Source organism: Nitrospirota bacterium (genome assembly GCA_035516965.1).
Classification (GTDB): Bacteria; Nitrospirota; UBA9217; order UBA9217; family UBA9217; genus MHEA01.
In genome coordinates, this window is sequence record DATIZR010000087.1 from 1 (window position 1) to 56,252 (window position 56,252).

At 58.4% G+C, this 56,252-nt stretch carries 61 protein-coding genes, 1 tRNA gene and 2 pseudogenes (1 of these 64 running past the window's edge); 50 read left to right on the forward strand and 14 right to left on the reverse strand.

Features of this window, described 5'->3' with window-relative positions:
* The 36 genes and pseudogenes from tuf to VL197_13045 form a co-directional block, all read left to right on the forward strand.
* The coding region (tuf, locus tag VL197_12870) for an elongation factor Tu (GenBank protein HUJ18871.1) at positions 1-141 on the forward strand (141 nt) is incomplete at its 5' end.
* A gap of 18 nt (positions 142-159) precedes the next feature.
* The gene (gene rpsJ / locus VL197_12875) at positions 160-465 is read left to right on the forward strand and encodes a 30S ribosomal protein S10 (GenBank protein ID HUJ18872.1); all 306 of its coding nucleotides are present in this window, start codon (positions 160-162) and stop codon (positions 463-465) included.
* Between the two features lie 44 nt (positions 466-509).
* Positions 510-1,124, forward strand: a complete 615-nt coding sequence (gene rplC, locus VL197_12880; protein HUJ18873.1) for a 50S ribosomal protein L3 — start codon at positions 510-512, stop codon at positions 1,122-1,124.
* Between the two features lie 21 nt (positions 1,125-1,145).
* Positions 1,146-1,769, forward strand: coding sequence for a 50S ribosomal protein L4 (gene rplD / locus VL197_12885; protein ID HUJ18874.1), 624 nt, complete (start codon positions 1,146-1,148; stop codon positions 1,767-1,769).
* Positions 1,770-1,771: 2 nt separating this feature from the next.
* Entirely contained in the window at positions 1,772-2,059 is a 288-nt protein-coding gene (locus VL197_12890) for a 50S ribosomal protein L23 (protein ID HUJ18875.1), read from the forward strand.
* On the forward strand, positions 2,060-2,887 hold the full coding sequence (gene rplB / locus VL197_12895) for a 50S ribosomal protein L2 (GenBank protein ID HUJ18876.1): 828 nt from the start codon (positions 2,060-2,062) through the stop codon (positions 2,885-2,887).
* A gap of 113 nt (positions 2,888-3,000) precedes the next feature.
* Positions 3,001-3,291 (forward strand): 30S ribosomal protein S19, encoded by a 291-nt coding sequence (rpsS, locus tag VL197_12900; GenBank protein ID HUJ18877.1) that lies wholly within the window; start codon positions 3,001-3,003, stop codon positions 3,289-3,291.
* A 36-nt stretch (positions 3,292-3,327) separates the two neighbouring features.
* Positions 3,328-3,657, forward strand: coding sequence for a 50S ribosomal protein L22 (rplV, locus tag VL197_12905; GenBank protein HUJ18878.1), 330 nt, complete (start codon positions 3,328-3,330; stop codon positions 3,655-3,657).
* 18 nt (positions 3,658-3,675) lie between these two features.
* Positions 3,676-4,320, forward strand: a complete 645-nt coding sequence (gene rpsC, locus VL197_12910; protein ID HUJ18879.1) for a 30S ribosomal protein S3 — start codon at positions 3,676-3,678, stop codon at positions 4,318-4,320.
* 43 nt (positions 4,321-4,363) lie between these two features.
* Positions 4,364-4,780 carry a 50S ribosomal protein L16 gene (gene rplP / locus VL197_12915; GenBank protein ID HUJ18880.1) on the forward strand — a complete coding sequence of 139 codons (417 nt, stop codon included), beginning with the start codon at positions 4,364-4,366 and terminating at the stop codon, positions 4,778-4,780.
* The gene (rpmC, locus tag VL197_12920; GenBank protein HUJ18881.1) at positions 4,777-4,977 is read left to right on the forward strand and encodes a 50S ribosomal protein L29; all 201 of its coding nucleotides are present in this window, start codon (positions 4,777-4,779) and stop codon (positions 4,975-4,977) included. Before rplP ends, rpmC begins: the two co-directional genes overlap by 4 nt.
* Positions 4,964-5,233 carry a 30S ribosomal protein S17 gene (gene rpsQ / locus VL197_12925; protein ID HUJ18882.1) on the forward strand — a complete coding sequence of 90 codons (270 nt, stop codon included), beginning with the start codon at positions 4,964-4,966 and terminating at the stop codon, positions 5,231-5,233. The genes rpmC and rpsQ overlap by 14 nt, the downstream gene beginning before the upstream one ends.
* Before the next feature lie 36 nt (positions 5,234-5,269).
* Complete coding sequence (gene rplN / locus VL197_12930; GenBank protein ID HUJ18883.1) at positions 5,270-5,638, forward strand: 50S ribosomal protein L14; 369 nt, start codon at positions 5,270-5,272, stop codon at positions 5,636-5,638.
* A 42-nt stretch (positions 5,639-5,680) separates the two neighbouring features.
* Complete coding sequence (rplX, locus tag VL197_12935) at positions 5,681-5,992, forward strand: 50S ribosomal protein L24 (GenBank protein HUJ18884.1); 312 nt, start codon at positions 5,681-5,683, stop codon at positions 5,990-5,992.
* Between the two features lie 214 nt (positions 5,993-6,206).
* Positions 6,207-6,752: a 50S ribosomal protein L5 gene (gene rplE, locus VL197_12940; protein HUJ18885.1), complete on the forward strand. Its 546-nt coding sequence runs from the start codon at positions 6,207-6,209 to the stop codon at positions 6,750-6,752.
* Positions 6,753-6,787: 35 nt separating this feature from the next.
* Entirely contained in the window at positions 6,788-6,973 is a 186-nt protein-coding gene (locus VL197_12945) for a type Z 30S ribosomal protein S14 (GenBank protein ID HUJ18886.1), read from the forward strand.
* Positions 6,974-6,991: 18 nt separating this feature from the next.
* Complete coding sequence (rpsH, locus tag VL197_12950) at positions 6,992-7,387, forward strand: 30S ribosomal protein S8 (GenBank protein ID HUJ18887.1); 396 nt, start codon at positions 6,992-6,994, stop codon at positions 7,385-7,387.
* A gap of 46 nt (positions 7,388-7,433) precedes the next feature.
* Entirely contained in the window at positions 7,434-7,982 is a 549-nt protein-coding gene (rplF, locus tag VL197_12955) for a 50S ribosomal protein L6 (GenBank protein HUJ18888.1), read from the forward strand.
* Between the two features lie 76 nt (positions 7,983-8,058).
* Entirely contained in the window at positions 8,059-8,421 is a 363-nt protein-coding gene (rplR, locus tag VL197_12960) for a 50S ribosomal protein L18 (protein HUJ18889.1), read from the forward strand.
* 26 nt (positions 8,422-8,447) lie between these two features.
* Positions 8,448-8,957 (forward strand): 30S ribosomal protein S5, encoded by a 510-nt coding sequence (gene rpsE, locus VL197_12965; protein ID HUJ18890.1) that lies wholly within the window; start codon positions 8,448-8,450, stop codon positions 8,955-8,957.
* 2 nt (positions 8,958-8,959) lie between these two features.
* Positions 8,960-9,157 (forward strand): 50S ribosomal protein L30, encoded by a 198-nt coding sequence (gene rpmD, locus VL197_12970; GenBank protein HUJ18891.1) that lies wholly within the window; start codon positions 8,960-8,962, stop codon positions 9,155-9,157.
* A 37-nt stretch (positions 9,158-9,194) separates the two neighbouring features.
* Complete coding sequence (rplO, locus tag VL197_12975; protein HUJ18892.1) at positions 9,195-9,635, forward strand: 50S ribosomal protein L15; 441 nt, start codon at positions 9,195-9,197, stop codon at positions 9,633-9,635.
* Between the two features lie 56 nt (positions 9,636-9,691).
* Positions 9,692-10,936, forward strand: a complete 1,245-nt coding sequence (gene secY / locus VL197_12980; protein ID HUJ18893.1) for a preprotein translocase subunit SecY — start codon at positions 9,692-9,694, stop codon at positions 10,934-10,936.
* 14 nt (positions 10,937-10,950) lie between these two features.
* Positions 10,951-11,700 (forward strand): type I methionyl aminopeptidase, encoded by a 750-nt coding sequence (map, locus tag VL197_12985; protein HUJ18894.1) that lies wholly within the window; start codon positions 10,951-10,953, stop codon positions 11,698-11,700.
* 42 nt (positions 11,701-11,742) lie between these two features.
* Positions 11,743-11,961 carry a translation initiation factor IF-1 gene (gene infA, locus VL197_12990; protein HUJ18895.1) on the forward strand — a complete coding sequence of 73 codons (219 nt, stop codon included), beginning with the start codon at positions 11,743-11,745 and terminating at the stop codon, positions 11,959-11,961.
* A 41-nt stretch (positions 11,962-12,002) separates the two neighbouring features.
* The gene (gene rpmJ / locus VL197_12995; GenBank protein HUJ18896.1) at positions 12,003-12,116 is read left to right on the forward strand and encodes a 50S ribosomal protein L36; all 114 of its coding nucleotides are present in this window, start codon (positions 12,003-12,005) and stop codon (positions 12,114-12,116) included.
* 89 nt (positions 12,117-12,205) lie between these two features.
* Positions 12,206-12,598 carry a 30S ribosomal protein S13 gene (gene rpsM / locus VL197_13000; protein HUJ18897.1) on the forward strand — a complete coding sequence of 131 codons (393 nt, stop codon included), beginning with the start codon at positions 12,206-12,208 and terminating at the stop codon, positions 12,596-12,598.
* Between the two features lie 53 nt (positions 12,599-12,651).
* The gene (gene rpsK / locus VL197_13005) at positions 12,652-13,026 is read left to right on the forward strand and encodes a 30S ribosomal protein S11 (protein ID HUJ18898.1); all 375 of its coding nucleotides are present in this window, start codon (positions 12,652-12,654) and stop codon (positions 13,024-13,026) included.
* Positions 13,027-13,052: 26 nt separating this feature from the next.
* Positions 13,053-13,682 (forward strand): 30S ribosomal protein S4, encoded by a 630-nt coding sequence (rpsD, locus tag VL197_13010; GenBank protein ID HUJ18899.1) that lies wholly within the window; start codon positions 13,053-13,055, stop codon positions 13,680-13,682.
* A gap of 96 nt (positions 13,683-13,778) precedes the next feature.
* The gene (locus VL197_13015; GenBank protein HUJ18900.1) at positions 13,779-14,801 is read left to right on the forward strand and encodes a DNA-directed RNA polymerase subunit alpha; all 1,023 of its coding nucleotides are present in this window, start codon (positions 13,779-13,781) and stop codon (positions 14,799-14,801) included.
* A 26-nt stretch (positions 14,802-14,827) separates the two neighbouring features.
* Positions 14,828-15,178: pseudogene (rplQ, locus tag VL197_13020) on the forward strand (50S ribosomal protein L17).
* Positions 15,179-15,500: 322 nt separating this feature from the next.
* Positions 15,501-17,501: an ATP-binding protein gene (locus VL197_13025; protein HUJ18901.1), complete on the forward strand. Its 2,001-nt coding sequence runs from the start codon at positions 15,501-15,503 to the stop codon at positions 17,499-17,501.
* On the forward strand, positions 17,498-18,448 hold the full coding sequence (locus VL197_13030; GenBank protein HUJ18902.1) for a phosphate/phosphite/phosphonate ABC transporter substrate-binding protein: 951 nt from the start codon (positions 17,498-17,500) through the stop codon (positions 18,446-18,448). Before VL197_13025 ends, VL197_13030 begins: the two co-directional genes overlap by 4 nt.
* A gap of 18 nt (positions 18,449-18,466) precedes the next feature.
* The gene (locus VL197_13035) at positions 18,467-19,915 is read left to right on the forward strand and encodes an ATP-binding protein (GenBank protein ID HUJ18903.1); all 1,449 of its coding nucleotides are present in this window, start codon (positions 18,467-18,469) and stop codon (positions 19,913-19,915) included.
* 62 nt (positions 19,916-19,977) lie between these two features.
* Positions 19,978-21,498: an HD domain-containing phosphohydrolase gene (locus VL197_13040; protein HUJ18904.1), complete on the forward strand. Its 1,521-nt coding sequence runs from the start codon at positions 19,978-19,980 to the stop codon at positions 21,496-21,498.
* 348 nt (positions 21,499-21,846) lie between these two features.
* Entirely contained in the window at positions 21,847-22,446 is a 600-nt protein-coding gene (locus VL197_13045) for a DUF2301 domain-containing membrane protein (GenBank protein ID HUJ18905.1), read from the forward strand.
* A gap of 99 nt (positions 22,447-22,545) precedes the next feature.
* Here the strand turns inward: VL197_13045 and VL197_13050 are convergent, their stop codons facing one another.
* Both VL197_13050 and VL197_13055 read right to left on the reverse strand, forming a co-directional pair.
* A complete protein-coding gene (locus VL197_13050) occupies positions 22,546-23,388 on the reverse strand; it encodes a DUF169 domain-containing protein (protein HUJ18906.1) in 843 nt (280 codons plus the stop codon).
* A 257-nt stretch (positions 23,389-23,645) separates the two neighbouring features.
* Positions 23,646-25,292: pseudogene (locus tag VL197_13055) on the reverse strand (TSUP family transporter).
* A gap of 768 nt (positions 25,293-26,060) precedes the next feature.
* On the opposite strand from VL197_13055, the gene VL197_13060 reads away from it, so the two are divergent.
* The gene (locus tag VL197_13060; protein HUJ18907.1) at positions 26,061-27,440 is read left to right on the forward strand and encodes a hypothetical protein; all 1,380 of its coding nucleotides are present in this window, start codon (positions 26,061-26,063) and stop codon (positions 27,438-27,440) included.
* A gap of 117 nt (positions 27,441-27,557) precedes the next feature.
* Here the strand turns inward: VL197_13060 and VL197_13065 are convergent, their stop codons facing one another.
* Positions 27,558-27,725, reverse strand: a complete 168-nt coding sequence (locus tag VL197_13065; protein HUJ18908.1) for a hypothetical protein — start codon at positions 27,723-27,725, stop codon at positions 27,558-27,560.
* Between the two features lie 133 nt (positions 27,726-27,858).
* Here VL197_13065 and VL197_13070 point away from each other — a divergent pair, with 133 nt between their 5' ends.
* From VL197_13070 to VL197_13085, 4 genes are all read left to right on the forward strand, one after another.
* The gene (locus VL197_13070) at positions 27,859-28,845 is read left to right on the forward strand and encodes a divergent polysaccharide deacetylase family protein (protein HUJ18909.1); all 987 of its coding nucleotides are present in this window, start codon (positions 27,859-27,861) and stop codon (positions 28,843-28,845) included.
* A 322-nt stretch (positions 28,846-29,167) separates the two neighbouring features.
* Positions 29,168-30,175: a tRNA (adenosine(37)-N6)-threonylcarbamoyltransferase complex transferase subunit TsaD gene (gene tsaD / locus VL197_13075; protein ID HUJ18910.1), complete on the forward strand. Its 1,008-nt coding sequence runs from the start codon at positions 29,168-29,170 to the stop codon at positions 30,173-30,175.
* A 538-nt stretch (positions 30,176-30,713) separates the two neighbouring features.
* The gene (locus VL197_13080) at positions 30,714-31,043 is read left to right on the forward strand and encodes a hypothetical protein (GenBank protein ID HUJ18911.1); all 330 of its coding nucleotides are present in this window, start codon (positions 30,714-30,716) and stop codon (positions 31,041-31,043) included.
* 46 nt (positions 31,044-31,089) lie between these two features.
* Entirely contained in the window at positions 31,090-31,401 is a 312-nt protein-coding gene (locus VL197_13085) for a hypothetical protein (GenBank protein HUJ18912.1), read from the forward strand.
* A gap of 156 nt (positions 31,402-31,557) precedes the next feature.
* Here the strand turns inward: VL197_13085 and VL197_13090 are convergent, their stop codons facing one another.
* Complete coding sequence (locus VL197_13090; protein ID HUJ18913.1) at positions 31,558-31,761, reverse strand: cold-shock protein; 204 nt, start codon at positions 31,759-31,761, stop codon at positions 31,558-31,560.
* Between the two features lie 118 nt (positions 31,762-31,879).
* Positions 31,880-36,091, reverse strand: coding sequence for an acyl-CoA dehydratase activase (locus tag VL197_13095; protein ID HUJ18914.1), 4,212 nt, complete (start codon positions 36,089-36,091; stop codon positions 31,880-31,882).
* A 224-nt stretch (positions 36,092-36,315) separates the two neighbouring features.
* Here VL197_13095 and VL197_13100 point away from each other — a divergent pair, with 224 nt between their 5' ends.
* Positions 36,316-37,872, forward strand: a complete 1,557-nt coding sequence (locus tag VL197_13100) for a DUF4388 domain-containing protein (GenBank protein HUJ18915.1) — start codon at positions 36,316-36,318, stop codon at positions 37,870-37,872.
* 14 nt (positions 37,873-37,886) lie between these two features.
* Here the strand turns inward: VL197_13100 and VL197_13105 are convergent, their stop codons facing one another.
* Together VL197_13105 and VL197_13110 are read right to left on the reverse strand one after the other, a co-directional pair.
* A complete protein-coding gene (locus VL197_13105) occupies positions 37,887-38,525 on the reverse strand; it encodes a bifunctional precorrin-2 dehydrogenase/sirohydrochlorin ferrochelatase (protein HUJ18916.1) in 639 nt (212 codons plus the stop codon).
* Positions 38,522-39,250 (reverse strand): outer membrane protein assembly factor BamD, encoded by a 729-nt coding sequence (locus tag VL197_13110; GenBank protein HUJ18917.1) that lies wholly within the window; start codon positions 39,248-39,250, stop codon positions 38,522-38,524. Before VL197_13110 ends, VL197_13105 begins: the two co-directional genes overlap by 4 nt.
* Before the next feature lie 560 nt (positions 39,251-39,810).
* Here VL197_13110 and VL197_13115 point away from each other — a divergent pair.
* The 5 genes from VL197_13115 (at position 39,811) to VL197_13135 (ending at position 46,044) form a co-directional block, all read left to right on the forward strand.
* Entirely contained in the window at positions 39,811-42,336 is a 2,526-nt protein-coding gene (locus VL197_13115; protein HUJ18918.1) for a PAS domain S-box protein, read from the forward strand.
* Positions 42,326-43,705 (forward strand): sigma-54 dependent transcriptional regulator, encoded by a 1,380-nt coding sequence (locus VL197_13120; protein HUJ18919.1) that lies wholly within the window; start codon positions 42,326-42,328, stop codon positions 43,703-43,705. The genes VL197_13115 and VL197_13120 overlap by 11 nt, the downstream gene beginning before the upstream one ends.
* Before the next feature lie 558 nt (positions 43,706-44,263).
* A complete protein-coding gene (locus tag VL197_13125; GenBank protein ID HUJ18920.1) occupies positions 44,264-44,821 on the forward strand; it encodes a response regulator in 558 nt (185 codons plus the stop codon).
* Positions 44,818-45,381, forward strand: coding sequence for a response regulator (locus tag VL197_13130; GenBank protein ID HUJ18921.1), 564 nt, complete (start codon positions 44,818-44,820; stop codon positions 45,379-45,381). The genes VL197_13125 and VL197_13130 overlap by 4 nt, the downstream gene beginning before the upstream one ends.
* Positions 45,382-45,555: 174 nt before the next feature.
* The gene (locus VL197_13135; GenBank protein HUJ18922.1) at positions 45,556-46,044 is read left to right on the forward strand and encodes a response regulator; all 489 of its coding nucleotides are present in this window, start codon (positions 45,556-45,558) and stop codon (positions 46,042-46,044) included.
* A 330-nt stretch (positions 46,045-46,374) separates the two neighbouring features.
* On the opposite strand, the gene VL197_13140 is transcribed toward VL197_13135, so the two are convergent.
* Positions 46,375-46,461, reverse strand: a tRNA-Leu gene (locus tag VL197_13140).
* Between the two features lie 294 nt (positions 46,462-46,755).
* On the reverse strand, positions 46,756-47,217 hold the full coding sequence (locus VL197_13145; protein HUJ18923.1) for an NUDIX domain-containing protein: 462 nt from the start codon (positions 47,215-47,217) through the stop codon (positions 46,756-46,758).
* Between the two features lie 191 nt (positions 47,218-47,408).
* Between VL197_13145 and VL197_13150 the strand changes: the two genes are divergently transcribed.
* The 3 genes from VL197_13150 (at position 47,409) to VL197_13160 (ending at position 50,749) form a co-directional block, all read left to right on the forward strand.
* Entirely contained in the window at positions 47,409-48,332 is a 924-nt protein-coding gene (locus tag VL197_13150) for an NAD(P)-dependent alcohol dehydrogenase (GenBank protein HUJ18924.1), read from the forward strand.
* A 463-nt stretch (positions 48,333-48,795) separates the two neighbouring features.
* Complete coding sequence (locus tag VL197_13155) at positions 48,796-50,151, forward strand: HD domain-containing phosphohydrolase (protein HUJ18925.1); 1,356 nt, start codon at positions 48,796-48,798, stop codon at positions 50,149-50,151.
* Between the two features lie 13 nt (positions 50,152-50,164).
* Positions 50,165-50,749: a hypothetical protein gene (locus VL197_13160; protein HUJ18926.1), complete on the forward strand. Its 585-nt coding sequence runs from the start codon at positions 50,165-50,167 to the stop codon at positions 50,747-50,749.
* Here VL197_13160 and VL197_13165 read toward each other — a convergent pair.
* The 5 genes from VL197_13165 to VL197_13185 all read right to left on the reverse strand — a co-directional run.
* A complete protein-coding gene (locus VL197_13165) occupies positions 50,733-51,341 on the reverse strand; it encodes a methyltransferase domain-containing protein (protein HUJ18927.1) in 609 nt (202 codons plus the stop codon). The two genes, VL197_13160 and VL197_13165, sit on opposite strands and share 17 nt — an antisense overlap.
* 116 nt (positions 51,342-51,457) lie before the next feature.
* On the reverse strand, positions 51,458-53,110 hold the full coding sequence (groL, locus tag VL197_13170; GenBank protein ID HUJ18928.1) for a chaperonin GroEL: 1,653 nt from the start codon (positions 53,108-53,110) through the stop codon (positions 51,458-51,460).
* 57 nt (positions 53,111-53,167) lie between these two features.
* A complete protein-coding gene (locus VL197_13175; protein HUJ18929.1) occupies positions 53,168-53,434 on the reverse strand; it encodes a co-chaperone GroES in 267 nt (88 codons plus the stop codon).
* 272 nt (positions 53,435-53,706) lie between these two features.
* The gene (locus VL197_13180) at positions 53,707-55,125 is read right to left on the reverse strand and encodes a S41 family peptidase (GenBank protein ID HUJ18930.1); all 1,419 of its coding nucleotides are present in this window, start codon (positions 55,123-55,125) and stop codon (positions 53,707-53,709) included.
* Between the two features lie 15 nt (positions 55,126-55,140).
* On the reverse strand, positions 55,141-56,252 hold the 3' portion of the coding sequence (locus tag VL197_13185; GenBank protein ID HUJ18931.1) for a peptidoglycan DD-metalloendopeptidase family protein. It continues 52 nt past the right edge of the window; 1,112 of the gene's 1,164 nt are visible here — the last part of the coding sequence; its start codon lies off the right edge, out of view; it ends in the stop codon at positions 55,141-55,143.

The following is a 56,252-nucleotide window of genomic DNA, read 5'->3' on the forward strand; positions in this document are numbered from 1 at the left end:
GAGATGGTGATGCCGGGCGACAACATGACCTGCAGCGTGGAGCTGATCACGCCGATCGCGATGGACCAGGGCCTTCGGTTCGCGATCCGCGAGGGCGGCCGGACCGTCGGCGCAGGCGTTATCACCCAGGTGATCGAGTAAAGAGGGAAGGGAACGCACGTGACACAGAAAATCAGGATACGCTTAAAAGGTTATGACCACAGACTGCTCGACCAGTCCGCGGTGGAAATTATGGATACGGCGAAAAGAACCGGTGCCAGGGTATCGGGGCCGATTCCCCTGCCTACGAGGATCAACCGGTGGACCGTGCTCCGCTCCCCCCATGTGGACAAAAAATCCCGGGAGCAGTTCGAGATCAGGACGCACAAGCGGCTGATGGATATTCTGGACCCCACGCCGCAGACCGTTGACGCTCTGATGAAGCTCGATCTTGCGGCCGGTGTCGACGTGGAGATCAAGCTGTAGTTTTGAAACCAGCCACGCCTCCGGCGCGGGTAAGGGGATGTGAAATGAGTAAGGGAATTATCGGAAAGAAAATCGGCATGAGCCAGCAGTTCAGCGGTGGTGAGCTCATCCCGGTCACGGTGATCCAGGCCGGCCCGTGTACGGTAGTCCAGAAAAAGACTGCCGAGCACGATGGCTATGAGGCGGTTCAGCTCGCTTTCCAGGAGGAAAAGAAAAAGGGCCGCGTGACGAAGGCGATCGAGGGGCACTTCAAGAAAGCGAATGTTCAGCCACACCGCTTCCTCCGCGAGTTCCGGACCGGTGAGTTCGAACAGGGGCAGGTGATCACTGTCGATATCTTTAAAAAAGGCGAACGCGTCGCGGTCAGCGGAGTCAGCAAGGGCAAGGGGTTCGCGGGCGTCATGAAGCGACATAAGTTTGCCGGTGGTCCGGGCGGGCATGGTTCCATGTTCAACCGGCGCCCGGGTTCCATCGGTGCCAGTGCGTACCCCTCCCGTGTGTGGCCGGGTAAAAAGCTGCCCGGACATATGGGCGCGGACAACGTGACGATCAAGAATATCGAGGTCGTCGACGTGAGGCCTGACCAGAATCTCTTGTTCGTCCGCGGGGCCGTGCCCGGCGGTGAGAACGGGATGATCGTGATTTATAAAGCAGACTAACAGAAATAGAGGAATACTTCGATGCCGTCAGTGGTAATGGTGGACCAGAACAATAAAAAAGTGAAGGATGTGGAACTTTCCGGGCTGTTCACAACGGAGGTTCGTCCTCACCTCATGCACGCTGCCGTCGTGAATCAGCTTGCGAACAGACGGGCGGGCACAGCATCAACGAAGAATAAAGCACTGGTAAGCGGCGGCGGAAAGAAGCCCTTTAAGCAGAAGGGTACCGGCAGGGCCCGCGCGGGAAGCAACCGCTCTCCCCTGTGGAGGCATGGCGGCACCGTGTTCGGTCCGATGCCGAGGAATTATTCCTACGCCATGCCCAAGAAGGCAAAGCGGGCGGCTCTCGTGGACGCCCTCAGTGCAAAAGTTTTGGAAAACAGACTGGTCCTCCTTGAAAGCCTGAACGTTGCAGAACCCAAGACCAAGCTTTTATCGACGATGCTCGAGACGCTCGGCGTGCAGGAGAATGCGGTATTCCTGATCAAGGATGAAAACAAGAATCTCTCTCTGGCGGCACGCAACATCCCCTCGGTCAAGGTGCTGCGCCTTGAAAACATCAACGTGTACGACCTTCTCAAGTACCGATACCTCATCACCACGCAGGACGCGCTGAACACAATCGAGGAGGTGTTCGGGAAATGACGATCGACCAGTACGATGTGATCCGCGTACCGCGGATAACTGAAAAGGGCGCACGGCTCAAGGAAAAAAACAACGTCCTCACCTTTGAGGTCAGGACCGATGCGAACAAGGTTCAAGTCCGGAAGGCGATTGAAGGAATCTTCAAGGTGAAGGTTGCCGATGTGACCACGGTGAAGAGCGCGGGGAAAAAGAAGCGCATGGGCCAGCGGGTTGGCCGCAGGTCCGACTGGAAGAAGGCGTATGTCACGCTCAAGCCGGGTGAAAAGATTGATATATTCGAGGGTGCTTAAATGCCGGTAAAGACTTATAATCCCACGTCAGCGGGAAGACGTTTCCAGACCACGTCGACATTCGAAGAAGTGACGCGGAGCAAACCAGAGAAATCGCTCGTGGTCAAGGTCAGCCAGAGCGGCGGCAGGAACAATCGCGGCAAAATCACCGTCCGATACCGGGGCGGCTGGCACAAGAAGAAATACCGGATTGTCGACTTCAGGCGCGACAAGACGGGGGTTCCTGCGACCGTTGCTCACGTCGAGTATGATCCGAACCGTTCAGCGAGGATTGCGCTCCTTCATTATGCGGACGGGGAAAAACGCTATATCATCGCTCCCCTCGGATTGAAGGTGGGCGATGTGGTGGTATCTGGTCCGGAAGCAGACATCAAGCCCGGCAACGCGCTTCCCATGAGTTCCATCCCGGTTGGTACGGTCCTGCACAATGTTGAGCTGAAGAAGGGCGCCGGCGGACAGTTAGCGCGGAGCGCGGGCTCATCGGTTCAGCTTCTTGCACGCGAGGGCGAATACGCGACGCTCCGGCTCAATTCCGGAGAGGTCCGCATGGTCCGCTCTGAATGCATGGCGACCATTGGCCAGGTGGGCAACCTGGACCATGAGAACGTCACCATCGGCAAGGCCGGCAGGGCCCGCTGGATGGGAATGCGGCCGAGAGTCCGCGGAGTAGCCATGAACCCGGTTGATCATCCCCTTGGAGGCGGCGAAGGCAAGTCATCGGGTGGAAGACCCGGATGCTCTCCCTGGGGCCTCCCCGACGGGAAAAAAACGAGGCACAACAAGGTCACCAACAAATATATCATATCCAGAAGGACCAAGAGCAGGTAACGATATCCTGCAGGTAGAGAACATTGGAAATTGAAAAATTCAAAGGGTCAATTGAATTTCATAATCGTTAAATTTCCAATATAAAATTGTAATACGAAGCAGCGGAGGTTACGGTGCCGAGATCGGTCAAGAAGGGCCCTTTTATCGATGAAAGCCTCATGAAGAAAGTTGAGGCCATGAACAACGCCGGAGAAAAGAAGATCACGAAGACCTGGTCACGCCGGTCGACGATCACACCCGAGTTCGTGGGTCATACTCTTGCAGTGCATAACGGCAGGAAATTCATCCCGGTGTATATTTCCGAGAACATGGTCGGCCATAAGTTGGGAGAGTTCTCTCCGACCCGGACATTCAAGGCGCACGGCGGTTCCAAGGCAGCGGAAAAGGCGAGCGCGCCAAAGTAAACTTTGGCGCAGTGCCAGGTAGAGTGAGGATATTACATGGAAGCAACGGCCACAGTAAGACACATACGCATAACGCCTCGCAAAGCGCGGCAGGTCATAGATCTCATCCGGGGTAAGCGCGTGGGTGATGCCATCAGCATTCTGAACTTCACGCCGCTCCATGCTGCGCGGATCGTCAAAAAGCTCCTTGACTCGGCGGTCGCCAACGCAGAACAGAAGAAGGTCGGAGACCTCGATTCCCTGAAGGTCTCCCAGGCATACGTGAACCAGGGCGTGACGATGAAGCGCATGCGCGCCCGCGCCATGGGCCGCGGCAATGTGATCAGGAAGCGTACCAGCCATATCACGCTGGTTCTTTCAGCGTAGTATCAAAACGGAGGCAGAATGGGACAGAAGGTACACCCTATCGGGCTGAGGCTCGGCATCATAAAGACATGGGACTCTCGCTGGTTCTCTGAGAAGAACTACGCGGCGCTCCTGCACGAGGACATCAAGATCCGCAAGATCGTGAAAGAGCGACTGATGCATGCCGGTGTTTCCAAGGTCGAGATCGAGCGGGCCGGACAGAAGGCCAAGATCAATATTCATACTGCCCGCCCGGGGATCATCATCGGCAAAAAGGGAGCCGAGGTAGACAAGCTGAAGAAAGACCTCGAGGCCATGACCGGGAAACAGATGTATATCAACATTCAGGAGATCCGGAGACCGGAGCTCGATGCCCAGCTCGTGGCTGAGAATATCGCGCTGCAGCTGGAACGCCGTATCGCCTTCCGGCGGGCCATGAAAAAGGCCGTCACGTCGGCCCTGCGGCTCGGCGCCCTCGGCATCAAGATTACCTGCGCCGGACGGCTTGCGGGGGCTGAGATTGCCCGGACCGAATGGTACCGCGAGGGCCGTGTTCCGCTCCATACGCTGCGCGCCGACATCCAATACGGCTTTTTTGAAGCGAAGACCACCATGGGACAGATTGGCGTGAAGGTCCTGATCTACCGGGGCGATATCCTTCAGCCCGCTGCTGCGACGGCGTAATCTGTCGGCGGCGAATCATGACGAAGCATAAAGGATTGTAATCATGCTGGCACCGAAACGAGTAAAACACAGGAAGATGCACAAGGGCAGGATGACGGGAACCGCGTACCGGGGGGCCGAGGTCAGTTATGGCGAGTACGGCCTCAAGGTAACGGAGCCGGGCTGGATCACGAGCCGGCAGATAGAAGCCGCACGTATCGCGATGACCCGGTATGTGAAGCGCGGGGGGAAGATCTGGATACGGATCTTCCCGGACAAGCCGATAACGAAGAAACCGGCTGAAACGCGCATGGGAAAGGGCAAGGGAGCACCTGAGTACTGGGTGGCAGTGGTAAAGCCGGGACGGGTCCTGTATGAGATGGGCGGCGTGGACGAGTCAGTGGCCAAAGAGGCGTTTCGGCTGGCGGCCTACAAACTTCCCATCGCCACCAAGTTCGTCTCCCGGGAGGCTGAACTATGAAGACGAGTGTGAAAGATCTGCGGGATTTGTCCAGCGACGAGCTTCTGACCAAGGCGGCTGACCTGAAGAAGGAGCTGTTCAATCTGAGAGTTCAGCAGGTAATGGGACAGATAGAGAACCCGATGCGTCTGAGAACGTTGCGCAAGGATATCGCGAAAACAAAAACGGTCCTAAAGGAAAAGTATGGGCGAGTCTAACGAGGTTAAAAAGAGAAAGACGTATATCGGCCAGGTCATCAGCGACAAAATGGACAAGACGGTGGTTCTTGCGGTAACGCGGCGCATTGCGCATGCGAAATACAGCAAGACCATCAAACGGACCACGAAATTCAAGGTCCATGACGAGAAGAACGAGTGCAAGGTTGGCGATGTCGTGAGATTCATCGAGACGCGGCCCCTGTCCAAGGAAAAGCGCTGGAAGGTACTCGAAATCGTCGAGAAGGCAACTCAGTAATCGCGGCAGGGCATACTATTTTCTTGAGGGTGCGATATGATTCAGCAGCAAACGGTACTGGATGTCGCCGATAATTCCGGCGCTAAAAAAGTAATGTGCATCAAGGTCCTCGGCGGGACCCGCAAGCGGTACGCCACGCTCGGCGACGTGATCGTCGTGGCGATCAAGATGGCGATACCGGAAGGGCAGGTAAAAAAGGGTACCGTGGCGAAGGCGGTCGTCGTCCGCACAACCAAGGAAGTCCGCCGCCAGGACGGATCGTATATCAAGTTCGACAGGAACGCTGCGGTGCTGATCAACAATGCGAACGAGCCGATCGGCACTCGTATCTTCGGGCCTGTCGCGAGAGAGCTGCGCAAGAAAAATTTCATGAAGATCATTTCGCTGGCACCGGAAGTATTGTAGCCGGACCAGACGCCACGATCATTTTAGCTCAGGATTGGGAAAATGCAGATACGAAAAAATGACAACGTAGTGGTTACCGCCGGCAAGGAGAAGGGCAAGAAGGGCAGGGTTATTGCGGTCTACCCCCGCACGAACAGGCTGCTGATTGAAAAGCTGAACATGATCAAGCGGCACACGCGGCCTAATCAGCAGCTCCGGCAGGGCGGGATTGTCGAAAGGGAAAGCCCCATTGCCGCAGCCAATGTGAGGCTCATTTGTTCGAAGTGCGACAAACCCACGACGATTTCCCGCCAGGCCCAGGGTGATGGCCCGCGGGTCCGTGTCTGCAGGGAATGTAACGCGACCCTCGATTAGGTCGGCATCGGTTAAAGGATGACGGCGAGACCGAATAGGATAATGAATTATGGCGGATAAAAAAGACAAGACAACGAGCAGCGAACCGAAAAAGCCGGCGGCCAAGGCGGCACCGAAGGCCGGAACCAAACCCAAGGCATCGGCGAAGGAAGGGAAGAAGGAATCCAAGCCGGCCGAAGGGAAGGAACCTGCCCCGAAAGCCGCACCCGAGAAGGTGCCGACGCCCCGGCTGAAGCAGCGGTATCACGACGTCGTGATACCGGCACTGATGAAGGAGTTCAGCTATACGAACCCCATGCAGGCGCCCAAGCTGGTCAAGGTCGTGCTGAACGTCGGGATGGGCGAGGCGATCAGCAATGCCAAGGCCCTTGAGTTTGCTGCCGATGAGCTTGGCAGGATAACGGGGCAAAAACCCGTGATCACGCGGGCCAAGAAATCGATTGCAACGTTCAAGCTGAGAGAAGGCATGCCGATCGGATGTACGGTCACGCTGAGACGGGAACGGATGTATGAGTTCCTCGACCGGTTCATAAGCGCGGCCCTCCCCCGCATTCGCGACTTCAAGGGCGTGCCGTCCAAGTCGTTCGACGGTAGAGGCAACTATACGATGGGGATAAGGGAACAGGTGATATTCCCGGAGATCGAAATCGACAAAGTGGACTCGATTCACGGTATGGATATCGTGATCGTCACGACGGCAAAGACCGATGAAGAGGGCAGGGCACTGCTCGGTCATCTCGGCATGCCCTACAGAAAGTAGTTCAGGCAGCAAACTGATGTACTGGAGGAAGAAGCATGGCAAAGAAGTCGTTGATAGCGAAAGCAGCCAGGAAGCCGAAGTTTAAAGTGCGCGCATACCACCGGTGTCCTTTATGTGGGCGCTCCCGCGGCTATCTCAGGAAATTCGACATGTGCAGGATCTGCTTCAGAAACAGGGCGCTCAAGGGGGAGGTCCCCGGCGTTGTGAAGGCAAGCTGGTAAGCAAAGGGGTTTGAATCGATGATGACCGATCCGATAGCGGACATGCTCACGCGCATCCGCAACGCCAGTAGGGCGAAACATGAGAAGGTAGATATCCCGTCTTCGAAACTCAAGATAGAGATCGCGAAGATTCTGAAGGATGAGGGATATGTCAAGAATGTGAAGCTGGTGAAAGACCGCAGGCAGGGAATCATCCGCGTCTACCTCAAATATACGGATGAAGAGATGCCCGTCATCCAGGGCTTGAGGCGGGTCAGCAAGCCCGGCTGCCGAGTGTATACCGCCAACAAGGCCATTCCGAGGGTCCGGGCAGGGCTGGGCACCGCCATTCTCTCAACGCCGAAGGGGATCCAGACCGGAAAGCAGGCGAAGAAGGACAACGTGGGCGGAGAAGTGCTCTGCCACGTCTGGTGAACAATTCTCACGTGTTGAACTTTTGCGTTAAGGATGAGGAGCTGTTATGTCCAGGGTTGGGAAAAAACCGATAGAGATGCCGGCCGGGGTCGATGCGAAGCTCGAAACCGGAAAAGTAACGGTGAAGGGGCCGCTGGGTGAGATCAGTCAGCAGGTGAACCCGAAGATCACGGTCAAGAAGGAAAACAATCACCTTGTGGTTCAGCGGCCGTCGGACCAGAAGATCTACCGTGAACTGCACGGATTGACCAGAAACCTCATTGCGAATATGGTGGCCGGTGTCAGCAAAGGCTATGAAAAGACCCTCGAGATAAGCGGTGTGGGGTTCAAGGCTCAGGCGCAGGGCAGCAATCTTATGCTCAACCTCGGCTTTTCTCATCCGATCGTGTATCCGATTCCCAAGGGTATCAAGGCTACCGTCGATGCGAAGCAGACGACCATAACGCTGAAAGGCGTTGACAAGCAGCTCATCGGACAGATAGCGGCGAACCTGAGGAGCCTCAAGAAGCCGGAACCCTATAAGGGGAAGGGCATCAAGTACGGAGGCGAGGTCATTCACCGCAAGGAAGGCAAAGCAGGCAAGGGCGGCAAATAATTTGAATACGGTATGATCACATCGGACAGCAAGCTGTCCGCAGTGAATACTGAATGTTCGAGGATGGAGAGAGACCGTGGCAATCAGGAAAGTGGAAGCCAGAAAACGCAGGCATGAAAGAATACGCAAGAACGTGTTTGGCACGGCGGCGAAGCCCCGGTTGACCGTCTTTAAAAGTCTGAGCCATATCTATGCGCAGCTGATAGACGATTCCAACGGAAGAACACTTATCTCGGCATCGTCAACGGAAAAGACCGTCGCTGCAGGTATGAAGCATTGCGGCAACGTAGATGCAGCCAAAAAAGTCGGCGCGAACATAGCCGAGCGGGCATTGGGCAAGAACATCAAGGATGTTGTGTTCGACCGCAGTGGCTACCAGTATCACGGTTGTATCAAGGCGCTGGCGGATGCGGCGCGTGAAAAAGGTCTGAATTTTTAGCAACGGTAATTATTGCGGAGGCGGCAGTGGCAGAGCGATACCAGAAACGGGAAGAAGAAGGCGACGGCCTGAAGGATAAACTGGTCTACTTGAACAGGGTCGCCAAGGTCGTGAAGGGCGGCAAGCGGTTCAATTTCAGCGCTCTGGTTGTTGTCGGGGACGGCCACGGCAAGATAGGCGTCGGCAAGGGCAAGGCCGCAGAGGCTCCCGTTGCCATCAAGAAGGCGGTGGAGCGGGCCAAGAAGAACATGGTCCCGGTGTCGCTGAAGGGCGACACGATTCCCCACGAGGTGCTCGGACATTACGGCGCGGGAAAGGTGTTGCTGAAGCCGGCCTCGGAAGGTACGGGTTTGATCGCAGGCGGTGCGAGCCGGTCCGTGCTTGAAGTTGCCGGTGTACGGAATGTGCTGTGCAAATCGCTGGGATCCAGCAACCCGCACAATGTCGTGAGCGCTACGATCGATGGTCTTACAAAATTGAGAAGCGCCGAGCAGGTGGCCGCGCTTCGGGGCAAGTCCGTAGAGGAGCTCGGATAGGCATGGCAAAGACTGACGGGAAAAAACTCAAGATCACCCTGGTCAAGAGCGGCATCGCGCGGCCGGGAAAACACAAGGTCGTTCTGATCGGACTGGGCCTTCGCAAACTGAATCATTCGGTCGTACGGGTTGATACGCCGGAGATACGGGGAATGATCAACAAGGTTTCGCACCTGCTGAAGGTTGAGGAATCGCAGTAGCCGCTGCATCATACATCATTAAGGACGAGAGTCGATTATGAGACTGGAAGAACTAAAGCCTAAAGAAGGTTCTACAAAAAAGGCAAAACGAGTGGGTCGCGGTCCCGGTTCGGGTTCCGGGAAGACGGCGGGAAAAGGGCACAAGGGCCAGAAAGCCCGTTCAGGCGGCGTGAAGGGTGCCGGCTTTGAAGGCGGACAGATGCCGCTGCAGCGCCGGATTCCGAAGAGAGGCTTCACGAACATATTCCGGAAAGAGTACGCCATCGTGAACATCAGCGACTTGGCTGCCATAAGCACGAGCGATACGGTCACTCCCGAACTGCTGAAGCAGAACGGAATGATCAACAGCATCAAGGATGGGCTCAAGGTGCTGGGCACGGGAGAACTGAAGACCAAGCTTACCGTTCGGGCGCACAAGTTCAGCAAGAGCGCTGTGGACAAGATCCAGGCCGCCGGCGGAAAGGCCGAGGTGATTTAAGGGTGTTTTCCGGCATTCAGAATATATTCAACATCCCTGAGCTTCGGAAGCGCATCATGTTTTCGCTTCTCATGCTGGCCGTGTATCGCATCGGGGCGCATATTCCGACGCCGGGCATCAAGGGCGAGGCGCTCAGCCAGTTCCTCCACCAGGCAGCGGGAGGCCTGATGGGGTTCTTCGACATGTTCTCCGGCGGGGCACTCTCGCGGGTCACGATCTTCGCGCTGGGGATCATGCCCTATATCACGGCTTCTATCGTGCTCCAGCTCCTGACGGTCGTCATCCCGAGGCTGCAGGCGCTGGCCAAGGAAGGTGAGGCCGGCCGCAAGAAGATCACCGAGTACACCCGGTACGGTACCGTGCTGATCTCCGGGTTCCAGTCCTTCTGGATGGCGGTCGGCATCGAGAAAATGGGCGACGGAGCGTTCGTTGATTCTCCGGGATGGTCTTTCCGGATCCTGACGATGATCACGTTGACCGCGGGCACCACCTTTATCATGTGGCTGGGAGAGCAGATCACGGAGCGTGGCATCGGCAACGGGATCTCCCTCGTGATTTTTGCCGGCATCGTCGCCGGCTTTCCCCGCGCCGTCAGCAATACCATCGGCCTTGTGCGGTCGGGTGAAATCGCTTATTTCATGGTATTCATCATCATTGCCCTGATCGTTGCCGTTATCGCCGCCATCATTGTCATGGAGCGCGGGCAGAGAAAAATAGCCGTGCAGTATGCCCAGCGGATGGTGGGCAGGAGGATATACAAGGGCCAGAGCACGCACCTGCCGCTCAAGATCAACTCCGCCGGTGTTATCCCCCCGATCTTTGCGTCCTCGATCCTGTTATTCCCCGCCACGATCGCGGGGTTTGCCCAGGTTCCCTGGATTCAGGCGATTGCGCAGCAATTGGCCCCGGGAAAGCTGCTGTATACAACGGTCTATGTTATGATGATCATATTTTTTGCGTATTTCTACACGGCGATTGTATTCAATCCCGTCGATATAGCGGATAACCTTAAAAAATACGGCGGATTCATTCCCGGTATCCGGCCCGGCAAAAAAACATCGGATTATTTGTACCGCGTGCTGACCCGCATCACGCTCGGCGGTGCACTGTACCTCGCAGCGGTGTGCGTGCTGCCTGATATCTTCTACAAAATTTTCAATGTGCCGTTTTATTTCGGTGGGACTTCCCTCCTGATCGTGATCGGCGTCGCACTCGACACCGTATCACAGATAGAGTCCCATCTGATCCAGCGGCATTACGGAGGGTTCCTGAAGGGCGTTTCCGTCAAGGGAAGACGCTGATCGTCCGGTGTCCGATGATCATTCTTAAGTCCCGTCAGGAGATCGAAAAGATCCGCAGGGCCTGTGTCATCGTCGCAGATGTTCTTGAAGGAATAGTCCCCCTGATCAGGCCCGGGGTCACCACGCAGAGTCTTGATGAGTTCGCCGAGAAACTGATCCTGTCCTCAGGAGCGGTTCCGGCGTTCAAGGGCTACCGGGGATATCCCAAAACGCTGTGCACGTCCGTGAACAGTCAAGTGGTTCACGGGATCCCCTCAACGGATGTTGCTCTTGTTGAGGGCGATATCATCAGTGTCGACGTCGGGGCAATCGTCGAAGGTTTCTACGGAGATGCGGCCAAGACGTTCCCGGTCGGCAGGGTTGCACCGGAAGCCGAACGGCTGATCAGCGTAACCGAGGAAGCCCTCTTCAAGGGAATAGCGCAGACGCGGGCAGGCAACAGGCTGTTCGATATCTCCGCAGCCGTGCAACAGCATGTGGAGTCGAATGGATTTTCCGTGGTCCGGGATTTTGTAGGGCATGGTATCGGGAGCAACATGCACGAAGATCCGCAGATACCTAACTTCGGCGAGCGCGGCCAGGGACCGAGGATCAAGCCCGGCATGGTGTTTGCGATTGAGCCCATGGTCAACAAGGGCGGAAGCGCAACCTACGTGCTGCAGGATGGCTGGACCGCCGTGACGGCGGACGGCAGCCTTTCGGCGCATTTTGAGCATACGGTGGCAGTAACGTCCGAAGGGCCGTGGGTATTGAGCCGGCGGTGAAACGGGCCGTGGACACGGCCGGGTGATCACGAACGAGAGGATATGGCGAAAGAAGATTCCATAGAAGTACAGGGTACCGTTCTGGAGACCCTTCCCAACGCCATGTTTCGCGTCGAGATCGAGAACGGTCATAAGATTCTTGCACATATATCCGGGAAAATGAGAATGCATTTCATCAAGATTCTTCCGGGAGACAAGGTGACGGTGGAACTGACGCCGTATGACCTTACCCGGGGCAGGATCACCTACCGGTTCAAGTAGCGCCGGCAGCCAAAATTACAGGACAGGATGGAAGTCGAGTCATGAAAGTTCGTTCATCGGTACGTAAAATTTGCCCAAAGTGCACTATTATCCGGCGCAAGGGAATTGTGCGCGTGATCTGTGAGAACGCGCGTCACAAGCAGCGCCAGGGTTAATCGCAATCAAATTCTAAATCCGGATAGTAAAATTCGAGATCGAGGAGGTTTCGGATTCTGTATCCCGGATTTGTCGTTCAGGAGGAAATGTGGCACGGATTGCCGGCGTAGATTTGCCAAAAGAAAAGAAGATCGAGATCGCGCTCACCTATATTTTCGGGATCGGTCCGTCGTCTGCCAAGAAGATCCTGGCTGAAGCGGGTATTAATCCAGGCGTCAAGAGCAGCGATCTCACGGAGTCCGACATCGTTAAGATCCGAGGCATTCTGGATCGCGACTATACGATAGAGGGGGACCTCCGCAGAGATATTACGATGCACATCAAGCGGCTCATGGACGTTGGGAGCTACCGGGGGCTCAGGCATCGGAAGGGGCTGCCGGCCCGTGGACAGCGGACAAAAACCAACGCCCGGACGAGAAAAGGACCGAAGAAATCCGCAATGGCGGGACGTGGCAAGAAAAAGTCCTTGGCAAAGAAGTAACAGTTCCGGGATGGGTGTTCCCGGCGGCATTCAGTCATTGATGAGGAGGAAAAATGGCCAAGAAGGGCAAAGAAAAGAAGAACGTGGCCAATGGCGTAGCGCATATTCATGCGTCGTTCAACAATACGATCGTGACGATCACCGATACCGCGGGAAACGTGATTACGTGGTCGAGCGCAGGAAATAAAGGCTTCAAAGGTTCACGGAAGAGCACACCCTTTGCTTCACAGCTGGCAGCTGAGACAGCCGCAAAAAAAGCCATGGAAAATGGCATGAGGCAGGTTGAGGTGTTTGTCAAGGGGCCGGGAACCGGCAGAGAGTCTGCCATCCGGGCGATCCAGGCGGCGGGGCTTGAAATTGTGGCCATCAAGGACGTGACGCCGATTCCCCACAATGGGTGCAGGCCGCCAAAGAGAAGAAGGGTTTAGAAACGGGTTAGAACAGGAGGAAACAGGTGGCACGGTATATAGGATCAGTTTGCAAGCTCTGCAGAAGAGAGGGTACCAAGCTTTTTCTGAAGGCAGAGCGCTGCTATACAGATAAATGCGGGGTCACGAGGCGGGGGTATCCGCCCGGGCAGCATGGACAGGGACGGATCAAGCAGTCTGAGTACAGCCTGCAGCTCAGGGAGAAGCAGAAGATCCGCCGTATCTATGGTGTACTGGAGCGGCAATTCCGCGGGTATTTCGAGAAGGCCGAACGCATGAAGGGCGTGACGGGCGACAATCTGCTGCAGCTCCTGGAGCGGAGGCTTGACAATATCGTGCAGCGGATGGGTTTTGCCGGAGCGAAGAAGGAAGCAAGGCAGCTCGTCCGGCACGGGCACTTCCTGGTGAACGGCAAAAAGGTGAACATTCCTTCCTATTTGCTGAAGGCCGGTGATGTTGTAGAGCTGAAGGAAAAAAGCCGGGGCATCGCCCAGATCCAGCAGACCCTGGCAGCCGTCGAAAAGCGCGGCTTCCCGACCTGGCTTGAGATCGATAAGGCCCAGTTCAGGGGCAAGGTGCTGGCTTTGCCGGCGCGGGATGAGTCAACCATGCCGACGGTCAAAGAGCAGCTGGTGGTCGAACTCTACTCAAAGTAATCTGAGAACCAGAACCTTTCGGCGCTTGGCGGGATCTTGGTCCTGTCAAGTCTTCTTGCACATTCTATCAGTCTTTCACTCCGTTATGGAGGAATCATGCTTAAAAAAGCTAAAGATTTCCAGATGCCGAAAAAACTTCAGTACGATCCGAAGAAGATAACCGATACGTACGGCAAATTCACGGCTGAGCCTCTGGAACGCGGTTTCGGAACGACGCTGGGCAACTCATTACGCCGGGTACTGCTTTCCTCGCTGGAAGGATCGGCGGTAACCTCGCTCAGAATCTCCGGGGTGCAACATGAATTTTCAAGCATTCCGGGCGTCATTGAAGACACGACCGACATTATCCTCAACCTGAAGGAAATCCGGCTCAAGCTGCACACGGATAAGCCGAAGACGCTTTCCCTGAAGGCAAAGGGGCCCGGTCCCGTGATCGCCAAGGATATCGAGGCCGATGCCGAAGTGGAGATCCTGAACCCCGATCTGCATATCGCGACGATCGATAAGAACGGCAAGCTCGAGGTCGAGATGCGGGCACGGCGCGGACGGGGCTACGTGTCGTCCGACAAGAACAAGGAGCCGGGGCAACCGATCGGCGTGATCTCGATCGATGCGATTTTTTCGCCCATCCGGAAGGTGAACTTCAAGGTCGAGAACGCCCGCGTGGGGCAGGACACCGACTACGACAAACTGGTCCTCGAGGTGTGGACCGACGGCAGTATCCGGCCTGATGACGCCGTCGCCCATGCGTCCAAGCTGCTAAAGGACCACCTGTCGATCTTCATTCATCTTCCCGAGGAAGAGGAAGAGCTTCCCGCCGTTGAAGAGGAGATCAAGCGCGTACCCTCGTTCAACGAACACCTGCTCCGCAGCGTGAATGAGCTGGAGCTTTCGGTCCGCGCGGCAAACTGTCTCAAGAACGCGGGCATTGAAACTATCGCGGAAATGGTACAGAAGACCGAGAGCGAGATGCTCAAGACCAAGAACTTCGGCAGAAAATCGCTGAATGAGATAAAAGAGATACTCGCGGAGATGGGGCTATCTCTGGGAATGAAGGTTGACGATAAGATCGTTGCGGAAGCAAGACGGCTCCTGGCCGAAAAGCCGAGCGAGGTTTAATTCATTTACGGGCAGGGAAGGGTTCTATGAGACACGGTTGCGCAGGAAGACAGTTTGGGCGGGATACGAGCCACCGGAGGGCACTCCTCAGGATGCTTGTTACCTCGCTTCTGAGAAATGAAAAAATCGAAACGACGGTTGCCAAAGCAAAGGAAATACGCCCGCTGGCCGAAAAAATGATCACCCTTGCGAAGCGGGGCGATCTTCATGCGCGGCGTCAAGCCCTGAGCTTCATCAATGATGAAGCCGTCGTCGGCAGCCTGTTCACGCAGATAGGACCCCGGTTCGCCTCGCGGAACGGCGGGTATACCAGGATCGTGCCAACCCGGACGCGACCCGGAGATGCCGCCCCGATGGCTGTCATCGAACTGGTGGAGCGCGGCCAGAATGCGGCTCCTCAGGCAAAGGCGGGCGAGAAGGCGAAATCGGCGTAAGGCACGTCCGGCGTCACAGGATCGTGCGGCATACTATAGTATAATGGTTCGGGAGGCCGCGTTCCCGAAGATGAGTGAAGCGGCATAAGGCAAGGGAGATCCCTTGCCTTTTTTATTGCATTTACAAGAAGTTGCTTTTGTGTTACTATGTTTTCCTCCACGCGCTATGGTTCAAATAAAAAAAATATTTGCCGCACGGTCGGAACCTGCCAGGCAGGCTCTGGCTCGCTGGTGGGGAGGAATCGGCTGCAGAATTTCCTTTTTTTTGTCTGCAGCGGTGATCCTGGTCGCCGTCCTGGCGGGAGCCTTCTTTCACTGGCAGGGACGGAAGGCACTTGACGCAGAAATACGGGGCAGGGCTCTTTTCGTGGCAAAGGGTCTGGCTGCCCTGACCGTAGACGATATCCTTACGGGAAACCGTTTCGAGCTTTATAAGAAAATCACCTCTCCTTTCGCGGCGAACGAAGACCTCCCCTCCGGAAGCGACCTGCTTTACATCATCATGTACAATCACGACTGCGAGCTTCTGATCGGACGCAGTTCGACCGAGGTCTTCTTCGACAGCGATTCTTATTTTTATACCATTCCCTCCGGCCGGAATGCCGTGAAAGAAGACGTGCCGCTGAGCTGCAGCAACAGCAGCGTGACCGAGCCGGTTTTCAACACGAAGGACACCGGTGTGTATGACCTCATTCTCGCGGTGATGTCCGGCAGCCAGAAGGTCGGATACGTGCGGGTCGGCCTGTCGGGACAGCGCTACGCGGAGCGGTTTGCCCTCATCATGAAAAAGGCCTTGGGGGCGCTCCTGCTGATTCTTCTGGTGGGTCTCGCTTTCGGCCAGGTCATCGCCATGGGGATCACCCGGCCGATCCAAAAACTGAGCGATGCCGCTGAAAAGCTGAGCAGGCAGAACTGGGACGTTCCCCTGCCGGTAACGGGGAGAGATGAAATCAGCAAGCTCAGCCATTCTTTCAACCAGATGGCGCTGACCCTGAAACAGCGGGAATTGAGCCTGTCGCGCGGGAACAAGGACCTGTTCCTCCTTCATACGGCGGGACTCGACCTCATGGAGAGCCTCGATCTGGATGCGCTGCTCGTCAAGATCGCGGCACGGGCCGAGGACCTGGTGCGGGCCGACACGATCTCGGTTGCTGTCGTTCACAGCAGCGACCTCGTCCTCACGTACTTGGGCGTGTTCGGGAACAAGGCCCAGGCACTGAGAGATAGAGTTTTGCCGATCGAGGCGGGGGGCATCTATAATTGGCTGGCCTGCTACGGAACCCCTTTGCTGATAACGGATGCGCAGACGGACTTCAGGCTCAAGGCCGGCGAGATGAAGGAACTCGGGATCAAATGCATCATGGCCGTTCCTCTGTGGTCATCGAACACGATGACGGGCCTCCTGACAGCCGTGAACAAGAAAGGCGGCGCTTGTTTTGACCGGCAGGACCTCAGGCTCTTCACGGTTTTTTCGAACCTGGCCGGCGCCGCCCTGCAGAATGCCTCGCTCTACACCGACCTCATCGGAAAGATGAACGAGCTTCGGAACGCGCAGGAGCAGCTTGTCCATTCGACCAAGATGGCCGCCATCGGCGAACTTGCAGCCAATGTGGCCCACGAGGTAAACAACCCGCTGACCAGCGTTCTCGGGTATACGACCCACCTGCTGAAGATGTCCGATCTGCCTGATCCCGCCGGCCGGATCCTGGGGATGATGGAACAGGAGACCCTGAGGGTAAGAAAGATCATCCGCAATCTTCTCGATTTTTCCCGGCAGAAGACGTCCTGGATGCATCCCGGTGATATCCTGGTTCCGCTTCGGGAGACCGTGGCCTTCGTCAGAGGCGCAGCCGAATCTGCATCAATCGCCCTCCGCGAGGAGTACAACGGATCTCCGGTCATCGTCAACATGGACGCCAACGAAATGAAACAGGTCTTCATCAACATCATGAATAATGCGATCCAGGCTATGCCGGGAGGAGGCGGGCTCCTGGTCCGCCTCGGCATGGCCAATGGGTATGAGGCCGTCGTCGAATTCGCCGATACCGGTGTCGGAATCGCCCAGGAGCATATCAAGAAGATCTTTGAGCCTTTTTTCTCAACAAAGGAAAGCGGGACCGGCACCGGCCTCGGGCTGTCCATCAGCTACCGCATTGTGCAGAACCACGGCGGCCGCATCGAGGTCGAGAGCCAGGAGGGGCGCGGAACTTCATTCAAAGTGTTCCTGCCCCTGGTCAGGGAGCAGTTCCTGATGCAGAATAAATGAAACGGGCGATTGAATGCATGGCATCGTGGGCACCAACATTTCTGATTGTCCTGCTGGCCGTTTCGGTCTTCCCCTCCGTCGGCTGCGACCGGTGGAAGCCGGAGCGGCGCCCCGGGGAGAGCTTTGCCCAGCAGCAACTTCTGATAGGCCTCATTCCGGAGCAGAATATCTTCCGCCAGCGGGAGCGATACCAGTTTCTGGGGGATTACCTCTCCCGGCGACTGGGGGTCAAGGTGATCTTTACGAGCCTCTCCAGTTATGGAAATGTCATTGAACACTTTACCACTGAAAAAATGGACGGTGCTTTTTTCGGCAGCTTTACCTATGCCCTGGCCCGCCGGCAACTCGGCGTCGAGCCGGTGGCGAGGCCGGTCAACCCGGACGGGACTACGACCTATCACGGATATCTGTTTGCCAGAAGGGACAGTGGCATCCGGAATGTGGCCGGCCTGCGGGGGAAACGCTTCGCCTTCGTGGACCGCGCCACCACGGCGGGATACCTGTTTCCCCTGGCCTATTTCAGGGGGCAAGGTGTCCGTGTCCACCCCGAGGCGTTCGTGAAGGAGGCCCTTTTTTACGGGAGTCACGACGCTGCGATACTGGCCGTGTTGAACCGTGAGGCGGACGCCGGCGCGGCGAAGAATACGATCTACGACCAGATGGCGCGTGAGAACTCCCGGATAGGAAAAGAACTCGTCATTCTTGCGACTTCCGGGGTGGTGCCCGAGAATTGTCTCGCCGTCCGCAAGGACCTGGATCCGAAGCTCAGGAGCGCGCTCAGGCAGGCCTTGGTCGCCATGGACAGGGATGCCGAAGGGGAAGAGGCGTTGAAGCGATTCGGCGCGCGGGGCTTCATTGAAACGAATGACCGCGATTACGCTTATCTGTATTCACTGGCGGCCGAGGCGGGTCTCGACTTCAAGACGTACCGCTACCAGAGCCGGTGAGGTGATCAGACAAAACGGATGAAAAAGCGAATTCTCATTGGCCTCGGATCGCTGCTCGTCATTTTCCTGATGGGCAGCTTGATCGCCGTCTTCTATATTACGAGGACGACCGAGCGCATGGACCGCCTGATCCTGCTGCACCAGGTCGAGATCCTGCGCGAGGACCTCATTATCCATGTCCAGCAGGTCCAGTCCCATATCCTCCGCGACCGGGTCCGGAGCTCGGGCGACGTTGACCTCCTCGTGGCCCAGGTGCAGGAGATGGACAGGGTAATGGACTCGTGCATGGGCTGTCATCATACCCCGGAGCTCGCCCAGGGGTTGAGCAGCATGCGGGACATGGCAAATGACTACAAAAGCGCGATCAGCGGTCTCGTCACCGTGTCCGCCAACCCGGCGAGGGTCGCCGCGCTTGAGCGCCGTGTCCAGGATATCGGCCAGGAGCTCATCGCCATGACGCAGGGGATGGCCTTTACCGCCAATGTCCGGCTTCAGCAGAAGACGGAAGAGACAATGGCCACGATCCGGGAAGTCCGCCTGGTCCTCTCGGCGACCCTTCTGATCGGGTTCCTGCTTGCGGTCGTGACGGCGTGGGTCCTGGCAAGGAGCCTTGACCGCGTACTCCGGGCCCTGCTTGACGCCACGAGACGCATCGCGCGGGGGGATTTGCAGCACCGCGTAGACATCACCGACAGCAAGGGAAGCGAGTTCCGGGAGCTGGGAGAGGCTTTCAACACGATGACCCACAACCTGCAGCAGTCGCGGCGTCAGCTGGTACAGAGCGCCAAACTGGCCGCGATCGGAGAGCTTGCGGCCAACATCGCGTACGAAGTGAACAATCCCCTGACCGGCGTCCTGGGATACGCCGGCTTGCTGCTGAAATCCGACGACATCCCCGCCGAGAAGAAAGAGCAGCTCAAGACCATCGAACGGGAGACGCTGCGCGCGCGGGAGATCCTGAAGAACCTTCTTGATTTCGCCCGGAGGAAGCCCCCGCACCTGGAACGGACGACGGTCACCGGCCTGATCGAGAGCACGCTGGAACTCGTGAGAGGACAGGCGCGGCTGTCGAATGTTACCCTGCGCATCGAGTGCCCGCAAGGACTGCCCGATGTGGCCGTCGACAGGGATGAAATTAAGCAGGTTTTTTTGAACCTGATCAACAATGCCCTGTTCGCAATGCCCTCCGGCGGGGACCTGACCATCAGGGCCAGTTGCAGGCGGGAATCCATCGGGCAGGATACCGTAGCGGTCGAATTCCGGGATTCCGGCATCGGCATTCCCGAGGACCAGCTTGACAAGATCTTCGACCCCTTTTTCACGACGCGGATCGAGGGGGAGGGGACGGGCCTGGGCCTTTCAATCAGCTATATGATCGTGCAGAATCACGGCGGGATCATCGAAGTAGAAAGCACTGTTGGAGAGGGGTCCACCTTTCGGGTCCTGCTGCCGGCGGGGCGGACATAGGGAACGGGCGGGCCGCTGACGGTCTGCCGCGGGATGCGTTGGCCGCGATAAGGAGAGTGATCATGGCGGGTGAGAAGATACTGATCGTTGATGATGAAGAGATGATCCGGGATCTGTGCTATCACATCCTCACCGCGGAAGGGTACCAGGTGACGGTGGCCCCGAACGGCACCGCCGCGCTCGAGGAACTTGCCCGGAACGATATGGACCTGCTCATAACGGACATCAAGATGCCGGAGATCGACGGCCTGGAGCTCTTCGAGCGCGTCAAGCAGCTGGACCAGGACATCGTAACGATCTTCATCACCGGCCACGGCACGCTGGACACGGCCATCGAGTCTCTCATGCGGGGTGTCGACGGTTTTGTGCTCAAACCCTTCACCCAGGAGGAGCTCCTGGGCGCCGTGGAACGGGCAGTGACCCGCAGCAGGCTGCAGAAGGAGAACATCAGGCTCAAGGCGCTCATTCCCCTCTTCGAGATCAGCAAGCTTCTGGTCACGGAGATCGACCTGGCCCATCTGTTCAAGATCATCACCGAGGTCCTCGTGCAGGAATTCTCGGTCGACCGCGTATCGCTCATGCTGGTCGACGAGGCCAGCGGCGATCTTCTCATCCGTGCCTCCCACGGGCTCAGAACGGACACGGCGGCGAAAGCGAGACGGAAGATCGGCGAGGGAGTCTCGGGGCTGGTGCTGAAGCACAAGAAGCCACTGATCATCTCCTCCGGGAGACATCCCGATCCGGAAGTGATGGCGGCGATCAACTCCGAGGACATGCCCGCTTCGTCCATGTCGGTGCCCCTGATCGGCAGGAACAAGATGTTCGGCGTGCTCAACGTGAGCAAGCTGTCGGGCGTCCCGTTCAGCACCAGCGACCTGCAGATCGTCCTCATCCTGTCGAGCCAGGTTGTGACCGCGATGGAGAATGCGGGGCTCTTCGAGGACGTGCGGGAGAACTATTTCCGGACGGTGCAGGCGCTGGTCGCCGCGGTCGAGGCGAAGGACCCCTATACGCGTTGGCACTCGACGAACGTGGCCAAATACGCCGTGGCCATCGCGCGTGACCTCGGGCTGAGCCCTACACAGCTCGAGGAGATGCATATCGCCGCCATCCTGCACGACGTGGGAAAGATCGCGATCAGCGAGCTGATCATCAGCAAGCCGGAACGTCTGAGCCGCGAGGAGTTCGACATCATGAAGGACCATCCGGCCCACGGCATCAGGATCCTCGAACCGATCGGTTTTTCGCCCGCCATCATCAGCGCCATCTACCAGCATCACGAACGCTACGACGGCAAGGGCTATCCCCAGGGGCTTTCCGGGGAGGCGATAGCATTCGCGGCACGGATCCTCAACGTTGCCGACACCATAGACGCCATGGTCTCGGAAAGGCCCTACCGCGGCACGATCTCGAGCGACGAGGTGCTTCTCGAACTGGAGCGCGAATCGGGGCAGCAGTTCGACCCCAAGGTCACCGAGTCCGCGCGGAGGCTGATCGAAAAGGGGCTCCTGAAGCTCGGGATGCACACCTATTATCAGTATGCTTCGGGGATGGAGAGGGACGGAAAACAGATTCAGCAGTGATCATTTGCTGATAGCTCAACTGAAGCTCCGCCGGAGCTCAAACCGGAGGCTTTAAAACCTGTCAGTTGCCCCGATTCTTCCGTTCTTGTTGGATTCGTCTTCGACAATGAAACAGTTCCTCCAATACCAGTGAACGAGGATTTCTTGTGCTTCATTTCCCTCTTTAAAGCGAATAATCAGATTTCGCGAAGATAACTGCAATCTACGAAAAGAAGACTATCGCATTGAGAAAGCCGAGCGCTACGAATTAATGCCGGGCTGTCCGGCTGAGCGGGTTTCCTTGTTATCGTTCTCCTGTCCGCCCGCTTTTCCCTTGCATAAAGAGGGACCCCGTGTTATAAAGCGGCCATGTCAAATACACCCACCCTCGAACAACAGATCGCCACGTCCGGCCTGACCTACGGCCGGCGGCATGATATCTCCTACCGCGCGGGGCTTCTCATACAGGTCTTCGGCCTCGCGCTGCTCGCCGTTCTCTACCCGCTGGAAAGCCCGTTCTATACCACGGGCATCATGCTGTTTGAGACCGGGGTCCTGCTCTCGGCTGTTTACCTGCTCGTCTGGATGCGTCCGGTCAAGAAATTCATTGTGAGTTCGGTGACCATCGGATTAGTGCTGCAGGTGGCTGGGTACTTCGCAGCGCCCGAGCAGTATGCCGGCGCGGTCATGATCGCGGGGATAGGGCTGGTCTGCGTCGGCGCTGCTGGGATGGTGGGCAAGGAAGCGTACTGCTTCGGCTACCGGGAAGGATGGCTCCTGGCGATGTTCGGTTTTCCCATCATGGTCCTGGCAAACCTCGTCGGCAGGGAAAACCACATCTTTAATTCCCTCGGCTTCTCGATACTGTTTATACTGCTTCTCTCGCTGACGGGTAAGAAGCTGAAGCAGCCGTTGTTATCAAAATGTTCGACCGATGTATGTGGATCGCCGCATCAGAAAGTGTATTAGGCAGCTCTGTATAAGTATTCAAAACAATAAAAAACTCCCGCCCATTCCTTGGACGGGAGTTTTTCTTTTCTGAGTCACTCTTGCGAATGTCTGACCGTGTTACTTCTCCACCGGTTTGTGCCATACGAGGAAAGGGCAGAGCTTGCACATGTTGAACCCCGGATAGGTCTCGCCCGTGCGCGGGAAGGAGGGGCCGCTGTCGCGCACGGTGCGCTCGAGCATCCACCGTACCGTGGGCTCGAGCTGGTCGCCGGGCCAGATCCAGTTGATCTCTCCCTGCTCGGTCTTGCCCGCGGTGTAGCTGCCGCTGCACATGGGCGCGATGTTCGGCTTCTTGTCGAGATAGACCGCGGTAACGCCGTGGCAGGCCGAGCTGTTCATGGTCATGGTCATCTCGAAGGGCATGATGTCCATGGCGGCGGACCAGTCGTTCCCGAGATGATAGGCCTGGAGCACGTCGCTCATCCCGTGGATCACATCAGGCTTGTAGGGCGCCATGTGGAGCGGCGCCGTGGCAAAGGCGAGCAGGTTCCCGGGCAGCCGTTTTTTGATCTTCACGATCTTTTCGGCCTGTTTCATGTCCTTCGCGTACTTCAAATGGCTCTTGATCTCACCCTCGTCCATTCCCTTCCATCCGAAGATATATTTCGCATTCGTGCATCCCAGTCCCTTCTCGGGGCTCAGGAGGATGTCGCCCCGCTGGCGTGATGCGGCCAGGTAATGGCAGAAGGTGAAGGCGTGCGCAGAGACCTTGTAATCAACGCTCTTTTTGAAGGCATCCAACTCGTCCTGGGAAAAGAAAAACTTGACGGCGACAGGATAGTACTTCATCCGGAGCAGGTTCCGGAGTGCGAACACGAGGTCCGCGTTGCTGAGCGACTTCTTCGCAAGCAAGGCCTTCGCAAAGGCCACGTCATCGAGCAATTGCATGGTATCGATCATAAAAACTTCTCCTTACTGATATTTTGCTGAAAGCTTTCTGACATCAAGATGATCACGAGGAGTGCTTCCCGCCGTCATTCCGTGCTTGACCCGGAATCCAGCCTGCACCCAGCATTTATGAGTGCGGCAGCGCGAGTGCAGGGTGTGATTTTCAATACGGCTCTGGATTCCTGCTTTTGCAGGAATGACGAACGAGGTTGCTTTCTCCTGTATTCCTGAATATCCCAACGCCCGCATTCCCCATGGTTCCGCGGTCACTACCCCCACCAGCCGAGGAGCTGGGTGGCGAGGGCCAGCAGCAGCACAACCGCAACGCGCTTCACCCAGAGGGGACTGATCCGCTTCGCGATCTGCGGTCCGAGGTACCCGCCGATGACCGCGGCCACGGCCATGATGGCGAAGAGCTTGTAATCGATGGTGTCGAAGAAGGCGTTCTTCGATGAGGCCATCAGGGTGTTGAAGAAGATGGCGAGAAGCGAGCTCCCGACCACCACGTACATCGGCAGGCCCATGATGACCGTCATGAGCGGCACCATGAAGGGCCCGCCGCCGAACCCGAACATCGAGGAAACCACGGCGATCAGGAACGCGCCGATGACACCGATCACGGGATTGGCCTTGACATCCTGTCCGCAAAAATGAATATTCATGTTGTTCCTCCTTTATGCTTTCCCGGGTTCGCACTGCTTCTGTTCGGCGAGTTTCTTCAAGTGCTTCAGTATCTCCTGTTCCTGCTTGTTCTTCGCCACCTGCGCGGGCAGCGTCTGCCAGAGCATGAGGCCCGCGAGGATGATCAGCACGATCCCGAACCAGCTCTTGTACTGGGACAGCGAGATGAGCTGGGTCAGTACCGGCCCGATGAATCCGCCGGCCAGCATGGCCGTTCCCATGAGCAGGCCCAGCTTCCAGCTGATGAAGTCGATCTTGTTGTAGTTATAGATGCCCGAACCCTGCGAGAAAAGGACGGTCGGGAGGACCGTGCCGGCCACGATTGTGTGCGGCAGCCCGTAGATGCTGATCAGGAGCGGGTTCAGGATAAAGCCGCCGCCGGCGCCCATCAAAACGCCGAGCATCGTGATCACGAGGGCGAGGAAGAAGGGGCCGAAGATGTTCGCGGCCATTCCCGCCCGTTCGAAGTACCACGTGCCCGGGGGCAGGGTGGTCAAGAACGAGGCGAATGCCTTCGTATCTTTGTCAATGAAGGCCGTTACCGTGTACTTCCCGTCAGCCACACCCTTCGGCAGTTTCAGGGCGGCTTCGAACGTTCCATCCGGTCTGATATCGATCGCCGGCTTCAAGAGTGCGCCCGGTGACTTGAATCGCGTTTTGTACAGCGGCAGCACAGCCTTCAGGTTGCCCTTGGCGTCCAGGGGGTCCATGAGGGCGCCGCGCGATCCGGTGATCACCGCGATGATGGAGGTCTTGCGCCGTTCTACCGTTGCCGTCGAAGGCCGAAGCCCCTCGGCATCTATCCCCAGGTCCTTCAGAGCACCGGAATAGCTCCAGTCGTCCTTCTGGGCCTTGAGCGCTTCGATCTTCTCCCTGGCGTCCTTCGGAATGAGCATTGCGTAATAGGCGGGGACGTTATCGCTGGTATAGAATATCCACGGGATCCTGTTGGTCTCCTTGTCCTTTTTGCTGTCGAGCCTCCGGACCTCGACGCTCTTTTCCGAGGCCACCTCGATGAAGAGGGGTTTCCCCACGGGCGCCGTGCCCCGCAGCAGGACGGTGTCTCCCTGGCCGTATTCCGGCTTGTCGATCTGGACGGCGAGTGCGGGTTGCGCTGTCTTTGCAGCGGGTCTAGGCCCTGGAGAAGGCTGTTTGGCAAGGACGGGGCCCGATGCTGCGATAAAAGCAGCGACAAGGAACATCAGCAGATACGGACGGCTCTTCTGGACATGCATGGGTCGCGGTCTCCTTTTCAGCGTGTCAGCGCGCGTAATGTGCTATCATTGCATGCAAGGCATGGCAGTTTCATGATCATCAGGCTGCTGCAAAGTGTCTGGCTTGTAAAATAATACTTTTGGTCCCCTGTGTAAACACACATTTCTAGAAGCGCACAACTGGTGAAATGCGACCAGGCAGGGTGTCTATATGAAGAGTTTCGATGATTCTAAACAGTGTCTATAAAATTGCAATTTGTAATACAAATGTAATGTGAATTTCATGCAGCGCGTAACCGCAAAGGAAGAAAAAATCTTGACTTGACTAGTGTTCTTTGATATAGTCCAGCCAGTCTTTTCACGCTTTTTCTCCATTTCTGTTTTTCCCGCAACGCGTCAATTCAGGCAGCAGGCATCGGCAGTGGCAGTGGCTGTTATAGTGGTAGACTTGCAGAGATTGTTTAAGCGTATGTCCACTATCAACTCTCCATATCGCGATCATGCTGTCCGGTGCGCTCATATCGGCAGCGCTTATCGCTGTTCGCTCCATCGACATTCACTCGCTCTTAGTATCAGGCCTCTCCGGAATGGGATTCAATCGCGGCTTCGCAGCGTGAGACAGGTTTCGTTTATGGTGCCTTGTGATCATGAAGGGGGGGATGTGTTCGGACTTTAGACAAGCAGAGTGCAGCACAAGCAGCATCAGGCGGTATCATAGCAGGCATCTTACAGAAAAGTGAACATGTCCCGGGCGGACCCGGGGCCAAACTACATAAGGGAGGATAAACGATGAAGAAGTTTGTTGTGTTATTCGTAGTCGTGGCATTGACGTGCTTCAGCGCCGTGGCATTCGCCGCGGACGTGACCGTGGGAGGCAGCCTTGAGATCCGGAGCAGGGACTTCACCAATTTGAACGTCGTTCCAGATTCGTTCGGGAACAGCACCTCTGCTGACAGCACCTACAGGGACACACAGTCGAGGATCAGGATCGATGTGAACGCCAAGGCCGGCGATGTGAAGGGTAAAATCGAGTTAGAGCAGGATTTCAACACCGGCGGCAATGACTGGGGTACCGGCAACGATGTACTCTCTAACAAGGTGCCGGGGGGGGTAGGATACTCAAACAGCACTGCCAACGGAAATCTCGGCTTCCGCGAGGCATGGATCAGCTTCAACCTTCCGGGCATCCCGGTCAACGTGACCGGCGGTCATCAGCTGCTGGCCCTGGGCAACGCCTGGTTCTTCAAGTCAATGCATTACGGTTCTGAAGCCTGGGTCGTGGCAAACCAGACCGGCCCCAACACGTTTGCGTTCGTCAACGTAAAAGTTCTTGAAGGCAGCATAAATGCGGCTGACGATATCGATGCCTATGCACTGCTCGACGTGTTCAAGATCAGCGACGCCGCCACGGTCGGCATTGACCTGACCAATATCCTCGACCGCAAGAGCCTCTCTCCCCTGCCGCCTAACCCTGTGCCCAACGGCACTGTCGGAAGGGACAGCCTGTATAACCTGGGTCTGAACATGAACGGCAAGTTCGGCCCGGTGGCTTTGAAGGCCGAGATCGATCAGCAGTTCGGCAAGGCAAAAGCAGCCAACCTGGTAACGGTCGGCGGTATCCCGAGCGGCGACGCCAAGTTCAAGGGCAACGAGATCGTGGTCCAGGGCAACGTGGGTCTTGATCCCGTGACCATCAATTTCACGGCAGCCCGCGGCACCGGTGCCAAGGACCAGCAGACGGACATAAACCAGTTCGTCAACTTCCTGGACATCGACCCGCACTACACGTTCCTGTACGAGTATAAGGTCGTGACTGCTGCCGGTGCAAAGAACACCGGCTTCAGCAATACCGAAGCCCTCAGTGCCGGAGTATCCGCGGCTGTTACAAAGAGCCTTGTCCTCGGCGTGGACCTCTGGTACCTGCTTGCAACCCAGGCTGTGGCAATCAACGGCGCTACGGTTTTTGGCTCGACCCTGCCGGCAACCTCCCACAAGGTCGGGACCGAAGTTGATGTGAAGGCCAACTGGCAGATTGCCGAGAACCTGTCCTGGAACTGGCTCCTTGGTTACTTCGCGCCCGGCGACGCCTATGACAAAAATGTGAACGGCGTTGCAACGAAGGGCGACAAGGTCACCGGCATCCAGGGCGTTCTGGCATTCAAGTTCTAAATCTGTAAAAGCTTTGCCTGTATCTTAGGCGGCATCACAGAGCTCAGTGAAATCCCCCGGGAGAAAAATTTCCCGGGGGATTTTTTTATGCACTAATGGCAGGAGAACAGCAGATGCTCAGCCGTTCCAGCGAAGAAGGAACGCTTCGAGAAGTGCGGCCAGCGGCAAGGTTGGCCGCGCAGCCAAAATAGCTCTGGTTTTTTTCGGCTTAATATTGTATAAACCTAAAGGGCAGTTGGGGAATGCGGCTAAACAAACCTGCCACGGTTTGTCCTGGCCTTTCATTGTGCTCTCTCTCCCTGATCTCTGTGGTAAAAAGATGTTAACAATAATGTTCACGCATTGATACATTCGAGACGATTCGCAGTTATCTGTGTTCATCTGTGGTTAACGGCTTCTTCCAGGTTAAAGGTTGTCTATGGCGAAAAAACAGCTCCCGGCAAAAGGAAGGTCCTCGGGCAAGGGCGGCAGGTATGAGCGGATCGTGATGATCGGCATCATCGTCGCCCTCGTCGCGATCGTGCTTACGCTGTGGGGCCCGCTCCGCACGTTCCGTACAAAGGAAGGGACGCGGAGCGGTCAGGAAGCAAAAAAAGCAGAGCTTGCCCCGAAAAAACAGGCGCGTCCCGAAGCCGCAGAGAAGAAGGCCGAGAAAAAGGAAAAGCAGTCACGCCCAGGCAGACAGGACGTGAAAGAGGCCGGCAAACGGACTGAACCGACAACCACCAGGGCATCTGAAAAAAGAGCACTCGTAGCCATCGTGATCGATGACCTGGGCCAGGACCTGAAGCCTGCCCGCGAACTGGCCTCTCTCCCGTACAAGATCACCTTCGCAGTGATGCCCGGCCTGCCCCAGTCGCGCACGGTCGCGGAGCTGGCGCGCCAGAACAGCCGCGAAGTCCTGCTCCATCTGCCGATGGAGTACCGCGGCAGGAACGGGAAGACGTCTCCCGGCATGCTGCGGTCCAACATGACGCCCATGGATTTCCTGAACACCCTGACCGACGATCTCGGGACCGTCCCGGGCGCCGTGGGCGTGAACAACCATGAGGGCTCGGTGCTGACGGAGAACAAAGAGGCGATGAAGTTCCTGATGGCGGAGCTCAAGGCCCGCGAGCTCCTGTTCCTCGACAGCTTCACGACCCCCAAAAGCGTGGCCTTTGACACGGCCAGGGAGTTCGGCCTGAAGACGGCGAAGCGCGACGTGTTCCTGGACAACGAGAGCGACAACCAGGAGTCGATCCGGAAGCAGCTCGACGAGCTGGCAAAGGTCGCACGGGAGCACGGACATGCCATCGGCATCGGCCATCCCCACCCGGCGACGATCAGCGAGCTGCGCGCGTGGCTCGACACCGCGACCCGCGAAGGCATCGAGATCGTGCCGGTGTCGAAGCTGATGAATTAAACGGATATCACCGTGGAGAACGCGGAAAAGGCCGGATAGATCAACCACTGTTGATGCATTTGTTGATGCATTCATAAAAGGTCATGAAAGCCGTCTTTGCGAGCGGGCCGAAGCAATCTCGCAGCGCATATCAGCCTTGGCTATCGAGATTGCCGCGTCGCTCCGCTCCTCGCAATGACGGCAAGGGGCTTTTTTCGAGATTATCACCATTTGTCGCAGCTGAACCGCCGCCCGTTTCAAGGCCTTCTCGGTATTCATCTGAGATGATCCTCGGCCGATGATTTTCTCATCCTCTCAACCCGCTGCGGTATAAGGGATTCCTATGCTCACCCTTGGAATAGAAACCTCCTGCGACGAGACCGCGGCGGCAGTGCTGCGGGACCGGACGGTCCTGTCCAACATCGTCTTTTCCCAGACAGACATTCACAAGAAGTACGGGGGCGTCGTACCCGAGCTTGCCTCGCGCGAGCATCTCAGGAACATCATACCAATCATCAGCCAGGCGCTGGACGCCGCTTCGGTATCCCTGGACGATATCGACCTGGTGGCGGTGACCCATGCACCCGGGCTGGTCGGCGCCCTGCTCGTCGGCGTCTCCGCGGCGAAGGCGATCTCCTATGCCCGGGATATTCCGTTCATCGGGGTCCATCACGGAGAGGCGCACATCCTTGCCGCCCACATCGATTATCCGGATATCGGCTATCCCTACCTTGCCCTGCTCGTATCAGGCGGACACACGGCGTTGTACCACGTGAAGGGGCTGGCCGATTACCGCCTCCTCGGTCACACGCGCGACGACGCTGCGGGCGAAGCCTATGACAAGGTCGCCAAGCTGCTCGACCTTGACTACCCGGGGGGGCCCGTGATCGACCGTCTCGCCCAGGAGGGAAACCCCGATGCGATAAGGTTCCCGCGGGGCCATCGCGAGGGCTTCGATTTCAGCTTCAGCGGCCTGAAGACAGCGGTCAGAAATCATATCGCTCTCTTCCGAAGCAGGGACCGCGGCATCGATCCGGCCTTGAACGTGAAGGACGTGTCGGCGAGTTTCCAGGCAGCGGTCGTGGACATGCTCGTGGAGAGAACGATGAAGGGAATTGCAGAGACCAGCGCGGAAAAAATCGTGATCGCCGGCGGCGTCGCGGCCAACAGCTCCCTGCGGAAGCGCATGCAGGAAGAGGCCGGCAAGCGCTCCCTCTCCCTGTACCTCCCCCGTCCCGGCCTCTGCATCGACAACGCCGCCATGGTCGCCCTTGCCGGGTATCTGCATTTTCAGCGGGGCGAACGGTCCGCCCTGGACCTGAATCCGCGCGCTTCAATGCCGCTGGCATGAAAGACGGATAGGACCGCACCCTCCCGCCTCTGTGTTCCTTCCTGGCACCCCAAAATTTCGTAATGGCCGCTTCGGGGACATGCGGGTTTTGGGTAAAGCTTTTAGCCTTCCCATGCGAACATTCCCGTCATGCGACCGAGTCCGAGGGAAGAGCATTTCGGACTGTCTAAGCCCGAAGGGCGAGTTTCCGAAATGCCCTGAGGACGACCGAGCATTACGGATCAGAATGGTCGCCGGGGGCCCTTCTTTAGCGCCCCCTTTCTTCGGGCAAGCAAGAAAGGGGGCAGTCAGGGGGCCTGAGGGATGTTTAATCCTGCATAACAAATTTTCAAAACGCTGATTCTACCTACGTGAAGGCTAGAAGAACCTCTCTTTCTTAGTCAAGCTCTGGTCCCTTTTGCATTCCCATCAAAATGCCCTGCCCATTCTCATTCCTGCAAACATTTAACCGGGGAGAACTGCGCATATTCAGCGGGTTATGATTTGGCACGGTCGATGCAATATATCGTGCAAGAACGCACGAAAAGGAGGATACACCATGAATACGACCCTTGCAAAAAAAGCAGCTTACCTCGGCGCAGGAGCGGGACTGATGCTCTTCGGGATGTTCGGACTTCTGCCCGGCAGCCTTCTGGGCGGCGCGGCCGGTATCAAAATCGCAGGATTGCTCTTCGGACTTCCGCTCGATCCTGGCGTCTTTTCGAGGGCGATCGTACTGCTGTCCATGCTGGTCGGCGTCATGGTCTCCGGCATCGCCATAGTTACGGCGACATCGACGGCCTGCTGGCTCGCGGGCAATGTACTGCAGTCCACCGTGCGCGGGCACCTGGAAGCGACTGACGTAAAAGCAGGCATCGGGCGCGGGTAAGGGCGAACCGGAAAAAAATCAAAGCTGCGGCGGAGAGGAGACGGTCATGAAGAACGTCACGATAAACACAGGGATGAAGATGGGCGCAACAATCGGCGGGCTGCTCTTTCTGGCGATGGGGATCGTCCCCGGTTTCTACTTCGGGAGCTTCGGCACGCTCATGCTACTCCAGAAGCTGTCGAACGGACCGCTCGAGCCGACGCTCTTCGTCCGGGCGGCGATCGTGACGGGTATCGCGGTCGGGATCGCCTGTGCCGCGGCGATCAGCGTTGTCATGGGCAGCCTCGCGGGCGCGGTCATCGGCTCCGCGGTCTCGGCGCCGGCATCATCAGTGAACAAGGCGGCCGGCGCGGCGTAGACCTTGGCGCGGGACGGGAACTATGGAAAAACGGGCGGGCGCTTCTGCGGCCGCCCTTGCTGTTTACTGCGGTCTCCGGTACGCGGGACGGGAAATAAAAAAAGCCCCGATTCTCATCGGGGCCCTTGATTGGTTTTGTGAATGCGTGTCGTGGATTTAAGCGGTCTTGGATACGTTTGCCGCCTGAAGGCCCTTGGGGCCCTTTACCACCTCGAAGGTAACCTTGTCGCCCTCGTTCAGGGACTTGAAACCATCGCCGGCAATGGCCGAAAAGTGAACGAATACGTCCTCCCCGTTATCCTGCGTGATGAAACCGAACCCCTTGCTGTTGTTGAACCACTTCACTACACCGTTTGCCATTCTTGTTTCTCCTCTTGTTTCTCTTGAAATTGCCCCGGATATCCGGGTTTGTGGATAAAGCATACCGTTTTCTCCATACCTTGTCAAGCCGATAGTACAAAAAATCCTCCGCAGGTCTTCATTGCTTTTGGGTGCGGGTGCGCGTGCGAGTACGCTCGTCCCTCCCCTGTTGGAAGGAACGGGCCTGGTGCATGAAGGCCTCCAGCCGCGTGAGGGACTGGGAGTCGCCCTGGCCTTCATAGGCGAGGTTCAGGAGCGGGATGTTATCATGGTCCTCGCGGACGCGTTTCAGCACCGCCGTGGCGATCGTTCCCGGCATGCACGTGAAGGGCATGACGTTCACGATCCCCGAAACCCCCCGGGATATGTAGTCGATGGCCTTCCCCACGGAGAGCACGGCTTCACCCTCGAAGGAATGGTGGATGTAGGGCCTGGCGCGGTCCAGCGTCTTTTCGATGCTCGGCTCATGCAGGCTCCGGAAGCTGCCGTTGAAGCCACGGAGCAGACGCCGCTCCTCGCGGTGCTGGACGTGGCCCGTGAGATAGGCCCGGAACAGGCTTTTCCAGGACCGGCTCATCGCGGCCGAGACCTTGGCGGTCGCCGTGATGTACAGGAGCCATTCGGACACCGGGGCCACCCAGGCCTCGCCGCCCAGCCGCTCGATTTGGCGCACCACCTCTTCGTTGCTGAAGCGGTTGGACCGGACGTAGATCTCGCCGACGACTCCGATCACGGGCTTTGCCGGGCCGTGCGCATCGATCGCGCTGAACTCCGCGCAGGCCTCGCGCAGCACGGGCAGAAGGTCGTCGCGGCCTTCGATCGCCTTGACCACCCGGGCAAGCGCCGTCCGGTACACGCGGTCTGCGGCGCCCGCCTCCTTCTCGTAGGGCCGACGCTCCCAGAGCGCCTTCTGGAGCATGTCCACGGCCAGGGCGCCCCGCCAGCTCATGATGACGAAATTCCGGTCCAGCGCGCGCACGTCGTCATGGAGCGACTCGTCCTGCATCGGCGAGAGGATCTCCACCTGCTCCAGGCCGAGGCCGTCGAGCACCTGCCGGTGGTAGCGGTGGTACTGGCCGAAGCGGCAGGGTCCCTTGCCGGTCGGCATGAAGAAGGCGCTCCGGTCCGGATCGAACCCGGGCCGGCGAGTTGCCTTGATCATGTCTCCCGTCGTAAGGGCCAGGGGATAGCACTCCCTGCCCGAGCTGTGCTGCCTGCCGATGCGCACCGTTTCCTCGTCGGATTCGGGCAGCACCTCGGCGTCGACGCCGCAGGACCGGAATGCCGCGGCGAGGGCGTGGGCGTGGTCGGCCATGGGCGGAAGATAGACCTTCTTCCTGCTGAGCTCGCCCTTTCCGCCGGGGGCCGCGCGCGGGGCGCGGGGCGGCGGGGTTGCCCCTGCCCGGGAAAGGCTGTCCAGGAAGGCCTCAATCCGGGTGATCGCCCCCGCGTCGGCGCTGTGCTCGTCGATCTCGAGCTGCAGGAAGGGCTTGCCCGCCATCTCCTGCCTGAAGAAGTGCGTGATGAACGAGTCCGGGCCGCAGCCGAAGTTCGTTATATAGACGGGAAAGAGCTGCGGATGCTCCCGGATGATCCGCGCCGCTGCCAGGATCTTCTGGCCCGACCGCCAGTACATGTTGCCATGGCCGGACAGGTCGACGCCGGCGAGCGGCAGATAGTCCATGGGGATCGCCTGGACCCCGAGGTCCCGGATCTTTCCGGCCAGATTCATGTTCATGCCGGGATCGCAGGTGTTATAGCTCCTGCCGACGAGCACGAGCGCGCGTTCGCCCGGCTTCAGGCCTGCAAGGACCGCGCGGCCACGCTCAGCCGCTGACCTCAGAAATTCCTCTTGCGCTTCCTGCGCCCGTCGCTGCGCGCGCCGCGCCGCGTCGCCGCTCCTGCCGAGCATCGACGCCAGCTCCCGCATGCTCCTGCCGAAGTTCCGTTCATCCTGCAGGTGGAGGACGGGTTCGATCACCTGCATGCGGCCGTACCGGACCGATGCGCGCGCAACGTAGGGAAGCGCCTGGGCATAGGGGCATGCCTGCGCGTTCTGCGCGTGGCCGTGCGTTTCGGGGAAACGGACGAAGCTCGGCAGGAACAGGACGTCCACGCCCCGGTCGACCAGGTGCTGGACGTGGCCGAGGGCGACCTTGGCGGGAAAGCAGGTCTCCGCGACGGTCAGCTCGAGCGCCCCGTTGATCAGTGAGCGGTTCGTCGGGTCCGAGAGGACGACCCGGTAGCCGAGCTCGGCAAAGAACGTCCGCCAGAAGGGAAGAAAGTCGTTCACATAGAGCGCACGGGGTACGCCGATGACGGGTGCGTCCGGCCGGAGCGGCCCCGAGGCAGGCTCCTTCAGGAGCAAACGCTCGCGCTCCGCGAACAGGTCCGGTACGCCCGCCGCGCCGGAGGACTTCCTCTTGACATCGTATTTTTCGCAGCGGCTTCCGTAGAAGAGCGGTTTTTCTCCCGTAAAGCTCACGCGCCGGATGTCGCAGCGGTTCGCGCACTCCGCGCACGCGAAGGTCGTGACCGTGTAGGCGCGGCTGCTCAGGTCGAAGCCCTTGAACGTGCTCCTTCCTGTGCCTTCACGCATGGCGATGATGGCCGCGCCGATCGCGCCCGTGACCTCGTGGTGCGGCGGCACCGTGACCGGCCTGCCCGTGATGATCTCGAAGGCCGAGACGACGGCCCGGTTCGCCGCGACGCCGCCCTGAAAGAAAATGCGGTCCCCGATGCGCTTGCCGGCGACCACCTTGTTCAGGTAGTTCTGGACAATGGAGTAGGCGAGCCCCGCGGTCAGTTCCTCCACGCCCGAGCCCGTGTTCATGGCATGGACCAGGTCCGACTCGATGAAGACGGTGCAGCGCTCGCCGAAGCGGCAGGGCGACGCCGCACGGAACGCCCGGTCCTCGAACTCACCCCTGATCCGGATGCCCAGACGCTCTGCCTGCTCCTCCAGGAACGAGCCGGTGCCCGCGGCGCAGGCCTTGTTCATCTCGAAATCCACGACAGCCCCGTCGCGGAGGCTGATGAACTTCGAGTCCTGGCCGCCGATCTCGAAAATAGTGTCGACCAGAGGATCGATGGCGGCCGCGGCCGTTGCCTGGGCCGTGATCTCGTTGCGGACCACGTCGGCGCCTATCATATCGCCCGTGAGATAGCGGCCCGAGCCCGTGGTCCCCGCGCCCAGGATCCTCACCCGCGATCCGATCTCGGCGCCGACCTCGGCGAGCCCCTGCTTGACGGCTTCGATGGGCCTGCCCGCAGTTGGCAGATAGCGCTTGGAAAGCACCTGCATCTTCGCATTGATGACGACCACGTTCGTCGAGACCGAGCCGACATCAACGCCGAGATAGGCATCGATCAGGCCGTCCTTCCCGGGCACCGCGTCATGGTCCGGGTTCGGCAGGATGCCGCGGGGGCGGGCAAGCTGTGTTGCGCTGGTCCGGGCCGGGCTGCCCAGACCGTCCAGGAAGGCGGCAAAGGCGGCAAAACCGCGATAGGGAACCCTCTGGTCAGGCTGCTGCATGACCGTGAGGGCCGCGCCGATTGCCCCGGAGGTGCTGAAATGGGGGGGGACGAGGAGATCGGCCCCGGAGAGGCCGAGCACTTCGCGGAAAGCGCGGCCCATGCCGGGATTGGCCGCCACTCCGCCCAGGAACAGGAGCGGAGCCGGGAACTTCTTCCCCTTGCCGACGGTCGCCTTGAAGTTCCTCGCCATGGCAAAGCAGAGCCCGGCGACGATATCGAAATCCGGAGTGGCGATCTGCTGGAGATGGATCATGTCGCTCTTGGCGAACACGCTGCATCTGCCGGCGAGGCGGGGGGGCGTTCCGGATTTAAGGGCGAGTGCGCCGAACTCTTCGATGGTGAGATGGAGGCGCGAGGCCTGCTGGTCGAGGAACGAGCCGGTGCCCGCGGCGCAGGCGCTGTTCATGGAGAAGTCCTCGATCCTGGCACCGCCGGACCGGGCGTCCCGCGCGAGGTTGATGAGCTTGGCGTCCTCTCCGCCCATCTCGATGATTGTTCTGGCTGCCGGATGGAATTGTCCCGCGAAGCAGGACTGGGCAAGGACCTCGTTGATGAACCGCGCCCCCAGGGCGCCGGCCGCCTGCTTGCCGCCGCTGCCCGTGATGCCGGCCGCGGCGACGCGGTCTTCGGGAATGACGGAGAAAAGGCCTTCGAGCTCCCGCGCCAGCGCCGCCGGTGCATCGCCCTTGATCCTCGTGTAAGTTTCGGACAGCACGGCCCGGGAGCCGTCGATGAGGGCGGTCTTGATGCTCACGGAGCCGATGTCGATCCCGAGAAAAACCTTGTTCTTCATGAACAATCCTTGAGTGAGGAAGACGTGAAAGCCCTGGGTGCCGCGAGGATGTTTGTCATTATAGTAAGAATAACAGGCGGAGTCAATCACTGACCCCGGGAAAAACAGGGAGGACGCCGGTCGGCGTGCGGCGAGAACGGGTCAAAACAACTCTGGTAAAAGCCTAAAACAATGTTATAATGAAAAATCTTTACTGACTCCATCTTCCCGCCCAAGGGGGGATCGTGCCGACGCCGACGGGTGAAATCAGGGACCTTACCATTCCCTGGCTGTTTCAGGGCCTCCGCGCTTCAAATAAAACCGGGACTGCTGTTTTCGAGCAGGATATCCTGGCCAAGAAGGTCTATTTCGGCAACGGCGACATCCTCTTCGCCTCCTCGAACCGGGATGACGAACGCCTCGGCGAATTTCTGCTCAAACAGGGCAGGATCACGCAGGCCCAATTCGACACCGCATCGGCCACGGTCATACGGACCAAGAAGAAGCTGGGGGCGGTGCTCTTCGAGGCCGGCATCCTTTCTCCCAAGGACCTCGTCACCCAGGTCAAGCTCCAGGTAAAGCACATCATCCTGGACCTGTTCAGCTGGCGCGACGGCCGCTACCGATTCGAGGAAGGCAAGCCCGCGGGCGATGAGGTGATCCCGCTCCAGATGAGCACCGGCAGCCTGATCCTGGAAGGCATCCAGGGGCTGGACTGGCAGATCATCCGGAAGGGTATCCCTCCCCTGAAGACCTTTCTCCGGCCTGTCTTGGACCCTTCGCTGATCTTCCAGGACGCCCAGCTGAGCGCGGACCAGAGGTCGATCCTGGCGCTCGTGAACGGGGCCAGGACGATCGAGCAGCTCTGCTCCCTGAGCGGCATTGGCGACTTCAACGCGCTGAAGGCCGTGTACCTGCTGCTGGCGCTCAAGATGGCCGAGGTCGGCGAGCTCAAATCAGCGGCGGAGCAGAGATTCGTCCACGACGCCGTAGCCGAAGCGGCCAGGGGAGCGGGGAGCGCTGCCGCCTCTCCCCAGCCCCCTGTCACGAAGACGATGATCCTGGAGGCCTTTAGCGCCCTGAAACGGCAGGACCACTTCGAGGTCCTCGGCGTGGTCCGTACGGCATCCCCGCAGGAACTGAAGAAGGCGTACTTCAGGCTCGCCAAGATGTATCACCCGGACCGTCATTTCGAGCCGGAAATGGCGGACATGAAGGAGACGCTGGAGGCGATCTTTTACCGTATCCATGAGGCCTACGAGACGCTCACGAGCGACGAACGCCGAAAGGAGTACGAGCAGAAAAAGGAGACCGAGCAGACCCGTGCCGCTTACGAGGAAAAGCGCGCCGACGAATATGTGGAGAACTACGCGGAAAAGATGGGCAGGGCAGCCACCTATTTCAATGCGGGCATGAAAGAGTTCAAAGCCGGGAACTTCTGGGGCGCGGCCGACTCCTTCGCCTGGGCCACCCGCCTCGACCCGGTCAAGGCCCCGTACTTCTATTATTACGCGCTTTCGCTCATGCGGATCCCGAGGCGGCGCCACGAGGCGGAGGAGAACCTGAGGAAGGCCATCGAGATCGATCCCCTGAAGACGGAATATCACCTCGACCTCGGCAACCTCTACCTGAAGGGCGGGCTCAAGGCAAAGGCCATGGAAGCGTTCGAAGGGGGGCTGCGGGCGAACCCGTACGCGGAGAACATCATCGCCGCGATCAAGGCCGCCGGCGGTGATGTCCCGAAACAGGGCGGGCCGGAGGGGGGCAAGCTCTTCGACAAGATCTTCAAGGACAAGAAGTAGGACGCGATTCGCGCCTACAGCTCTTTCAACCCCGTTATCTCGGCGATCCGGCTGTCCGCTTCGTGCTCCCTGCCGGCCTTCAACAGGCCGAGGACGTCGGATTCGACGAGGGTCTGGAAGATCGCCCGCCGTGCCTGCTCATCGGTCACCTCTTCCCTCAAACGGTCCCTCACCAGCGACATCTTCCGCAGAAAAATATCATACTCGCTTCCGAAGCGCTCCCCGAGCTCCTGCCGGATCGCTTTCGACAATGCGGGACTTCTGCCTCCCGTCGAGACCGCGATCAGCAGCTCGCCCCGGTCCACCACAGAGGGGACGATAAAGCTGCTCTCCTCCGGCGGCGACGCAACATTGACCAGCACCTGCCCGTTCCTGCACAGTTGCCCGATATGGCTGTTGATCTGTTCGGAATCCGTTGCCGCGATCACGAGGTACGCGCCTGCGATATCCGCGTCCTCGAACGGTCTGGCCTTGTGGGAGATCTTGCCCGACTGCATCAGGGTGCGCAGCCTCGGGGTAAGGGTGGGGCTTATGATAACGATGTCCGCGCCGGCCTCGAAGAGGGAGAGGGCCTTGCGCTCTGCTACCTTGCCTCCACCGGCGATCAGGCACCTGCGGTCGCGAAGATCGAGGAAGACGGGATAGTATCTCATGGCGTCCCGATCTTGTGCATCAGCCGCCTGACCTCTCCCGTCATCGAGGGGTATTTTGCGACGAGCGTCTCCAGCGCACTGCGCGCCTCGGTCTTTTCCCCGAGCGCCAGATGGGCGAGCGCATCGTAGTAGAGGGCGTCCTTTTCCGCGGACGATCCGGGGTAATCCTTGATCAGCCCGTCGAACCTGCCCGTAGCCGCCCGGTAGGCCATTGTCCGCTGGTAGAACCGCCCGACATACAGCTCATATTCGGACAGCCGGTCGCGGCAGATCGAGATGTTCTTCGACGCCTCCTCTGCGTAGGCGTTTTTCGGGTACTTCTGCAGGAGCTTCTGGAACTCCCGGAGGGCCGTCTTCGTCGGCTCCGGGTCGCGGTCGATGGTGGTAAACTGCATGAAGCTGCACATGGCGATCTGGAACTGTGCATAGCCCGCATCCTTGTTCACCGGGTGGTAGTTCAGGAAATTCTGATATTCCACCAGCGCTTCTTCGTACTTCTCTTCCCCGTAATAGGTGTCGGCGATCCTGAGCATCAGGGCCGCGTCGTAGCTCTTGTCCGGGTTCTTTTCCTGGATCTGCTGGTATTCCTTGCGGGCCTTCTCGAAGTTCTCCTTGCGCATGTCGGTTTCGGCGGACTGGAAGGTGCTGACGGGATCGAAGGGCGGCTCCGTCGTCGCGCATCCGGCGAGCATCACGAGGATCAGTATGGACAGGGTCTGTTTCATGGGGGGAGAATGATATTTGATGAGCGCCGGGGGAGCGCATTCCTCTTGAGATACGCAGCTTCACTGCGCCACAGCAGACGCGGCACTATAGCATACCGGACTTTTCATTGTCAATGCTTGAGTGGCGGCGCAGGCGCGCAGGCGATTTAAAAAATGCTTTTCTCCGCCGCCATCGGAGCCGGAGGAAGACCGCTCATGACCGCTTTCTGCTGTATCTCAAAAATAGCCGCCCCGGATTGACAAGATTATGTTCGATACGATAGAGTAGTAATAATGTTATTTTCTTTGGAAATATATGCTACTTTTGGTCGGTCAGAGGACTCGTTTGGCGTAGCGGGGGACGTGCTGTCCCGAGCTATAGGGGAGGCAATCTAACTCTCCAGGCCTCCGCCGTGCCGCAGGAAACCGACGAGAAAAGCGCAGACTCCGTGGTAAGAGTTTCTTCCCGACGCCCTGCGCGATTGCGCAAGAGAAGGGGAACACTGTAACGTACGCGGCAGGACTGGCAGGAATTTGGAGCCCGCGCAGGGCTATGCGTGCCAGACTGTAAACGGACAACCATGGAACGGAAAAAAAAGTCCATCAAACATCCGAAATCAAACAAGAGCCCCGGGAAGAAGAATACGACAAGCCGCAGCACGCACGCATCCACGCAAAGCACGGCTGTCGGATCGAGGGACCTGATCCCTGGAGAACAAGCCCGGTTGATCGAGGACCTGAGGACTCGCGGCATCGATCTCGACATGCAGAGCGAGGAGCTCAGGGCAATCCGGGCGGAGCACACCAGGCGAAAGAGAGCCGAGGAAGAGCTGCTGCGCAGTGAGGCCATCCTGAAACAGGCCGGACAAATGGCGGGCCTCGGCGCCTGGGACCTGAAGATCTCGAACTTCGACGACCTCAACGCCAACCCGCTGAGCTGGTCCGATCAGGTGTACCGTATTTTCGGCTACGAGCCGGGTGAAGTGGCTGTTACGAATGACCTGTTCTTCCAGCGGGTCCATCCCGACGACCGCCGGAAGATCAGCGATGCCGTCTCCCGGGCGATCGCCCTGAAGCAGCCATACAGCATAGAGCACCGCATCATCCGGCCTGACGGCGTGGAACGAGTTGTCTTGGAGCATGCTGAGATCATGTTCGATGACAGGGGCCGTCCGGTTCGCATCATCGGCGCGGTCCAGGATGTCACCGGACGCAAGCGGATCGAGGAGTCGCTGCGCGCCAGCGAAGAGCGCTACCGCTCCTATGTTGAAGTTACCGGGCAACTGGGCTGGACGACCGACGCCAAGGGAGCTGTCGTGGAAGATCTTCCCGCATGGCGGGCATATACCGGACAGACCTTTGATGAGATCAAGGGCCTGGGATGGTTGAACGCACTTCACCCGGACGACCGTGAGGAGGCGGCGCTGAAATGGGAAAAGGCCGTGTCGGAAAAAAGCAGCTACGAGGCCGAATGCCGCTTTCGGCGGTACGACGGGGTTTACCGGTATTTCCTGGACCGCGGTATCCCGGTGTTCCGCGAGGATGGCAGCATCCGGGAATGGGTGGGGACGTGCACTGATATAACCGACCGGAAACAGGCAGAGGAGACGCTCCGGCGGGCCAATGAAGACCTTGAAGCGCGCGTCCGGGAGAGGACAGCCCGGCTGCTGGAGCAGACCCGGATCCTGGAGTCCTTTTTCCGGCACACCCAGACCTGCCTCGTGTTCCTCGACTGCGACTTCAATTTCATCCGGGTCAACGAGGCCTATGCCCGCGCCTGTTCACGCCCGGTTTCGGACTTCATCGGCCGCAATCATTTCTCGGACTATCCTTCCGATGAGCTCAAGGCAAGGTTCCAGAAGGTCATCGACACCGGGGAGCCCTACGCCGCTTTCGGAAGACCCTTCGTCTTCCCCGACCACCCGGAACGGGGTACGACATACTGGGACCTGTCCGTTGCTCCCATCACCGGCGTCGACAACGAAGTGGAGCTCCTGATCTTTTCGCTGGTCAATGTCACTGAGCGCAAAGGAGCGGAGGAGGCGAACCTCCGCCTCGCCGCTGCCGTGGAATCCGCCGCGGACGGCGTGGTCATCACCGATGGGGCGCGGGGGATGATCCAGTACGTCAATGGCGCCTTCGAGCAGATCACCGGCTGGTCCCGCGACGAGATCCTGGGCCGCACCCTGCACCTGCTCGACAGCGGCCGCCATGATGAGCGGTTCTATGCGGACCTCCGGGAATCGCTCAAACGCGACGGCGTCTGGCGGGGCAGGCTCATCAGCCGGAAGAAGGACGGGACCCTGTACCACGAGGACACCACCCTGGCGATGGCCCGGGACGCCGGGGGAAAGGTCGTCAACTACGTGTCGGTGAAGCGCGACGTGACCGAACGGCTCAGGCTCGAATCCATCGCCGAGGCGGTCAATACCATGGACAGCATCGGCTACATCTTCGCCGGCCTCAGGCACGAGATCGGCAATCCCATCAACTCCGCGAAGTCGATCCTGTCCGTGCTCCGGCACAAGGTGGATACGGCATCGCCCGAACGCGTGGGCAACTATGTCGACCGCGCCCTCACCGAGATCGGCCGCGTCGAGACGCTCCTGCAGCATTTCAGAAACTTCAATCTCTATGAAACACCCAGGATCCAGAAGCTGGACGCGGCGTCCTTTCTCGGCAAGCTCCGGGACCTGCTCGGCGAAGACTTTGCGTCGAAGGGCATAGCTCTTTCGCTCCGGATCGGGCCGGGGGCGGAATGGATCACGGCCGATCCCCGCGCGCTCCACCAGGTGCTGCTGAACGTCATCACGAACGCGGTTGACGCGGTCGAGGGCCGCCCTGACCCGCGCATCGACATCACCGCGATCGCGCCGGCCGGACAGACCGTGATCCGCGTGGCGGACAACGGGCGGGGCATGACCGCGGAGCAGCGGCAGAGCCTTTTCAAGCCGTTCTACACCACGAAGCCGCGCGGCACCGGCATCGGCCTCATGATCTCGCGGAAAATGATGGCAAAAATGAACGGTACGATCGAGATCACGAGCGTCCCGGACCAGGGGACGACGGTAGACATCTCCCTGCAGGAGGTGACGCATGGCTCGTGACAGCAAGAGGACGCTCCTGATCATCGACGATGAAGAGACGTTCTGCATCGCGGTGAAGGATTACCTCGAGAGCGATGCGCTCATGGTGATGACCGCCCATACCGGAGCGGAGGGGCTGGCCGTCTGCGCGCGGATGCAGATCGACATCGTCCTGCTGGACCAGCGGCTCCCGGACGGCAATGGTTACGACCTCGTCCCCTCTATCCTCGGCAAGAACGACCAGGCAAAGATCATCTTCATCACGGCCTATCCCTCCTTTGAAAACGCCAGGCAGGCCGTCCGCGCGGGCGCTCACGATTACCTGTCGAAGCCCCTCGACCTGGAAGAGCTCAAGACCGTGGTCGACTCCCTGCTGCACACCCTGGACCTGGAGCAGGTGGCGCAACTGCACGCCTATGAGCAGGACCGCGAACGGAGGGCCGCCGTGCTGATCGGCGGCGGTGGCGGGCTCGCCGGGATCATGCCGCTGATGGAATCCGCTTCGCGGTCCGGCGCACCGGTCCTCATCACCGGAGAAACGGGGACGGGCAAGAGCCTTGTTGCGAAAATGATTCACTTCCAGAGCACCCAGTCCCGCGCGCCCTTCGTCAGCATCAACTGCGCCACCCTGCCCGAGAACCTCGTCGAGTCGGAGCTCTTTGGGTATGAGCGGGGGGCGTTTACCGGGGCTGTATCCGCAAAGAAGGGGCTCTTCGAAATGGCCGACGGCGGGACGATTTTTCTGGACGAGATCGGCGAAATGCCGCTCCAGCTTCAGTCGAAGCTCCTGCACGTCATTGACGACGGCGAAGTGCGGCGACTGGGCGGCACGGCGTCAAGGAATGTGAAGGTCCGCGTCATCGCCGCCACCAATGCCGAGCTGAAGAGCAGCCTGGGCAGTACCTTCCGCAAGGACCTCTACTACCGCCTGGGAGTACTCCAGATTCACATGCCTCCCCTGCGGGAACGGAGGCAGGACATTGCGTCCCTGTGCGATTACCTGTTGAAGGAGTTTCCCGGGGGGAAGCTGCTGTCCATCCCGGATGACGAGATGGCTCGTCTCACGGCATACGACTGGCCCGGCAACATCCGGGAGTTGAGGAACATCCTGGAACGGGCATTTCTCATGCGGCACTCGGGCGAACTCCGGCCTTCTTTGCTCCTGGATCGCCCCGCAGAAGCGGCGAAGCCCGCGTTTCACCCGGGAGAGACATTGCCGGAGAGTACGGGCATCACGCTGGACGAAGCTGAAAAGCGGGCAATTGCCGATGCCCTTCGCAGGCATTCGGGGAAACTGAGCAGGACAGCCCAAGCCCTCGGGACGTCTCTTTCCACTTTGAAAAGACGTATAAAGAGGTATGGCCTCGGCAGGGAAACGGGGCCATACTGACCCTTCAAGTTGACCCCGCATTGCTCCCTTTGAACTTCTCTTTTTTTTCCTCCGATTGTATTCTGAATAAAATCAAAGCCAAAAAAAAGGCACACGGTTTGCTTTTCCATGAAAGTATGTGCATTCTTATCACGAAATGGTCCGCGGCTGGACTGAGGCTGGAATGTGCATCCCGGATAGCCACCAGGTCCTGAAGGCGCGGTTTTCTGCCGGCCTGATGTGGTCATTATGATATTCAATTATCCGGAGACATCCCGCAATGCCTGTTCCTCGCTGCAAGGAGCGAGCCATGAACTGTCCCTTTCTAAGTCAAGACGACTTCAAGCCCTGCGCAGCCACCGAAGAGCGATACGTACCCAGCGAGTTTCAGAGGGACCAGTACTGCACCGGCAGATGGCACACCCTTTGCCCCTTTTATCGCATTCGACAGCAGGGAGGATGGCGGAAGCCTCAGACGGCTGGGCCGATATCCGAGCGTGAAGGGGCAGTGCGCACGCAACGGCTGGCTGCGGCCCCGGGTATTGAGCAGAAAACAGGAAGCTCCGGCGGGAGGTGCTCATGAACATGACCGAATTCAGCAATCCAGATTTAGTCGTTGTTTCGCCGCCGAGAAGAGCGGAAAGAGCCTCAGAAGGATGGAAACGGCCGGCTTCCTGGAACGGGAAGTGGGTCCTTCTCATGGACGACGACCAGATGGTGCGGCATGTCGCAGCCATCATCCTCGAGTCCGGCGGCTACCGGGTCCTGGCTACCGCAGACGGCCGGGAGGCCGTGGCCGAATACCGGTGCATGCTGGGAGAGGGCGGGGCATTCGACGCCGTCCTGCTCGACCTGAGCGTGCCCGGGGGAATGGGCGGCAGGGACACCCTCCGGCAGCTCCTCGCCATCGATCCCCTCGTGAAGGCCGTGGTCGTGAGCGGCAGCACCTACGATCCGGCCTTCGAACGGTTCGCCGACTTCGGCTTCTGCGCCGCGCTTGCGAAACCCTATTCCGGGGAAGACCTCCTTCGCATCGTCGGGTCGGCGATAACGGCACCCCGGCCAAAAGGTCATGAGCTGCCCCTGGAGAGACTTGAACAGGGCGGCAACACAATGAGCGACAATACGGGACCGTGAAAAAAATACCCGGGGGTTTCTTTAACCGCAAATCGGAGGCGCAGAAGGTCATGATCGTGCATGAAAGAGGCGCACAGCATCCATTCTGGCTGGTGCGGAGTGAAGGGCCGAAAACCGTTCTGATCGTGGACGACGAGCCGGAGCAACTCTCACTGTTCTCGGAGCTTCTCCGCGAAATCGGTCTTCGCGTCGTCACCTCCACGAGCGCACAGGCAGCCGTCGCCGCAGTCCGCGCAGGGACCCGGATCGACCTGGTCATAACCGACCTGAAGATGCCGGGGATGAGCGGCCTTGATTTCATCGAAGTCTTCCTTTCTATTCTCCCCGATGTCCCGGTGATCGTACTGACGGCACAGGGAGAAATCGATGCCTATTTCAAGGCATTCAGCCTGGGCGTCTTTGCATTCATAAACAAGCCGGTCGTCAAGCGGGAACTTGTCGGGGTCGTAAAAGCGGCCATCGGGATCACAAAACCAAAGCCGGCAGCGTCAGAGGCGAGGGCGGGGATGTCATCCAACGGGGCGGGGCAGGAACTCGGTCAACCGAGGAATGTTCCCTGAGCCGGAAACGTCACGCCGGCGGTTTTCGAAGGCTGACCGCGTGATGTCCAGTCTACTTTCGAATCGGACCGGACAGCCACCCGCGACCGGTCGCTGAATGAGCCTTGACGAAGCATCCGGGCTTCCCGGGGTGAGCAGGGAGTCCCGAGCTTATTCACGGACGGGAGAGAAACCATGAGGGGACAGTATGCCCCAAAACAGGAACAGTCGTCAGCGACCTCCGGCGGAGGCGCGAAAACCGTGCTGCTTGTGGATGACACGGTCGAAGACCTCTCGGCAATGTCGGAGATCCTGCAGAGGCTCGGCCTCCTCGTCATCGCCTATGACAATGCGAATTCGGCTCTCTTTACGATCCGGGAAGGGGTCGGGATCGATCTCGTGATCAGCGATCTGCGGATGCAGGTAATGGATGGTCTTGATTTTGTCGAGGCACTAAGGCGCAGCCTTCCCAATGTTCCGGTGATACTGCTGACGGGCCACGGAGACGTTGAATCCTATTTCAAGGCATTCAGCCTCGGCATTTTTGAATACCTCTTGAAACCCGTGGACAAGGCGGTTCTCAAGCGGGTCATCCATGCGGCCTTCGAGCAGAAGCTGCGGGGACAGGCCGCGACGGGTGGAGAAGAGAGGGAGGCCGGGCCGGCAGGGGATGTTCCGGAATAGTTCCGGCAGGACCGATGGACCCGCTACCTGGATGACGTGATAGGGCGGAAGCGGGCGAAGCAACGGTTAGCGATGATGGTTTTGCAAAAAGTCCCCATTGCTGTCATTGCGAGGAGCGGAGCGACGCGGCAATCTCGATTTATCAGCTGATCCGCAGTACGAGATTGCTTCGCTGCGCTCGCAAAGACGGCTTTCCTGACATCTTACGGATATCATCGATACAAGTTAGGGCGGATGAAATGAGCGGTTGCAGGAAATGCCGGGCAATGACCTGGGTCACGAACATGATGCCTGTGCTGCTGCGGATGGAGAAGGGGAATTCTGCTTGAATGGTGCCGAAGGGGGGACTCGAACCCCCACGGGATTGCTCCCACTGCGCCCTGAACGCAGCGCGTCTACCAGTTCCACCACTTCGGCATAAGACGCAACGAAGTGTAATAATAAAGACAAGGGGGCTGATTGTCAAGGATATTTTGACGCATCATGCAGAGATGACGAGGATGCACAGGTCGTGACGCATACAAATCTGTAAGATCAGCGTGACTCTTTCAATTGATCCTTGCCTCATAAAATCCTTTCCAGAAGCCTGTCCTTGATCAGTGTCCTTTGCAGCCGTTCTTGTCAGGCACATCCCGCAGAAAAAACCTCCCCTGCCTTTTCTTCTTTCGCCGGATCCCTCTACGGCTGTTCAAAAGACCGCCAGAGAATTGTTCATGCAGTTTTTAATTCCAGTTCATCCAGCAGCGCTGCCTGGGCTGGATTGATCTTCGGTCTGGCCTCCGCGATGGTGAACCATGCCGCTCTGTCCACTTCCGGGAATTCCTGCACCCTGCCCGAGTTCGGCGGCCATTCCAGGCTGAACGTATTGCTTACGATCGTATCCGCGTCACATCCCCCCTGCACGGCCCAGGACAGGACGATCTTCCCGTTCTTCTGCTGCACAGGTGACAACGGCAAGAAGGAACCTGCTGGCCTGCACCCCGTCTCCTCTTCGAATTCGCGCTTTGCTGCGGCAAACGCGTCTTCTCCTTCATCGAGTTCGCCCTTCGGGATAGACCAGTACCCGGCGTCTTTCCCCGTAAAATAAGGACCACCCGGATGCACGAGGAAGACCTCTGTCTTCAAGTTTCTTTTGCGATACATCAGAATGCCAGCGCTGGTCTTGTGTATCATGTGTCCCTTTCCCCTGATGATGAAATTCTAGCATCCGGGCACGACCTTCACAAGAACCGGCCCGAACGATTCGTACCATACGATAGAACTAAAGGTGCACGCGCATCAGCCGGTATCAGTCGCCAGTGATAAAATTGAATCGAACGCAATGTTTTACCGGGGAACCGGTCATCAGAAGAAGGAGATGAACCATGAAAGCAGTAACCATCAATAAATACGGAGGCAACAACGTTATTGAGATCAGGGAGCTGTCCCGGCCCAGACCCAGTCTTTCCGAGGTGCTCATCCGGGTCCGCGCGGCAGGAGTCAATCCCGTGGACTGGAAGATCCGGGACGGCATGCTGCGGTCCATGCTGGGCCAGTCATTCCCCATAGTCCTCGGCAGGGAATGCGCGGGAGAGGTCGTGGAAACGGGTACGGCGGCGAAACTGTTCAAAGAGGGAGACCAGGTAATCGCCATTACTCATATGCTGAAACCCGGGTCCTTTGCAGAGTACGCGGTCGCACCTGAGCAAACGGTCTATCCGAAGCCTGCGAATATCTCGTTCGAAGAGGCGGCATCGATCCCGATCGCCGGTTTGACCGCGCTCAGGTCTCTCCGGGACGCCGGGGAGATCAGCGCGGGCAAGATGGTGCTCGTGGTCGGCGCGGCCGGCGGCGTGGGGCACTTTGCAGTCCAGATCGCGAAGGTCTTCGGCGCGACGGTCACGGGTGTCTGCAAGGGAGAGAACGCGGCGTTCGTGAAAGGCCTGGGAGCGGACGAAGTCATCGACTATACCCGAGAGGATTTCACCCGGGGGAAGGAGCGCTATGACATCATCTTCGACGCCGTAGCGAAGCGGACCTTCGAGGAATGCAAGGATGTTCTGACGCCGAACGGCATCTATATCAGGACGCTTCCCAATGCCGGCCTGACGGAGGAGGCTGGCAAAAAAGCGAAAGGCGTTCCGGGCGGCCCAACTCCGGAAGACATGGACTGGATGAAGGACCAGATCGAGGCCGACAGGATCAGGATCGCCATAGACAGGGTCTATTCGCTTGACGAGGCCAGGGAAGCCTTGGCATACAGCGAAGCGGAGAGGGCGCGGGGAAAGATTGTGTTGAAGGCCGCCTGAGGGAACAATCTCGAGACAGGCCTGAGAAGAGAGAAACACGGCCAACGATAAAGGGGATCTTTCCTTGTCCTTTCCAAAGCGGGGAATGACGAAAAAAGATTCGCCGCCCTATATCCTGATTTCGGCTCCCGTGGCGGGAAACCCTGAAGTGCCCTGCACGATAATCCTCTGCATCGCTCCCGCATGCCCGCGTTCGGCCAACAACGCAGCGTGTGTCTAACCGATAAATGCACCCTCCTTGTGACGAATTTGACTTGTCCGGTAATCTCTGGAAGTCTTCCCTCTTCTCATAGAGTTTCTTCAACGCTCCTTCTCTAGTGCTGTATTTGAGATAGATTCCCCAATATTTTGCTACTTTTGTTGCAGTATTCGCAAAAATAAAAAAAGTAAATTGACTCCTCGGGCAGACTATGCTATTAAGGAAGGCGTTGCTCGTATGATATCAGGAAACAAAGGGGCCGGGATGCGAAGCAGAATCTTCACAACGATACGGTTCAAGATGGCTGTCTTTATCATCGTCCTCCTCCTGCTCACCGCCTCTATCTTTTCCCTGCTCACGATCCAGACCATGAACCGTCATATTCTCGAGGAAGTCCTGAAGCGGGCGGAATCCCTCTGCAGGAGCACGGCCGCCCTTGCGCCGTACAGCATTCTTTCGGGCGACCTCCTCGGCATCGACAACATCGTCACAAAGGTGAAGGACGTGAACACCGACGTGGAATTCGTCGCGGTCACGGATGCGGACAGGAAGGTCCTGGCCCACACCGACCTCGCGAAACGGGGCACATTCCTGCACCCGTCCCAGGGTGATGCGCTCAAGCAGAGCGAAGACGGCACCCGCATCATCGAAGTGCACGGCGCGTCTGGCGATTCATTTGAGATCGGCACGCCCGTTCTGTTCCAGGGCAAAAGGATCGGCAGCGTCGTCATCGGCGTCAACGAATGGGTCCTGCTCCATACGCGGGCCGAGACCCGGCGGGGGATCATCGCGGGGCTGGGCATTACGCTGGTCCTGGGCATCGGGTGCATCCTCGTGCTTTCCTCGTTCGTTATCCGGCCCATCAAGGAGCTGTCCCGGGGCGTCGGAGAGCTGCACGAAGGAAAGCGGTCGAGGCTCAAGGTCTATTCCTACGACGAGCTTGGCAGCCTGACGCAGAGCTTCAATCGCATGGCCGAGCTCATCACAAAACAGAAGGGCTCGCTCGCCGCCTCGGCGCGGGAGCTCGAGGAGGCCTACGTGTCCACAGTCAAGGTCCTTGCCGCCGCGATCGACGCGCGCGATCCCTACACGCTCGGGCATTCCACGAGGGTTTCCCAGTGGGCGAAGAAGATCGGCGAAGCGCTCGGCCTCGGCCATCTGGAGCTGGAAGACCTCGAAATCGCCAGCCTGTTCCACGACGTCGGGAAGCTGAAGACCCCTGATTTCGTTCTGCTCAAGGAAGGACAGCTCACGCCCCTGGAACGCCACGAGATGGCCGTTCACAGCGATCACGGTGCGGCGATCCTGAGCAGGGCAAAATCGCTGCAGAAATACATCCCCGCCGTGCGGCACCACCATGAGTGGTACAATGGACAGGGATATCCCGACGGTCTCCGCGGCGATGACATTCCCCTGCACGCCGCGATCATCGCCGTCGCCGACTCCTTTGACGCGATGACGTCATCGCGGCCCTACAAGCAGCCCCGCACGCCGGAAGAGGCGCTGCGCGAACTGGACCGCTACGCGGGGAGGCAGTTCGACCCGCGCATCGTTGCAGCGTTCCGCGAACTTATCGAAAGCGAGCCCGAGCTTGCCGAGCAGGTTCCCGGGATTGGTTGAAAAAGGAGGGAGCGTGAGCATGGCCGCATCGTCCGTAGTAAGAGCGCTCACCTGTCTTGTTCTTGTCGTGCTGGCATCGGCAGCTTGCGCGCCCGCCCACCGGCATCCCCCTTCTCTGTCGCAGGACACGAAGGCCATCGCCGACACGGACAGGATGGCGCAGAAACAGGTTGCCCTGGGCGCCTATGGAAAGGCCCTCGCAATCTACTCAACTGCTTACGATAAAAAACATATTCGGGGGCTGCGTCAGGGATATCTCAATTTGGGGGAGCAGATCAGGGCAGCGTCGGATGCCGCATACCAGAGAGGGGAGCTCCTAGAGGCGGGGCTTGCCTACCGGATGATATTCGAGAGCGGTATAACGACGCGTGATTTCGCCCCGTCGCTGTCTTTTGACGATGACTACCTCAACAGGCACATCGAGGCCTGTTCCAATGGCCTGATCGAGATCGGTCTTACCAAGTACCGGGAAGAAAAGCTCGATGAGGCCATCGAGGTCTGGAAAAAGGTCCTTGACTTCGACCATGGCAACAAACACGCCAGGAGCGCCATCGATACCGCCACGGTCCAGCTCCAGCGGCTTAGAGCCATGAAGTAGCTTTTCCTCCGCCAGCCGCTTCGAACTTTTTCTGTTTAAAATCCGCCTGCTCTTTCTTCGCGAAGAGGGTAAAGGTCTGGTCCTGCAGGAAGTCGAAGGAACGGACTTCCGAATAGCCGGCCTTTTCCATGGCACTCACGATGGCATCCCGCGAAGTATGGTGGCCGAAGAGAGAGACAAAGCCGAAGCCCTTCTTCTTGTGTTCTATGATCGCGACTCTTCCGCCCGGCTTCAGATGCTGATAGAGATCGGCGAAGTAATTCGCCGGTTCATGCAGATGATGGAACACATTCCGGGCGAAAACGAGATCGAGGCCGGCTTTCGGCAGGTCCAGCGCGGTCTCACCGGCCAGTACGAATATGATGTTCTCGAACCCTGCCCGCTCTGACCTTCGCCTGATGAAATCCAGGTACTTCTTCTTGACATCAACGGCGTAGATACGCCCGGTCTTGCCTGTCCTCCGGGCAAAGGCGAGCGTAAAATAACCGCCTCCGGAACCGATGTCCGCGATCGCCAGGCCTTCCCGTATATGGAGTTCTTCCAGTATCCCTTCCGGCCTGCTCCGTGCAGACGACGCCTCCCTGTTCAGCATGTTCAAGAAAAGAGAAGTAAACAGAGAACGACTCCCGATGCACCGCTCGAATAAAAAGGCCGGCAGGAGAATTCTCCCTGCCGGCCCGCTGCGTTCCTCGTGAAAGGAAACTCCGCTTAATACATGCCGCCCATGCCGCCCATACCGCCCATGCCGCCGGGCATTCCACCGCCGGGCATCCCGCCACCCTTTTCTTCAGGCAGATCGGTGATCATGACTTCCGTAGTGAGCATGAGGCTCGCCACGGAAGAGGCATTCTGGAGCGCGGACCGCGTCACCTTGGTCGGGTCGATGATGCCGGCCTGGAGCATGTCAACATACTCTTCCTTCTGTGCATCAAAGCCGTAGTTCGGCTTATCTGAAGACTTCACCTTGTCCACGATTACCGACGGCTCGAGTCCGGCGTTGTTCACGATCTGGCGGATCGGCTCTTCAAGAGACTTCTTGATGATATTAACGCCGATTTGTTCGTCGCCGGCAAGCTTCATTTTGTCCAGAACCGGGATACAGCGGAGCAGCGCAACGCCGCCGCCGGCCACGATGCCCTCTTCCATGGCCGCGCGGGTCGCATGCAGTGCATCCTCAACGCGAGCCTTTTTCTCTTTCATTTCCGTCTCTGTTGAGGCCCCAACATTAATGACCGCAACGCCGCCTACGATCTTGGCAAGCCGTTCCTGGAGCTTCTCTTTGTCGTAATCCGAGGTCGTTTCAGCGATCTGGGCCTTGATCTGCTTCACGCGTCCCTGGATCCCATCGGTCTTGCCCGTGCCCTCGACGATGGTCGTGTTGTCCTTGTCCACGGTGATCTTTTTGGCGCGGCCAAGGTCGCTGATCTTTACGTTCTCAAGCTTGATGCCCAGGTCCTCGGAGATGACCTGGCCGCCGGTCAGGATAGCAATGTCCTCGAGCATGGCCTTGCGGCGGTCGCCGAAGCCCGGCGCCTTCACTGCGCAGATCTGGAGCGTGCCCCTGAGCTTGTTCACCACGAGGGTGGCCAGGGCCTCGCCTTCCACGTCCTCTGCAATGATCACCATGGGCGCGCCCATCTTTGCGGTCTGCTCCAGGATCGGGAGCAGGTCCTTCATGCTCGAGATCTTCTTCTCCGAGAGCAGGATGTAGGCGTTCTCGAGAACGGCCTCCATCTTCTCGGCATTGGTCACGAAATAGGGGGAGATGTATCCGCGGTCGAACTGCATGCCCTCGACCACGTCGAGGCTCGTGCTCATGCTCTTTGCCTCTTCCACGGTAATCACGCCGTCCTTGCCCACCTTGTCCACGGCCTCGGCGATCAGTTTGCCGATGGTCTCGTCGCTGTTCGCGGAGATGCTGCCGACCTGGGATATCTCTTTCTTCTCATTGACCGGCTTGGACATCTTCTTCAGGTTTTCGATGACGGCCGCGACGGCCTTCTCAATGCCGCGCTTCAGGTCCATGGGGTTTGCGCCGGCCGTGACGTTCTTCATACCCTCGCGGTAGATGGCCTGGGCCAGCACCGTCGCTGTCGTGGTTCCGTCGCCGGCCACGTCCGAGGTCTTGGAGGCGACCTCGCGCACGAGCTGGGCGCCCATGTTCTCGTAGGCGTCCTTGAGCTCCACTTCCTTTGCCACGGTCACGCCGTCCTTGGTGATGGTCGGCGCGCCGAATTTTTTGTCGATCATGACGTTGCGTCCCTTGGGGCCGAGCGTCGCCTTGACGGCGTCCGTCAGGACGTTCACACCCTTCAGAATGCTCGCCCGCGCATCCTGGTCAAACAGAAGCTGCTTTGCCATATAATTATCCTCCTCAGGAATTCAATTTTTCAGAATTAGGAACTGCTTCGCCGGGACTTATGCCAGCACGCCCAATACGTCTTCTTCCTTCACGATCAGATACTCGATGTTGTCGATATTGATCTTGGAGCCCGAATAGCGGTCGAACAGGATCTTGTCCCCGACCTTGAGTGACTTCACTTCGGAGCCGATTGCCTCGACCTGCCCGCTCTGCGGCTTCTCTTTTGCGCTGTCAGGAATATAGAGGCCTCCTGCGGTCTTTTCCAACTCCGCGGTATAGCTCACGAAAACCCTGTCCTTCAACGGCTTGAACTTTACGCTCATCTTGCAACTCCTTTCTTGTCGATATTAAATTTGCACTTGATGACTACAAAACTATTGTACCACAGGTTAGCACTCATTTGTGGCGAGTGCTAATATATTGACCGGCCTCAAAAAATGCAAACCAGATTATGAGCAATTATTGGCAGATTTACCGAGAATTAACCAGAATTTTTATGTTCTTGAGGTGTAATCTGATATTTTTGTAAAAAAAAGAGCAGGACAAATAGTCCCGCTCTTTCAACTAATTAAGAATTACCTTGGCTGGGTGATCTTTATTTTTCCTTCTGCTCACCCGTTATCTTGGCTGCCACGGGTATGCTTTTGAATACATCTTCGGCCTTGACCGCGGTCTTCAGGATCTCTAGCGCCTTCTGGATCTGAATGTCGTCCTTCTCGTCCTTGGGTACGACCTCCATGGTCAGATCGTCATCTCCCGCGCCGTGCTCCTTCTTTTTTTTCTCTTCCTTCACCGTGTCATTCTTCAGGTGACGTTCAAGGTCTTTTTCCCGGACTAGCACATGCACGGACTCGCCGTCCTTCGGCTCCTTCACGGTCGGCAGCTTCACTTCGATGTCGGGGGTGATGCCGACATTCTGGATCGAACGTCCGCTCGGCGTGTAATACTTGGCCGTAGTAAGCCGGATGCCCCCCCCGTTCTCGATGGGGAACACGGTCTGCACCGAACCCTTTCCGAAAGTCTGCGTGCCTACGATCACTGCCCGTTTGGAGTCTTGGAGCGCTCCGGCCACGATCTCCGAGGCACTGGCGCTGCCGGTATTGACCAGAACGACGATGGGGTAGTTGCGCGGGGGCTCAGAACTCGCGGTCAGATAGTCCTTCCGATCCGTCTTCTGCCTCCCCTGAAGGTACACGACAAGACTGTCCTTGGGCAAGAATTTGCCGCTCACGTCGACGGAAGCGTCAAGGATGCCTCCGGGGTTGTTCCGCATGTCGAGGACCAGTTTTTTCATGCCCTTTGCCTCAAGCCCCTTGAGCGCCTTCTCGAGTTCTTCGGTGGTCTGACCCTGGAACTGGATGATCTTGACATAGCCGATCCCGGGATCGAGCATCTTCGATTTGACGCTCTGGACCTTGATAGTATCCCTCGTGATCTTGAACTCTTTCGGTTTGTCCCATCCCTCCCGCTGGATCAGGAGGCGGACCTGCGTGCCCTTCGGACCGCGCATCTTGTCCACGGCCTGGTCGATCGCCATGTCCCTCGTCCATTCGTCGTTTATCTTGATGATCTTGTCGCCGGCAAGCAATCCTGCCCGGTCGCCGGGCGTGTCCTCGATCGGGGCAATGATCGTGAGCATGGCGTTCTTGATCCCGATCTGGATCCCGACGCCGGTGAATTCGCCCTTGATGTCGAGGCTCATTTCCTTGAACGCGCGCTCGGCCATATAGGACGAGTGCGGATCAAGGCCGGCGATCATGCCCCGGATCGCACCCTCGATCAGCTCCTTCGAATTCGGGTTCTCGACGTAGTTCCGCTTCACCAGTTCCAGCGCCTGCGTGAACGCCTTCAGGTCCTCATAGGTATCCGACCGGGACTGGGCCGCCTCCTGGCCGATAAGGATACCCGTCGTGAGCAGGACGAGCGTTCCCGCCAGCAGGAGCACGAACGCCGTCAGTAAAAACTTCTTTTTGTTGATTTTGATCATGTCGCCTTCCTCCGTGAATAATTTCATCTCTTCTCTCCGTTGTCACCGCTTTGCAAGCCACAGGAGCGGGTCCTGGGCTTCGCCGTTCCGGCGCATCTCGAAATATAATTTAGATCCCTTCAGGCTGCCCGTATCTCCGGCCAGCCCGATCACCTGGCCCTTCAGCACGCGGTCCCCCTTGTTGAGATCCAACTGTGACAGGTTGCCGTAGAGCGTGTAGAACCCCGGGGCGTGCTCAATGATCAGGAGCTTGCCGTAGCCCTTGTACCAGTCGGCGAACGCGATCCGACCCTCGCCCACGGCACGGACCGGCTCTCCCTCGCGGGCCGCGATCTCGATCCCCCTGCGGAACACCTTAGTCTTGAACTGGGGATGTAACTGCATGCCGAACCGCGTGAGCACCCGTCCTTCAACCGGCCAGGGCAACCGTTCCCTTCCGCGTCCTGCACTGACGGGCGGAGGGGAGGAAGACCTGACCTTCCTCTCGTCCTCCGACCTCCTGATCATGGCCCAGAGATTCGCGGAGGCTTCTTCCAACTCGTGGAGCATCTCCCGGGAGATGTCTTTTTCCTTCCGAACCGAGGCGAGCAGCACCGCCTTCCTGCGCTTTCTCTCCTCCAGTTCGCTTTTCTTGCCCTCGATCGCCCGTTTGCGTGCGATCAATCCCGCCCTTTTCTCCGACAGCTCCGCCTGCTTCCGTTCGAGGGTGGCCAGTGTGTTCCCGTATTCCCGCATGATCGTCCGGTCGCGGTCGGCGATCATGCCCAGGTATCTGATGCGCTTCAGCGCGCTGCCATCGGCAGTAGAGAAGAGGAATGATGCGGCAGAGCCGTTCCTGCTCATTTTATACAAGGCACGGAGCCGGAGGGCATACAAGCGCTTCTGATCGGCCAGCTCCGCGGTGATCGCAGAACTGTTCTGTTCCACGCCCTTCAGCGACAGTTCGGCTTCCTTCAGCTTCTTGTACTGCTCCGCCAGATCGGCCTTGCCCTCCTGCACCTGGCGGTCGATACGGTCAAGATCGCCCAGGATTGAGCGTTCCTGCTTGTCCGCCCGCGCAACGGCTTTCTTCTTCTCACCCATCTCCCGCTTGATGCGCTGCAGCTCTTTTGTGTTTCCTGTCGTGTCTGCGGCAGCCGGGAACGGCGAGACGA

Bases quoted from the DNA above. Each gene is read 5' to 3' on its own strand.
- rplC (HUJ18873.1), top strand. From the start codon at position 510: ATGAGTAAGGGAATTATCGGAAAGAAAATCGGCATGAGCCAGCAGTTC.
- VL197_12945 (HUJ18886.1), top strand. From the start codon at position 6,788: ATGGCAAAGAAGTCGTTGATAGCGAAAGCAGCCAGGAAGCCGAAGTTT.
- rpsC (HUJ18879.1), top strand. From the start codon at position 3,676: ATGGGACAGAAGGTACACCCTATCGGGCTGAGGCTCGGCATCATAAAG.
- groL (HUJ18928.1), bottom strand. From the start codon at position 53,110: ATGGCAAAGCAGCTTCTGTTTGACCAGGATGCGCGGGCGAGCATTCTG.
- VL197_13120 (HUJ18919.1), top strand. From the start codon at position 42,326: ATGGCTCGTGACAGCAAGAGGACGCTCCTGATCATCGACGATGAAGAG.
- VL197_13090 (HUJ18913.1), bottom strand. From the start codon at position 31,761: ATGGCAAACGGTGTAGTGAAGTGGTTCAACAACAGCAAGGGGTTCGGT.
- rpsK (HUJ18898.1), top strand. From the start codon at position 12,652: ATGGCCAAGAAGGGCAAAGAAAAGAAGAACGTGGCCAATGGCGTAGCG.
- rpmJ (HUJ18896.1), top strand. From the start codon at position 12,003: ATGAAAGTTCGTTCATCGGTACGTAAAATTTGCCCAAAGTGCACTATT.
- VL197_13015 (HUJ18900.1), top strand. From the start codon at position 13,779: ATGCTTAAAAAAGCTAAAGATTTCCAGATGCCGAAAAAACTTCAGTAC.
- VL197_13050 (HUJ18906.1), bottom strand. From the start codon at position 23,388: ATGATCGATACCATGCAATTGCTCGATGACGTGGCCTTTGCGAAGGCC.
- VL197_13155 (HUJ18925.1), top strand. From the start codon at position 48,796: ATGCGAAGCAGAATCTTCACAACGATACGGTTCAAGATGGCTGTCTTT.
- rpsH (HUJ18887.1), top strand. From the start codon at position 6,992: ATGATGACCGATCCGATAGCGGACATGCTCACGCGCATCCGCAACGCC.
- secY (HUJ18893.1), top strand. From the start codon at position 9,692: ATGTTTTCGCTTCTCATGCTGGCCGTGTATCGCATCGGGGCGCATATT.
- VL197_13060 (HUJ18907.1), top strand. From the start codon at position 26,061: ATGAAGAAGTTTGTTGTGTTATTCGTAGTCGTGGCATTGACGTGCTTC.
- VL197_13080 (HUJ18911.1), top strand. From the start codon at position 30,714: ATGAATACGACCCTTGCAAAAAAAGCAGCTTACCTCGGCGCAGGAGCG.
- map (HUJ18894.1), top strand. From the start codon at position 10,951: ATGATCATTCTTAAGTCCCGTCAGGAGATCGAAAAGATCCGCAGGGCC.
- rplN (HUJ18883.1), top strand. From the start codon at position 5,270: ATGATTCAGCAGCAAACGGTACTGGATGTCGCCGATAATTCCGGCGCT.
- VL197_13145 (HUJ18923.1), bottom strand. From the start codon at position 47,217: ATGATACACAAGACCAGCGCTGGCATTCTGATGTATCGCAAAAGAAAC.
- VL197_13150 (HUJ18924.1), top strand. From the start codon at position 47,409: ATGAAAGCAGTAACCATCAATAAATACGGAGGCAACAACGTTATTGAG.
- VL197_13125 (HUJ18920.1), top strand. From the start codon at position 44,264: ATGAACATGACCGAATTCAGCAATCCAGATTTAGTCGTTGTTTCGCCG.
- VL197_13085 (HUJ18912.1), top strand. From the start codon at position 31,090: ATGAAGAACGTCACGATAAACACAGGGATGAAGATGGGCGCAACAATC.
- rplB (HUJ18876.1), top strand. From the start codon at position 2,060: ATGCCGGTAAAGACTTATAATCCCACGTCAGCGGGAAGACGTTTCCAG.
- rplV (HUJ18878.1), top strand. From the start codon at position 3,328: ATGGAAGCAACGGCCACAGTAAGACACATACGCATAACGCCTCGCAAA.
- VL197_13105 (HUJ18916.1), bottom strand. From the start codon at position 38,525: ATGAGATACTATCCCGTCTTCCTCGATCTTCGCGACCGCAGGTGCCTG.
- rplD (HUJ18874.1), top strand. From the start codon at position 1,146: ATGCCGTCAGTGGTAATGGTGGACCAGAACAATAAAAAAGTGAAGGAT.
- VL197_13175 (HUJ18929.1), bottom strand. From the start codon at position 53,434: ATGAGCGTAAAGTTCAAGCCGTTGAAGGACAGGGTTTTCGTGAGCTAT.
- VL197_13115 (HUJ18918.1), top strand. From the start codon at position 39,811: ATGGAACGGAAAAAAAAGTCCATCAAACATCCGAAATCAAACAAGAGC.
- VL197_13035 (HUJ18903.1), top strand. From the start codon at position 18,467: ATGAAAAAGCGAATTCTCATTGGCCTCGGATCGCTGCTCGTCATTTTC.
- VL197_13070 (HUJ18909.1), top strand. From the start codon at position 27,859: ATGGCGAAAAAACAGCTCCCGGCAAAAGGAAGGTCCTCGGGCAAGGGC.
- rpmC (HUJ18881.1), top strand. From the start codon at position 4,777: ATGAAGACGAGTGTGAAAGATCTGCGGGATTTGTCCAGCGACGAGCTT.
- tsaD (HUJ18910.1), top strand. From the start codon at position 29,168: ATGCTCACCCTTGGAATAGAAACCTCCTGCGACGAGACCGCGGCGGCA.
- rpmD (HUJ18891.1), top strand. From the start codon at position 8,960: ATGGCAAAGACTGACGGGAAAAAACTCAAGATCACCCTGGTCAAGAGC.
- VL197_13110 (HUJ18917.1), bottom strand. From the start codon at position 39,250: ATGAAACAGACCCTGTCCATACTGATCCTCGTGATGCTCGCCGGATGC.
- VL197_13165 (HUJ18927.1), bottom strand. From the start codon at position 51,341: ATGCTGAACAGGGAGGCGTCGTCTGCACGGAGCAGGCCGGAAGGGATA.
- infA (HUJ18895.1), top strand. From the start codon at position 11,743: ATGGCGAAAGAAGATTCCATAGAAGTACAGGGTACCGTTCTGGAGACC.
- rplO (HUJ18892.1), top strand. From the start codon at position 9,195: ATGAGACTGGAAGAACTAAAGCCTAAAGAAGGTTCTACAAAAAAGGCA.
- VL197_13135 (HUJ18922.1), top strand. From the start codon at position 45,556: ATGAGGGGACAGTATGCCCCAAAACAGGAACAGTCGTCAGCGACCTCC.
- VL197_13095 (HUJ18914.1), bottom strand. From the start codon at position 36,091: ATGAAGAACAAGGTTTTTCTCGGGATCGACATCGGCTCCGTGAGCATC.
- VL197_13040 (HUJ18904.1), top strand. From the start codon at position 19,978: ATGGCGGGTGAGAAGATACTGATCGTTGATGATGAAGAGATGATCCGG.
- VL197_13030 (HUJ18902.1), top strand. From the start codon at position 17,498: ATGAAACGGGCGATTGAATGCATGGCATCGTGGGCACCAACATTTCTG.
- VL197_13065 (HUJ18908.1), bottom strand. From the start codon at position 27,725: ATGAAAGGCCAGGACAAACCGTGGCAGGTTTGTTTAGCCGCATTCCCC.
- rplP (HUJ18880.1), top strand. From the start codon at position 4,364: ATGCTGGCACCGAAACGAGTAAAACACAGGAAGATGCACAAGGGCAGG.
- rpsQ (HUJ18882.1), top strand. From the start codon at position 4,964: ATGGGCGAGTCTAACGAGGTTAAAAAGAGAAAGACGTATATCGGCCAG.
- rplX (HUJ18884.1), top strand. From the start codon at position 5,681: ATGCAGATACGAAAAAATGACAACGTAGTGGTTACCGCCGGCAAGGAG.
- rplF (HUJ18888.1), top strand. From the start codon at position 7,434: ATGTCCAGGGTTGGGAAAAAACCGATAGAGATGCCGGCCGGGGTCGAT.
- VL197_13045 (HUJ18905.1), top strand. From the start codon at position 21,847: ATGTCAAATACACCCACCCTCGAACAACAGATCGCCACGTCCGGCCTG.
- VL197_13180 (HUJ18930.1), bottom strand. From the start codon at position 55,125: ATGAAATTATTCACGGAGGAAGGCGACATGATCAAAATCAACAAAAAG.